This window comes from uncultured Streptococcus sp., from assembly GCF_963525625.1.
In the GTDB taxonomy this organism is placed as follows: Bacteria; Bacillota; Bacilli; order Lactobacillales; family Streptococcaceae; genus Streptococcus.
The window spans coordinates 57,672-109,181 of the sequence record NZ_CAURLD010000008.1 but is presented as its reverse complement, the minus strand read 5'-3'; the positions used below and the strand labels follow the sequence as shown (position 1 = coordinate 109,181).

Below are 51,510 nucleotides of genomic sequence, written 5' to 3'. Positions count from 1 at the left end.
CCAAAGTGTACACCAGCCTCAAGAAGTTGTTTCATTGAAATTACTGCCATGAGTAAATTCTCCTTTTTGTTTTTTTCCTCTTTTAGATTTCAGCTCGCAGGACCACCCAAGGGCAACAGTCCCACAATTCATCTAAAATGAGTATTTTGCCATTTACACGGCACCTTTTATTATAACAAAAGCACAGCTCTTTGACAAGGTGTTTGCCAGATTTTCTGCCACTAAGAATGAATTCTACCTCTCAGCTGAACATTTGTTCCTGAAGCATTCAGAATGGTAGCGTCTAACATTTTCTGATTTGACTTTGAAAGACTCTTGACGAAAGCAAGTATTTACGATAGAATAATAAGAGTTGCGGCGGTATAGCCAAGTGGTAAGGCACGGCTCTGCAAAAGCTTGATCGTCGGTTCAAATCCGTCTACCGCCTTCAAAAATACATTTCTAGAAGCCCACCAAAGGGCTTTTTTATTGCATTTCCTATTGTTTCTAGCAAACTTTGCTGATATAATATTATAAAAATATCATTCATCATCAGCGAAAGGAAAAAAGATTGATTATGAAAAAAGTTAGCTTCTATGCCCTCAGCCTTCTCTCTCTGCTAGCTCTCTCAGCCTGCATGCCTGCCAAGCAGACGCAGCAAAGAAAAAAGACGCCTAGCTCCCTCAAAGCTTCGAAAAGTTCATCCTCTAAGGAAACATCCAGCAAATCATCTAGCAGTAGCTCTAGCACCTATGAAAGTAGTGATGAGGTATTTCAGAAACGTGCTACCTTTGATCCAGATGATGCTTCTGCACTACAATACATACCAGATGCAGCTTCTATTCCTGAATTAGAGAAAATAAGAAATTTTCATATTTCCACTGGCTTTGTCATTCAGGTAAACGGAGAGGATATCAATGGTGACAAACCTAAAACGTCTTACGATGAGGTAACAGCAGCTCTAGGCCAACCTACATTCAGCACTGATGAGAATGACCCTGGCAACTCTGTTAACATCTGGCACACAGACAACGGAGACATTATGTGCTACTTTACCAATAATGTCCTGACGAATTTGAGTTTTAGCCTAAAAGACGCTCAGCCGGCCAAAAGCAGCTACTCTAGCATCACCACATCCGACACTCCCAAGACAGCTTTCGACAAGCTTGGTCGTCCGGAAATGATTATGCGTTCAGAACGCGATACAACCTTTGTCTATAAAAATTCCAATGACGAACAGTTTAGTTTCTCTACCCAGAACAATCAAATCGTTGGGGTAATGTCTACCTATCAAATGAAACAAACCAAAGACATTATTGACTCCGTCATTAAGGATAAGTAATCTTCTAATCAGTTCCAAAAACATAAAAATCCAAGATCTTTTCAGTCTTGGATTTTATTTTTGACTAGGATAACAACTTCGTCGATTAAAGCTCTGCAATTTGGCTAAGATTAACTTCAGCCACGGTGTCATTGCCAAACATGGAAATAATCATCTTGACCTTGTTATTATCAATCTCCGTAATCTTACCTGTATAGTCAGTAAAGGCACCATCTATGATACGAACGGTATCCCCAACCTTGACATCCAAGTCAAATTCCTGCACTGTTTGCCCCATGGAGATGAGAATGTTGCGAATCTCTTCTTCCAAGAGTGGTGTTGGTTTAGAACGGTTTCCGTGTGAACCAACAAATCCTGTTACATTCGGAGTATTCCGCACGACAAACCAGGCTTCATCTGTCATGACCATTTCTACCAAAACATAACCCGGGAAGCGATTTTCTTCGATTTCCTTGGTCTTGCCATTTTTCTCTACTTGCACGGTCTGAGTAGGGATTTCCACGCGCAAGATATTTTCCAGCATGTTATAAGTCTGAGCGCGCTGCAAAAGATTTTCTTTTACCTTGTTTTCATAGCCTGAGTAGGTCTGCAGTACAAACCAGCCTTTGTCAAAACTGTCCATGAGTTCATCCTTTCCTAAATAAAAAAGCCTGCGGGCTTCTGCTTCTTTCTAGCCCTATTATACCATAATTTCCTCAAATGAAAAGGAATTTAGTAACTATTTGCCAGACAAATCAAAGCCTTGTAATCTGATTACATTTTTTGAAAAATAAAAGAACGAGTAACTAGTGATATACGCCAAAATCCCACCTACTCACAATAGGTGGGACTTTGAATGATATACCTGTCGCAGGATTCTTTTCTATTTCCTCTACAGTTATTAAGAGAAAATATTCAGAATCTGGAAAAGACCGCTTGCCACTACTTTGTCAAAGATATAGATGATCACTACAAAGAATGCAGTGTATTCCATGACAGAGATAAAATCTGTCCATCTCTCTTTTCGGGTAGGCCAAGTTGTATCTTTCAATAGTTTAAAAACATCTTTAAAGAATTTCACAACAATCTCCTATCTAGTTTCTTTATGCAGGGTATATTTACTGCAATGCTTACAAAATTTATTAACTTCTAAACGCGTTGGTTTTGGAGTGCTACTGAGCTTAACCGAGTAGTTCCTAGAACCACAGACTGTACACGCTAGACTCGCTTTTTTTAATGCCATAACGCCTCCATCTTTCTTATTATAGCAGGATTCTATGCTTTTGACAAGCCGTTCAGCTCTTTTAAATCCTATTGAAACCAGCTGGTAACAGTATCCCAGAGATTCTTAGCTTTCTCAGGAATACCAGTGTCATCAATAGCTTTCTTGGCTTCATCCACTAGATTTTGAGCTCGATCCTGAACGTCCTGCAGGAAGTCTTTGTTTTCAGTTGTAGTACCCGTTTCCTCCGTACCATAGGTGTCCACAGGGGCAATGCCGTTGGCAGCATAGGCATTCTTCTGCCCTTCAAAGGAAGTTCCTTCTGTATATGGCAGGATGCTATTGGCAACATTTCGGAAAACCGCCGAGGCTTCATTTGCGCTGGTCCCAGTCAGATAGTGGGTTTCGTCAGTTTTTGGAAAGCCTAGCCACTGGCTGATAACCACATCCGGAGTATAACCAATAACCCATTGATCGCCTGATAGATCCGGGTTAAAGTCCGTTTCAGTCGTACCGGTCTTGCCAGCCATAGTATAACCATACGGAGCCGCATAGATACCTGTACCGTTCGAGAAGGTTCCCAGCATCATGCTGTTCATCTTGTCAGTAGTTGAACCATTGAGAACCCGAGTCGAGGTTTGGCGATGGGTCTTGACGACCTGACCGCTGGCATTTTCAATTTTTGTAATGAGATGGGCATCATTCATCACGCCGCCGTTGGCAAAGACTGAGTAGGCCTGAGCCATTTGCAACGGATTGGTCGTGACTCCGCCTCCTAGGGCTACTCCCAAAGTCTTATCAACCTTGTCCATATTCAGACCAAACTTTTTCCCGTATTCAAAGGCCTTGTTAATGCCTAACTCGTCTACAGTTGAAACAGCCGGAATGTTCAGAGATTCTGCCAAGGCTTGATACATTGGCACTTTAGGGGAACTTTGGATATTGCCGTAGTTGTTGATGGTATAGTCGCCAAAGGTGGTTCTGGTATTATCCAGCTCCTTATCTGTCGGCCAACCAGCAGCAACGGCCGGACTGTAAGCAACCAAAGGCTTGATAGTAGAGCCGGGGCTACGAGAGGACTGAGTTGCATAGTTAAAACTTCTGAAGGTCGAGCCTTCTGCACTATTGACTCGCCCGACTAGTGCCCGCACACCGCCGGTTTTTGGATCCAAGGCAACACTGCCCGACTCAGCCATAGTACCATCTTCTGCTACAGGAAAGAGAGAGACATTGCTGTAAATAACCTGCATGCTGGCTTGGTAGTTCTGATCCAGTTCAGTATAAATGCGATAGCCATTATTAACAATCTCTTCTTCAGTTAAGCCGTAGTCATTGACCGCTTCATTGATGACCGCATCGAAATAGGACGGATAGCGATAGTCTTCTGACTTACCAGCATAAGCATCAACCAGCTGACCACCGATTCCTACAGCGGCAGCCTGATCGGCCGTCCCCTGATCAATAAAGCCTGCAGCAACCATATTTTGCAGCACCGTATTACGGCGATTGGTCGCATTTTCAACTGAATACAGTGGATTATAAATCTCCGGACCCTTGAGCATACCAGCCAAAACAGCCGACTGGTCCAGGCTGAGCTGGCTAGCCGAAACTCCGAAATATTTCTTAGAAGCATCCTCCACACCCCAGACACCATTCCCAAAATAGGAGTTATTGAGGTACATGGTCAGGATTTCCTGCTTGCTGTATTTCTTATTGATTTCCAGAGCCAGGAAAAATTCCTTGGCCTTCCGCTCGATAGTCTGGTCCTGAGACAGATAGGCATTCTTGGCCAACTGCTGGGTAATGGTTGATCCCCCACCCGAGCGACCGGCTGTCAAAATGGCCAGAATAAAACGACTGTAGTTAATCCCGCCATTCTCATAGAAAGTCCGGTCCTCTGTCGCGATGACAGCATTCTGCAGGTCTTGGCTAATCTCGGTCAGCTCGACATAAGTTCCTTTCTGACCAGACAGGCTTCCCGCTTCATTGCCATCCTTGTCAAAGATGAGCGTAGTAGCTTTGAGGGCATTCTGCAAATCCTTGACATTGGTCGTTTTAGCCACATAAAAGAGATAGCCACCGACCACCAGACCAAAGGTCAAGCCGAGAATCAGGAAAATCTTGGTCAGATGAAACCTGCGCCAAAAACGGCGGATAGGGTGCTGAGAGAGAGGTTTCTTCTTGGCCTTGCCCGAACGGCTGAGACCAGACTTGGCCTGCTCTTCTGTCAACTCTACCTCCTCTGCTGCTTCTTTTTGAGGTTTCTGTATAGTAAAATAATCTACTAATTTTTCAAACAAATCTTTTAAATTCTTCATAAACCTTATTTTATCACCTTATTTAGGTGCAGACAAGAAAGTACCCTATTTCCTGTCTGATTTTTAGTTATTTTTAAGAAAAAGGGTATATTAAATAGCCTTTTAAAGCCCTCTGCCGCAAGCCTTATCCGACACTGCCTATTTCCAAACAGCAGGCTTTCTGCTACAATAAATGTATGAAATTTACACTCACTATCCCAGATGGACTGCCCGCCATGACGGTCAAAGAGCTGCTGGAAGAACAATTTCTCATTCCACGAAAAATCCGGCACTTTTTACGGACCAAGAAGCATGTGTCTGTCAACGGTCTAGCTATCAACTGGCAGACTGTAGTCAAACCCGGAGATGACATCTGCCTGATATTTGACGAGGAGGATTATCCTCAAAAGACAATCTTGCTTGGAAATGGCGAACTCGTAGAAGAGCTCTACCAGGACCAACACCTCATTATCGTCAATAAACCCGAGGGTATGAAAACCCATGCTAATGAACCAACAGAGCTGGCCCTGCTTAATCATGTTTCCGCCTATGTCGGCGAGACCTGCTATGTCGTTCACCGGCTGGACAAAGAAACCAGCGGTGCTGTCCTCTTTGCCAAGAATCCCTTTGTCCTCCCTATCCTCAATCGACTGCTGGAAAAGCGAGAAATCAGCCGCGAATATTGGGCTCTGGTTCAAGGCAAGTTCCCAGCTAAAAATCTTATCTATAAAGACAAGATTGGTCGCGACCGCCATGATCGCAGAAAACGGCTGGTTGACCCCCGAAAAGGACTCTATGCAGAGACTCATGTGACTCGGATCAAGCAGTTTGGGCAGGCTGCCTTGGTCAAATGCCAACTCAAGACTGGCCGCACCCATCAGATCCGTGTTCATCTAGCTCACCACGGACACCCTCTTATCGGTGACCCCCTTTATCATCCGCAGCCCCAAGGCCGGCTTATGCTCCACGCCCATCGGCTGACCTTCACCCATCCTTTTACCCTGGGAAAAATCACTGTCGAGGCTCGCTCCGACAGCTTTGAAAAGGTCTTAAGCAGTCTGAAATCATAAAAGCTCTACTCTGAGAGATAGACTGTAACCTTATCCTAGATAAACCATGAAAAGCAACAGAAATCATCTGTTGCTTTTAGTTTGGAGTCAAAGCGAGGATAAGCTATGACAGCTTACATCACTGAGCCGGAAGTGCACTGATAAGTTTGGGCCTGATGGCTTTCTGAAAAGCTATGCTCAGCAAATAAGACAGTAAGAAAATGATAAAAAAGCCAAAACTATAAATAGTATTCCGAGGCATTATCGACCTGAAAATGAAGATAATGAAAGGATGAATGATATAAATCATGGTCGCGTATCTCTTGGCGATATTGTTCAAAACAGGAATGTCAATATCGCTCCCATTTCTGACCGCATAGAGGAAAATCGCACTGGATGAAAAAAGAGTGCTGGGATAGAGGTCGTACTCCGTCCCCATAAAATAGTACTCAATTAAAATCAAGCCTGCTATTCCTAAGCCAATAGTCCATTTTTTCACCGAAGACAAATCGTAACCCAAGATCCTTTCCCGATGCTTGGCAAACTGCATGCCCATGATGAAAAATGGGAGACCCATGAAGAGGAAATTGCGATAGTATAAGGTACCGCTAATATTGAACTCAATGCAAAAGGCCAGCACCAACAAGAACAGAGACACACCAAAGCTAGTTAAGCGGTGAAAATGCTTATAAAAAACCAGATAAAGAGTGTAGATATAAGAAATAGCCAGCAAATACCAAGTCGGCGTAGCAGCCGATCCAATCAAGTCTCTGGGACTGTTAAAGAGGAAAAAGTCCGCAAAATCAGATAGGTCTATAGCTGCCATCTTTTCTGTTAACTCTCTTGTCAGCAGCAAGTTGACAACATGCACAATCGTGTAAAACAGGAGACTGGCAGCTGTCAAAAGGAGCATCTGCTTGAGACGATACTTGACCTTATCTCTGGAAATATTAAAGGAAAAATAGCCCGACAGCATCATAAAAAAGGGAACTGCAAAGCGGGCCACAATTTGATAAAAAACGCCAAATTGCCCTGGCAACAGAAAGTGTAAGGAAACAATACTAAAGCAAGCTAGGGCCTTGAAAGCGTGCAAAGTTGTGTTTTCAGTCTTCATGCAGACATTATAGCATGTTTATTATTACAGCTCATCAAGACCAGATTACACGCCCATTAAAAAACATATCAATTGATGACATTCTTTAAAAAGTTTTGCATCTGTAGGAGAAAACAGCTCTTATATAGAAAAAGAGTTTGGGACAAAAAGATTTCAATTTTTAAAAATCTTAATTATTAAGCCCTTCAAATCTATAATTAAATACGAAAAGCGAACAAAGCAGAATTCTGATTACCAGAAAACTAGTTTTGTTCGCTTTTTATATTTGAGGTTGGACTTTTGTCCCAGGTTCTTTTATTCATCTAGCGGATATTCTACATTAGCCTTCATAGCCATTAGGATTTGAACTTTGCCATCTCCAAGAATCTCGCATCATATCTTGGAGAGTTTTCTCAGCTTTCCAGCCCAAAATGTCATTAGCTTTACTTGCATCGGCATAGCAAGTCGCCACATCTCCAGGTCGCCTATCCTTGATAGTATAAGGAATTTTCACACCATTGACATTTTCAAAGGCCTTAACCATATCCAGTACACTATAACCGATTCCTGTACCAAGATTGAAAACAGCGACGCCCTTGTTTTCTAAATTATGTTTCAAAGCCAAAACATGGCCCTTGGCTAAATCGACTACATGGATATAATCCCGCACTCCTGTACCGTCATGCGTATCATAATCATTTCCGAAAACGCTAAGCTCTTGCAATTTACCGACCGCAACCTGAGTAATATAAGGCATAAGGTTATTAGGAATTCCATTTGGAGCCTCACCAATCAGACCAGACTCATGAGCACCAATTGGATTAAAATAGCGAAGATTAGTCACAGACCAATCTGAATGTGCAAGAGCAAGATCCGTCAAAATCTGCTCCATCATCAGCTTGGTATAACCATATGGATTGATCGCTGAAGTAGATAAATCTTCTGTTAAGGGTGAAACATGATTCATACCATAGACAGTGGCACTAGAACTAAAGATAATATTGTCTACTTCCTGCTCCTTCATAACTTCAAGAAGAGCAATAGTACCTCCGACATTATTTTCGTAATATTTGAGTGGCTCTTGGACAGACTCTCCTACTGCTTTATAAGCTGCGAAATGGATGACCGCATCAATATGATTCTCTTCGAAAACCCGATTCATGAACTCTTTATCCGAAACGGAACCTTGATAAAAGGAAATTTCTCTGCATGTGATAGACTTCAATCTAGCTAGTACTTGGGCGGAGCTATTCGAAAAGTCATCCACAATAATAGCTTCGTAGCCTTCTGCCACTAATTCAACCACTGTATGACTACCTATATAACCTGCTCCTCCTGTAACTAATATTTTTTTCATAATATTTCCCCTCTAGTAAACCCTTAAACTCTCTTTAATTTTGCTAATGCAGTACTTAAATAGCGACCTTCACGAAGTTCACTGCCAATCTGTCTAGCATTTTTCAACATTTTCTCATATTCTCCCTCTGTCAAAGTATCCAACTCATTTTTTAGATCATAAAGAGAAGTAACTGCCAAACCGCATTTCTTTTCTAATATAAAATGAGCCAGAGCCGACTCTTTCCAAACTACTACAGGAAAGCCTGCCGCTAAATAAAGAGAAGCTTTATGAGAATTATTAAAACGCAGATAATTTCCATATACTCCATTGCAAGTTCCTGCGCTGTCGCCATCCCAGATCAAACCAAAGCTGCCGCTGAGTACAGTCAACAGTTGGTCTGGCATAAAAGATCCAAAATAAGTTTGATTTTTTAGTGCTCTATCGCTTTCAAAACCTAGCCCATAAAGATTGTAGTCAGGTTCTTTAGGCAGGTAATAAAGATAGCCTGTCTTATCTGGCATTAAGTTGCCAGCGACAATTATCGGGCTGTCCTTACATGGTTCTTCCTTTTCTTGAAAATCTGGTATGAGATAATCAAAAATTTCTAAACTAACCATGTTAGATTTTGTGATTCCATGATTGCTCAAAAACTCTTTCATCCTATCATTATGTACAATCAGACCATCCGCTGCCCGCAAGACTTGTTTCTCCTGTAAAAAGGTCCTGATTTTCTGGCGGAGTCTAACGCTGGAATGATTACTATCCCGCAGAATGGCTAAATCATGAATCAGGAAAAATACTTTGGCTCCCCGTCTTTGCGCCTGCTTTATCAAATGTGCATGAAAAAATGTATGGTGGATTATAGGAAACTGAACTATTAATTCATCCCCAGCACCCAACTGATCGAAAACGGCTTTTGTCGCACGATACTTGTGCGCTTGAGCTTTGAAAAAATTCATCTCGTACCAATTCTCTACTCGAAGCTCTAGTCCCTTATAACCTGCAGAAATAAAGATTGCTTCTGCATCGTCTCGCGCTTTATTTCCCGCATTTTTTTCATGTGCATTATGCAGAAATGAATCTTTCAGATAATACTTGACCATTTATCCTCTTTATCTCCCATTATTCCTAAAAATTCCCCAATTCTTCTTTAACAACATCCAGCGCACGCTCTATGGTTACGTGCATATCGTAGTATTTATAATCTGCCAAGCGCCCACAAAAGATAACTCTATCGTTCTTCTTAGATTCTGCTAAATATTGCGCATAGACTTCATTATTTTTCTGATCATTTATCGGGTAATAAGGCTCGTCACCTCTTTTCCAATCAGCTGGATATTCCCGAGTGATAACTGTCTTCTCCTGAGCCCCAAACTCAAAATGCTTGTGCTCAATGATACGTGTATAAGGAATAGTACGCTCAGTGTAGTTGATGACAGCATTTCCTTGATAGTTCGCTTCGTCTAAAACTTCATGCTCAAAACGCAAACTACGATACTCTAACTCACCAAATTTGTAATCAAAATACTGATCAATCATTCCAGTAAAGACAATCTTTTGAGCTGATGCTTCCCATCTCTCACGATCTTCAAAGAAATCCGTTCCAAGCTCCAGTTCAATACCCTCTAATAATTTTTCAACTATTACATTATACCCGCCAATTGGAATCCCTTGATAACGGTCATTAAAATAATTGTTGTCATAAGTCAGACGCACAGGTAGACGCTTGATGATAAAAGGTGGTAAATCCGTCGCTGAACGCCCCCATTGCTTTTCTGTGTAGCCTTTGATTAGCTTCTCATATACATCCGTTCCAATTAGCTTAATAGCTTGTTCTTCCAAATTTTTGGGTTCAACATCTTGCATATGGGTTGTCTGCTCTGCAATCTTATTCTTGACTTCTTGTGGCGTTTTAGTTCCCCACAAGCCATAAAAGGTATTCATATTGAAGGGAAGATTATAAAGTTGACCTTGATAATTGGCTAGAGGTGAATTGATATAGTTGTTAAATTCAGCAAATTGATTCACATAATCCCAAACTTCCTTATTAGATGTATGGAAAATATGGGCTCCATATTTATGAACATTAATTCCCTCAATATTCTCACAGTAGATATTCCCACCAATATGGTCTCTTTTATCAATGACCTTAACAGTTTTGCCACGCTTCCTAGCTTCATGAGCAAAAATTGCCCCTGACAGCCCTGCACCGACAATCAAATAATCATACATAACATATCCTTATTTCTTAAATACACTTTTCAGTTCTTGAAAATCCAAGACACGCAAGGTTAACACTAATCCAGCATAGATGAACAATCCCAATATCGCACTAATCAATACATTGACGACGGAAGGAAAGTGAAGTAGGGGCTGGATGATATACAAAATCCCGTACATGATGAGGGAAGCAGCTAGTATTTTCAACATGGATGGAAGAATCTTTATCTCCTTCAAATAAGAACGAGTGAAATAAAGCTGAATCAACCAGACCAAACCTTCAGTAGCTACCGAAACGATAGATGCACCGATATAACCTAGAGATGGAATCAATAAGATATTCAATCCTACACTAAAGAAAGCCGGAATAGTCGTAGATAACATGAACTCACGATTCTTATTATGAGGAATCAGAATTTGAATCCCCATAATATTGGTCCAGCCAATAAATAACATTCTAAAGACCATAATGGCAATGGCATGCCGCGCCTCTTGGAAGTCTTGACCCAAGAAAAAATTGACAAAATCTTTGTTAACAATTAAAATACCAGCAATCATCGGAAATATCACTAAATTATATACCAAGAAGGACATTTCATGTAGTTTATTAACTGCTTTTTGATTCCCCAATGACAACAGATTAGATACCCTCGGTAGCATAACACTTCCTAGGGAAGTCACAATCGTCAACAAAATATTTAAAAGCTTGAGAGCCTGATCATAAATCCCTACATCAGTTGTTGAAGACAAGGCACCTAACATGGTCCGATCCAAGGTGATATAGAGTGAAATGGCAATCTGGGGTAAAAACAATAAAATAACTGGTTTAATATGCCGCTTAGCATAAACTATATCTAGATGAGGTCTGCCAATATGTTCTCTAGCCGGAAGCCACATGCTTAACTGTCCTAGCAAGTCATAAACAACCAGCAGGATAATATACAGATATAAATCCGATGGCTTTTTTACAAAGATAAAAACGGAAGCAACGCCTAGGAGTTTAACAGCTGTATTCCGAACCGTGATTTTTTTAAAATCTTCCATCCCTTGAAAAAGCCAGGAAATATCTAGGCCTCTAGAAAGTAAACTGAAGCCCAAAATATAGGCTATCAGATTATTCATGGACGGAATGAGTAGGCATGTAGCTATGTAAAGAACAAGCGCTAAACAAGTCGCCAAGACTTGCAAACTATAGATCCCCCAGAAAGTTTTCTGAACATTTTTGCGATGCCCTGAAATCTCCTTAGTCCCATAATTGGCCACTCCAAGTGTCGCTAAAAGTATAAAATAGGTCACTATTGAGTTGTAGTATCCGTAGGAACCTAAGTCATTGGACGAGAAAACTCGAGTGATATAAGGTGTAGTAATGACTGGCAAAACGATTACTAGCAACTGATAAGATAGATTATATAAATAATTTTTTAATACTCTCACACGGAGTTCCTCGTTTTAGATTTCTTTGATACAAGGTCGGCTGCTGGCAATGCTGCAAATAAAATAAACATAAAAATATTGTAAGACGGACGAACCCAGAAGGCTTCAAACATACAGTTGACTGCAATCAAGGACAAAGCTGTTAAGAGCAAATACTCTCTCTTTTGATAGAGTTTCCAAGACTGAAATATATAGAGTAAAACCAAGATAATGACTGGAATCATCCCATAAGTAAACAGCATCTGGACATAAGAAGAATCAACATAGTCATAACTCAAAACAGTTTCCGTCTTTCCGCCGTAGCCAATAAAGGAAATCCCCCGAATACCAAACCACTCTAAGCCATACTTCTTAAACGCTTCATGCCCCAAGTGCAACCGCATATTGGTAAAATTATTCAAGGCAACATATGTTGGATTCGACCAGCTAAAATTTTGAGAGAGATAAATCATTAGCGAAGATGCCAAACCAGATGATAACGGCAAGAAAGCCATTAGCCAAGACTTCAAGTCTTTTCTATAATAAAAATACAGAAAAACAAGAGACATTAACGCAATAGAGGCCGCATTTAAACGAGCATCACAATATTTAATAATGAAAAAAGCTAACCCTAAACCAGATACAGTACGCAAAAAAATAAATTTTTTTCTTAACAGATAGGAGACAGCAGTATAGAGATAAAAACAGTGAGAGGCAAAATCTGTCGGATAAATAAATCCAAAAGAGTTTCGAACCACTATTCCTGTTGAACGGTACTGTGCAAACTGGAGATTAGGAATCACATCTAACAAGGACAGCAAAACAGCCATGACTATAAAAAAGCTACTTACTCCAACGTAAATCCTTAAAACACTTTCCATATCCGCCTTGTAAAGAAGGACGACTAAAAGCATATACATAAGAAAATTGAGATTCCCTGCATTAAAATAAACCAACAATCCAGATGAAAACAAAATAGTTGCTATCAGTAAGTAACTTAAAGAATAGTGGTTGATATAGCGAAAACGAAGGAGCAATAAAAAAATTGCAAAAAAAGGAGCTGAATTTGAAATCCTTGGTAGAATAGTTGTCAACATAGATGTATTAAACATATCAAGCGAAATAATAAGAATTAAAACCGCCCCTATCAGTAATTTATCTCGTTCTATCCTTAACATTTTCTTTTTCCTTTTCTAATCTCTGAATCATTCAGTCGTTTATTGCTTCCACTTTTTAAAGTAAAAATAGAGGTGTGGATACCTACTAATCAAAATATATAGAATCTTACGTTTCTTACTAACTCTAGCATTCTTCAAGACAAGCGACAAATAAGGTCTCGTCTTCTCCTGAAGGCGCTTGAACTCTGCCGGATTGCCATCCTGAATCATCGTAAAAATAAGAAGACTACCCGTAAAGAAGCGAGAAATAATGGCTTCTTGGAGTTCAGAACTCTCAGGATCGATCTTATTCACGACCTCTTTTAAATGATCAATTGCTTCGTAAAACTCATATTGTTTTGGCGTGAAAGCCGAGGCAGTAATGCTACCTGGTCTATGGTAATAATGGTAAATCGGAAGATGGTACAAGGCCACGGATTGGGCTTGATTGAGATGCTCGCTGATAACATAGAGGTCTTCGTAGATACGCCCCTTGGGGAAGGGAGTTTTTTCAAGTAGTTCTTTCCGATAGAGTTTACCACAAGCAGAGACCGTTACAAGGTCCCCGTAAAGCATCTCAGTTAGAGCCTTTGCCTTGTTGTAGACCTTAACTTGGTCTAGATCAAGCTTTTCAAAGTGAAAATTTTGAGAACGATCATAGTGAGCTGTCGGCTCTACTTTACAACTAACCATATCTGCTTGGGTACGACGTTGTAGCTCTGCTAGCAGTTCTAAGGCGCAAGGTTCCAAATAGTCGTCCGGATCAAGGAAGGTAATCCAGTCACCCTTGGCTTTCAAGACCCCATAGTTACGAGCATCAGACAATCCACCATTCACCTTGTGGTAGCTAGTCACCCAATCATACTGCTGGGCATACTGGTCACATAACTGTCCTGATCCATCACTCGAACCATCATCAATCAAGAGGACTTCCATATCCTTGTAAGTCTGATTTTCCAAGCTCTCCATAGCATAATGAAGATAGTTCTCCACATTGTAAACAGGTACAATTACCGAAATCATGTTTCCTTTTCTTTCTTAGTTTTACAGTTTAAATCTCAAATGAGCTTTTCTCTGGAAGAAGTTGATCCATAGACTTGATGAAGTCTGCCATCACCTGCTCCTCGTCTTGAATGTTAAATCCATCATTGATACACATAATTTGGTATTTCCCAGAGTTTATCAAGCTCCAAAAATCTGATCCAGCATTATCTAGGGAAAAAAGACCACCTAATTTAGGATTTCCGACAGCGTATTGACCACTGGCAATCTGCCAATACTTAAAGAGCCAAACATTGGTATCAGAAGGATTTCTAAAGCGACTTGCTGAGGTTTTTTCCAAGATAGCTTTTTCCTTTTCCCATACCAAGTCCATAGTTGATTTTAGTAGGGGATAGGGCAGGTGACTCTCCCAGAAACCACAGATAAACTGACTGTTTCTATATAGAAGTGACTTAACGATATTCTTTAATCCCTGCTTAGGATCAAAGAATTGGCCATTCTTCAAAATTTTATTTCGAGTGAAATAACTGGTGACAATCTCCATGTCATTAATCTGGAAATTCCCCGTCCCATATCGCTCAGGAATAATCGGGGACAGAGCCGTATTATATTTAGGCAATCCTTCTTCTGAAAAGAAGTCTGTTGACTCAATCGGAGATGTCAAATACATGTCATCATTGAAAAAAACAAAATGCTCAGAGAGCCCAGGAATTCGATGGATATTGCTTTCAATCGGATTAGCAGAAAAAACTGGCAGGTAGTCCTTGCGGATAATCTCTGTATGATCTACCAAAACCAATTTATCACTATTTATATCTAACCAGCTTGGCTTTTGCTGGTCGGTCACGAGGTAGACCTTATTGACCCAAGGAGCAAATTTTTCAACTCCTCTAAACCAATATTTAAAGGTCCCCCATTCTCGGTAAGCCTTGACTGAATTCATACTCTGTTTAGAAGTATTAACCGAGCCATCATAGCTTGATTTTTTTTCTTGCCACACAGGATCATTGCCATCAACCCAAGTAACAACAAAATCTATTTTATTCATAACTAATCTTTTCTATCTGTTTTATACAACTCCGAAAAGTTCTTGATATAACTCTCCAAAGAAAACAGCTCTTTTTGCCTCTGATATCCTACTCGCCCAAATTTTTCTCTTTTTTCAGAACTATCTAGTAAGAGAGAAATGGCATTAGAAAGTTCTTGAGGACGATTTGGTTTGACTAAGTAACCACTTTTGTCATCTACTACCATTTCAGCTATTCCCCCATTGTTATAACCAACAACTGGTTTTGAACAAGCCATGGCTTCTAGGACTACTGTAGGTAGGGAATCAGGTTTTATACTTGGTAAGACAAAGATATCAAACATATTATAAAGTTCAGAAGTCTTATCGTAGTAATCAATACGATGAATTTGTGACACAACAGATGAAGAAGCTATTCTCTTATCTAGTTCTTCTAAGCGCCATTCTTCACCAGGAAAAACACCTCCAGCTAGGAAAGCCACCGCTTGCTCATTCTTTTCCAAAAGTGGCTCGACTGCTTCTATGAAATCATTTTGTCCTTTGATAGCATTGACCCGACCAATCATGCCAATCACAAGTGCATCTTGCGCAATGTCAAATTTTTCACGAATAGAAGACGCATCCATTGGATAATAGACAACATTATCGACACCGTTATAAATCACTTCCACTTGGCTATCTTTGATAAAGGGAGACTGCTTGATATGATTAGCGACCGCTTGGGACACCGTCACAATCTTGTCTGCATATCGTCCCATGAGCATATTGATAAAGTCAGAAATAGCTTTGGGTTTGACGATAATCTCATGAACATGCCAAATCAAAGGCAGCTTGAGCTTGCGTTTCAAATAGATGCCCTCCAAAACAGCCGCTGTATTATTGTGAACCATATCTATACTGTGTTCTCGAGCATAGAGGGCGATTTGCTTAGCATAGAAATGATAAGAGCGGATATAGTCTACAATGCCTTTGGGATTAAAATACTTCCTTCGTAAAATCGGATAATCCAACACACTGACCTGAGCCCCAACCTGACGCAAGGCCTCGACTAAAACACCATCATTTGGCAGGATGACATGAGCTTCAAATTCTTTGGAATCCAATCCTTTGATCAATTCCAATAAAACCTTATCTGCTCCATACATTTCTGCACCAGCATGCAAGTATAAAATCCGTTTCATTCCCTATCCTTTAAACACTTCTTCATAATCTGACACAATCTTTTCCCATGTGAAAGCTGAGAGGATTCTTTGACTTGACTTGAAATCCAAGTCAGTTATTGCTGCCTGATCAAATCCTTCTACTTCCTCAATGACACGAGCCAACTCATCTTTTTTCCAATAAATGGCCCCGTCTTCACCAACCTCACGGTTAAAGCCAACATCCAATAAGAGATTTAATTTAGTAGATGCCAAGGCCTCCAAAAGAGACGGATTTGTTCCGCCAACTTCGTGGCCATGAAGATAGGCAAATGCATTCTCCCGAATGTACTTGAGCAATTCTTGATCATAAACTGTTCCAACAAATTTAATCCTTGGATCTTTATCAAATCCTGTGTCTTTGAGCAGCTGATTGTAAAACTTGTTTTCTTCAACATTGGTAATCAGGACAAAGTCTTTTTTAGAATGAGATGCCATAGCCCCCTTAATCATGGCTTGATAGTTATTTTCTGGCACAAAGCGCCCAACAACTAAGTAATACTCATTCTCAGCAATATCTTTTTCCTGATACCATGATCGAACTTTGTCTTCGTTAGCAGACAACTCAGATCTGCTTGTATCTGTCCCATAGGCAACGTAAGTTGTCTTTGGAGCATATCTCACATAGTCTGCTTTTATGTAAGATTCGATATTCTCACTATCACAAACTAAGAGATCTGCATGCTTAACCATCAGTGCTTCAGAAATTTTCCAATACTTGCGTACTGGCATGCTCCATTTAGCTCGCAGCCATTCATGACCATCGGGATTGACAAGGAGCTTGCCGCCCAGTGCTTTGATTTTCTTTTTGATGTTTCCGATAAAAGGGCCAATTCTACAAGCTAGAACGTAGAAAATTGGCTCAGAATCTTGATTCTGCTCAGCTAGCTCAATAGCCTTATTTAGCGCAGCAATATCGTAGGCAATCGCTCGAGCTGAGCCAATTTTAGGCACATCTATGTTGTAACATATAGCTCCATTATACTCGAAAGTATCCTCTAAAATCCCAGACTTGGCTGAATTCTCCCTCATACAAGCCACATAGTACTGGATATTAGAATTTTTCTGGCAGGCGGTCAGCTTCTCAACAAAGGTCTCAAATCCACCATATTTAGCTGGGATACCTTTAGATCCCACGATATAGACTGACTTTTTCATACTCCTCCTAACTCCGAAAAACAATTCCCCCTACTTTGCTCCATCTCTAGCCAATACGACTCTAAATGTCTTTAGCAAAATTTTGATATCTGACCAAATCGTCCATTCATCTATATAAGCAACATCCAAGCGTACCACTTCATTAAAGTCTGTAATTTGACTACGGCCGCTAACCTGCCAAAGACCTGTGATTCCTGGCTTAAAACTAAGACGCCGTTTTTGCTCTGGTGTATATTGCTCGTACTCATCCACAGTTGGCGGTCGTGTCCCAACCAAGCTCATATCCCCAATTAAAACATTATAAAACTGTGGCAGTTCGTCTAAGCTGGTTTTACGGATAAAGCGGCCGATAGGCGTAATCCGTGGGTCATTATTGACCTTAAACATACCTCCAACCATCGTATTCTGCGCCAACAAATCTTTTTTCCGCTCTTCAGCATCAGTGTACATAGACCGGAACTTATAGAACTTGAAACGACGCCCATTCTTCCCAATTCTCTCCTGGACAAAGATAGCAGGTCCACCATCCTTCTTGATAAGCGGAACTAAAACAAGAGCAGCCAAACCACAGAAGAAGAGACCAACCAGAGCACCAATAATATCCAGCGTGCGTTTTGCTAACACATGGCCATACTTGTAAAAGTTTGTTGAAAAAGTGACCACACTCAAGCCTGCAACTTCTCGAACCCGTTTCTCTCCCATAGAGATAAAATCGAAAACATTGATATTGACAGAAACATCGATTCCCATTGCTTCAAACTGTGAAATAAATCCTTCAATGTTATATTCCTCATTTGGCAGGTTGATGAACACTTCGTCCACTACTTCACGCGTTGCAAATGAAACGATTTTTTCTTTAGGAACGATTTTTACATTGGGATTGCTAAACGGAGCATCATCTAGCAAAGACACCGCAACAATCCTGCCCCCTATATCGAATGATTCTTGCAGGCGTTCAAAGACCTTATCCAGAGAATCGCCTGTTGTAATCAGAAAAACTCTTTTACTATTTTTCAAGTTTGGATAAACAGTCTTCTGATAACGTTTAAAAGCCAAATTGACAAAATAGACTAGCGCTGCATTTACAATGACAAAGTAAATAAGCCCTCTTCGAGAAATAGAAAAACTATCTTGCATCATGAAAGAAGCAAAACTAATTGCCAAACTATAAAAAATACTATATCTCACAGTGAAAATAAACTCTTCTAAATAGCCTCGCTTCAGGATGTCATAGCAAAAATCGCTGGCATAAAAAGCAATGACATGCAAGAATGCAAGCACTAAAATACTGTGCTGATTGATTTCCGTTTCCCTTAAAGGACTCACTAAAAATCCCGTAAAGAGTACAGCAAAAAGCTGAACAAAGGCAAGTTCTGCCTTTTGAAATTCCTTCCTGTCTCTAAACATAATAATCTCCCAATTATCCTAAAACTCTTTAATCCCTATTATTTCCCATAATTGCCATAGCTGCCGTATCCCCCATAAGTTCCGTAGGCACCATAGCGTTCCAAATCAATGTTATATTTATTGAGGACAACACCCAAAAAAGGAGTTCCCGTTTGTTCCAACTGCTCTTTAGCTTTCATGACTGCTTTTCGTTTGATATGGCCTGCTTGTGTCACCAAGAAGCTGGCATCGCATTTCTGAGCGATGATAGCCGCATCAATGACCAGACCAATCGGTGAAGTATCCACAATGATGTAGTCATAACGAACACGCAAGTCCGTCAAAAGTGCTTCAAACTGCTTGCTTTGCAAAAGCCCCGTCGGATTAGGTGATACCGGACCAGACAAGATCACATCTAGGTTGTCCAGATCTGTATCGTTGATGACTTCATGCAGGGCAGCCTGTCCTGACAAATAGTCCGTCAGTCCTGATACTTTTCTCTGACTGCTAAACACACCGGACATGACTGAGTTGCGGATATCCGCATCGATCATCAAGGTCTTATGACCAGCTCTGGCAAAGGCGGCCGCGAGATTCACTGAGGTTGTAGACTTTCCTTCATTTGCCGTCACCGAGCTTATTTCGACCATCTTGATATTGGCGCCGCTCAGCTGTACATTAGTGCTCAGAGCGTTGTAGTATTCCTCGGTTAGTTTGACAAGGTTTCTTTTTTTCCTAACTAATTCTAAGGTTGCCATTTTCTCTCCCTTACATTCTGTTCATATCTGGGATAACGCCCAACAGCGTCAAGCCCATGACTTCTTCAATGTCCTCTGGCTTCTTCACCCGATCATCCAGGATTTCGACAGCGATGATAAAGATCGACATCAGGACACTGCCCCCTAAAAATCCTAAGATAACATTACGCCGAATATTTGGTGAAGAAGGCTCTGCTGGGACTGTTGCTTCTTCCAAAGTTGTCACATCAGAAACTTTTGTCACCTCGATGATTTTCTCAGCAGCGATATTACGAAAGGCATTGGCAATGCGAGCCGCTTCCTCTGGATTGTCATCTTTAACTGTAATCGAAACGATACGAGTATCCGCCGGAACGGAAACTGTGATGTGACGCGTCAGCTCTCTTGGTGACGTTTGCAGTTTCAGCTCACTAATTGCCTGTGATAGAACCGCCTGTGACAGAATGATTTCCTTAAAGTCCTTAACGAGGTAAGACCCTGCCTGCAAGTCCTGATTAGTCAAAGCTGCCTGCGTTTCGTTTTGACGGCTGACCACATAGATGCGTGTGGTACTCTGATACATTTTCTTAGCAATAAAGACGCTGTAGCCAAAAGCCAGCAAAGAAAAGAGCACCGCTCCCAATACGATGGTAAATTTCTTCAGCCATAAGGCTCTCAGCAAGGACAGAATATCGATTTCTACGATTTGCTTTTCTTGTTTTTCCATTTTTCCCCTAAATCAATTCATTTTTCAATAATAATGCTTGGTTGCCGCCAAAGAGAGCTTCTGCCCGGCGGGAACCGTATTTTTTAGCGACGATGTCAAAGGCCTCCTTCATAAAGGGCGGTCTCTGACTTAGATTGTGCATGTCGCTGGCAACAAAGTGGACCAAGTCCTTCTCCAAAAAGAACTGAGCCCGTTTTTTCATAAATTTATGCGAGTCTCCAAGCAGCTTAGGCTTTAGAACACTGGAGCTGTTAATCTGAGTATAGCAGCCCATATTAATGAGTTCCTGCACCTTCTTTTCATCATTTTCCAGGCAGTGATAGCGCTCAATATGAGCCACGACCGGTGTCAGACCTAGGCGCAGAATCTGAGCCAAGCCTTTATGGATGTCCTTATAAGGAGTTGCCATGCTAAACTCAATCAGCACATAGCGTGTGCCAGCTAGACTAGGGAAAATCCCCTTTTCCAACTTATCCGCCACATCACTGGTGTAGTAAATCTCTGCCCCATAGAGAACCGTCAAGTCAGGCGCCACAAGCTCTGCCAGTTCTTTTACCATTTTAAAGTTAGAGCTAATGGTCTCTTCAGGCGTTTCAAACATGCCCTTTCTGCGATGAGAAGTAGAGATAATAGTCCTAACTCCCTGTCGATAGCTTTCTTCCAGCAGTTTTTTGGAATCCTCAAAATTCTTAGGACCATCGTCCACATCAAAGATAATATGAGAATGGATATCAATCATGGTGTTTTCCCTTCCATTACCTGCTGAATCGCTGCCTTAGCATTATCAAGGCTTTCTGGCTGGATTTCCATCATGTAGAGATTGGAATCTGGCATAGCGTAGGATGGTAGATCCATACGACCGTTTCCGCTGATGGCTTGTGACTGAACTTGATAGCTTCCACCTGACTCCAGCTGGGTATTGACCAGATTCATAAGAACAGGCAGCTCCATATTGGTCTGGATAGAGTCCTGCAAGCCGGAAATAATCTCGTTGTAGTTCTTCAAAGCACTGGTTGAAGTCAGCTTTTTAATGACTGCTTCGATAACCTTTTCTTGATTTTTTCCGCGGTCATTGTCGCCCCCCTGAAGAGAGTAACGCTCGCGAACAAAGCCTAGTGCCTGATCTGAGTTCATGTGGACTTTCCCTACTGGGAAATGATGATTGCCATGTCGGCTGGTAAATTCTTGGTCATTTTCAACATCAATCCCTCCCAACAGGTCTACCAGCTTGAGGAAGGAAGTGAAGTTCAGACGAACATAGTAGTCAATGCGAATACCGTAAAGATTTTCCAGCGTGTGGACAGAAGCATCTACTCCGTAAATCCCTGCATGGGTCAGCTTGTCCATCTGTCCGCCTCCTCCATCTGCAATCGCCACATAAGAATCACGAGGAGTTGTCGTCAAGAGGACTTTCTTGGTCTTGCGATTGACCGTCATGATGATATTGACATCTGAGCGAGAGACAGATGAAATCGAGCCATAAGTATCGATACCGCTGACATAGATATTGAAGACATCCGCATCAGCAGCATCGCTGCGCTTGCCGGTCTCTACTTGACGGGTAATTTTATAAGTATAGATTTTCTTTATCTTTGAAGCATAGTCAGCATCGTGAGAAGCCAGCATATCTCCAAATGAGCTGTTGAGGGTAATGGCCTCAGTCTCTTGATTGATGAGGGCCTTGTAAGCTGCGATATAAGACGAGCTGTTTTCCACTGTGAGTTCTGTCTTTTTAGTCTTCTTGATGTGATCCAAAAGAGCCGCTACATTGTCCTTGTCCCCATTTTCAGTCGGAGCTGTCAGCTTCTTCAGCTGAGTCACATCTGATTTATCGCTGTCTGTCCGGACATAAACCGCCATTTCAATTTCTGAGTAATTTGAAGTGGAGTTCACACCTCTAGACAAGTCCATCAGCTCCTTGACCCCGTACATAGCTCCTGAAGATACCAGTAAAGTCACAAGCAAAAGTAAGGTTGTCAGAACTTTGAACTTATTTTTCCATACAAAGAAGGCTGCCAGTAAAATAACAGCCGCCAAAAGAGCAGACAAAATAAGGTTCAGGTGATGAAACGCCAGAACATTATTTTTAAATATAGAAAAAACAAGCAAACCTGAAACCAAGCTTACCAATGTCAGTAAAGCTGCATTAAAGAGCCTAAGCTTCTTCCCCTTTTTAGAAGCAGGCACATTTCTCCTATGTTGATTCATAATTCTCCCTTTTTCTCCCCTGAGATATAAATACATTTTATTATATCATAAATGCATTATGATACACTAAAATATTTAAAAATATTTTAGTTTTTTCCAAAATTTGTTGACAAAAAAGGACAGTCTGTATTAATTTTCGGTAAATTCTTTCTTCCTTCTCGAAAAACCAATATTTTATACTGTTTTTGACAATAGAAAAAAGAGGCAAAACCTCTTTTATATCAGTATTTTGCTTATTTTTTAAAGCATCTTATCCCTGTCAACTTGCTCATAGGCTTGGAGGCCATCATTAAGCTTGTCCCAGATGACTACCTGGTCTGACTGAAGGGACTTCTGCACATCAATGATGCGCTGATTGGAAGAACCACGGAACTGTAGCATGAGATTCTTCTTGGTAAGGTCAAAACGGCCGTCCACCAGAATATCAATCAGACTCAGCAGCTCCAGCTTATCCTCCGTTTCCAGCATCATCTCTTCCCAGGTGTAGCCCGTCCAGGACCAGATATCCTTGTCCGGAAGTTCTCTCCGAATCCGCTTGACCAAGGGCAGGAGAATGCCTGTATTGAGAAAAGGCTCGCCCCCTAGGAGGGTAAGCCCCTGCACATAAGGCTCCGCCAAATCTTTCATAATCTGCTCCTCCAGCTCTTGGGTATAAGGAATGCCAGCGTTGAAGGACCAAGTTGCTGCATTATAGCAGCCCTCACAGTGAAACATACAGCCACTGACATAGAGGGAGTTGCGGACACCTTCGCCATCCACAAAGTTAAAGGCCTTATAGTCAATGATTCGCCCCTTGCTCAGCTCCTCACTTTTCCATTCTTGAGGTTTGGGATTGTTCATGACACCTCCCCATCTAACTCTATCCAGTAGCGCTGACTTCTGTCGATTGTATTTTCGTAAACACCGCCAGCAGATAGAATCGTGCGACGGCTGGCTTCGTTGTCTTCATCACAGGTAATCAGCACTCGTTCTAGTCCTTGTTTTCGAGCCTCTGCAAGTCCTAGCTCTAGCTGCAACTTAGCCAAGCCCTTTCTGCGTTGACTGGGCCGGATAGAATAGCCAATATGCCCACCCTCCACAAATAATTTGTCATTTAAGGACAAGCGTAAAGCTAAAAAGCCCAGAGGCAAGCCGGTCTCATCAAAGGACAAAAATTGGATTGCAGGAACCCAGCCTGCTGGCAAGTTTGCCACATCTTCCTTCCGTTCTACAATTTTCAACCAATCCTCATAATCCTTTGCTCGCTTCCAAGTGGAGCCCATGCCACCGTGCATATAGGATTTTGCAGCATCGAACTCCGCAATCATCTCTAAAATAGCATCTTTATCTTCCAAAGTTGGTCTTCTTAGCTCCATGTTCCCTCCTTAATTGACATCAATCCAGTAGCGCTCTTTTCCGCCTCGAACATCCTCTAAAGCTCCGCCATTAGCCAGAATCACTGCTCGGCTGGCAGCATTGTCACTATCGCAAGTCACTAGGACTCGTTTTATATTTTTACTTTTGGCTACTTGCAAGCCTTGTCGCAGCTGCTCTTTGGCCAATCCTTTCCCACGCGCAGACGGACGGATACTATAGCCGATATGCCCGCCTTCTTGAAGCAAATGGTCATTGAGCCGCAAGCGCAGATTGAGAAAGCCCACAGCCTGACCATCCGCAGCAAAAGAGATTAGTTGGATGTAAGGCACAAACCCTTGCGGCAAGCCTAGACCTGCCTCAGCTAGCTGAATAGTCTCCAGCCAGTCCTCGTAGACAAAATCCGCTCCGCCAAAGAAGCCATCCTGTCGGCTACCAGCCGCTTCAAAGTCAGCCAGCATCTCTAAAATCTTTTCCTTGTCTCCTAGTTCCGGTCGTCTCAGCTCCATAGTACCTCCTGATACGAAGAGAGTGAGGCCGCCTTGCGCCCCACTCTGACTTCTATTGTTTCTTGTTCTTTTCTAAAAATTGCTGACGCAGTTTGGCTAATCGTTCTTTTTTGCTGCTGCCGCCCTGCGAATGTTTTTCATGGAAACGCTGCACCTGAGCCTTTCCTTTGTCATCCAATTGATACTTTCCCATCTTAATTTCCTTCGTACTTAATAGTCGAGCCATTCATGTGCTTGACCCGAGCTGATATTTCCTTGTGTCGGCCATTGACCATTGGACGGGCTTGTGGATTTCCTAAGTAACCGCAAGTCCGCTTGACTACATCGACCGTCTTGGGATCGCTGTTGCCACAGTTTGGACAGGTGAAGCCCCGCTCGGTCGGTGTGAAGTCCCCCTCAAAGTTACACTTGTAACAGCGGTCAATCGGTGTATTGGTTCCCAGATAGCCGACCCGGTCATAGGCATAGTCCCAGACAGCTTCCAGTGCCTTGGGATTTTGCTGCAACACAGGATATTCACAGTAGTGGATAAAACCGCCTGAGGCTCCCACTTCTGGATAAATCTTCTCAAAGTCTAGCTTTTCAAAAGGCGTTGGATTCTTGCGCACATCGTAGTGGAAGGAGTTGGTATAGTATTCCTTGTCAGTAATATCCGGAACGACCCCAAACTTCTCTGTATCCAAGCGACAGAAACGGTCGGTCAGGCTTTCAGATGGCGTCGAGTAGACAGAAAAATGATAATCATACTGCTCGGACCACTCTTCCACCCGGCGCTTCATATCTTTGACAATGGCAATCGTAAAGTCCTTGGCTTCAGGATTAGTCTCCCAATTACCGCCGTAAAAGACTGCTGCCACTTCATACAGACCGATATAGCCTAGAGACACCGTTGCACGACGGTGAGTAAAGAGCTGGTCTACCTGATCATACTTGCCCAAGCGTTGGCCAAAAGCCCCATACTGATAAAGAATCGGTGCATTGGCTGGACTGGCTTCCTTGGTCCGCTCCACACGGTAGACCAAAGCATCTTCAGCGATATTCATCCGCTCGTTAAAGAGTTCCCAGAATTTATCCAAATCCCCCTCGGATTCAAGCGCAATCCGTGGCAGATTGACAGTAACGACACCTAGATTCATACGGCCGGAGTTGACTTCCTGGCCATTTTCATCCTTCCAGCCTTGCAGGAAAGAACGGCAGCCCATCGGCACCTTGAAAGAACCAGTCAAGTCGATAATCTTGTCATAGGAGAGGACATCTGGATACATGCGTTTAGTGGCACACTCCAGAGCCAGTTCTTTGATGTCATAGTTAGGCGTTCCCGGCTCGAGATTGAGCCCACGCTTAAGGGTGAAAATCAGCTTAGGGAAAATCGCTGTGCGGTGCTCGCTTCCCAGTCCCTTGATACGGATATTGAGAATGGCCTTCTGAATTTCCCGCTCAAAACGATTGGTTCCCAGACCAAAGCCCAGTGAGGTAAAAGGAGTCTGACCGTTAGAGGTAAAGAGAGTATTAATCTCATACTCCAGCGACTGCATGGCATCGTAGATGTCCTTCTTGGTCTTCGCCCAGGCGTATTCTTCCTTCCTATCTGGTAAAACCCATTGCTCCGCATCCTTGAGATGCTTTTGATAATTAAGCTCAGCATAGGGCGCCAAGACCTCATCAATTCGGTCCGCTGAGCAACCTCCATACTGACTAGAAGCTACATTGGCAATGATTTGCGAGATTTGCGCTGTTGCGGTCTGGATAGACTTGGGACTCTCTACTTCTGCATTGCCAATCTTGAAGCCATTTTTCAACATGCCGTCAAAGTCAATCAAACAGCAGTTAGTCATCGGTGTATAAGGACTGTAGTCCAAATCATGGTAGTGGATGTCCCCCTTTTGGTGGGCATTGGCCACATGAGGCGGCAACATCTTAAGGCCGATGGATTTGCCAACAATCCCAGCTGTCAAATCCCGTTGGGTATTGAAAACATCACTGTCCTTATTGGCATTCTCGTTGACTACCGTGCGGTCTTTGTTGAGGAGCTTGTCAATAGTAAAGTTGATATCAGTCGCTTTTGAGCGCTCAAAATCCCGTTGGGTGCGGTAAGTGATGTAGTTCTCTGCAATGGCATATTCCTTGGCATTCAAAAGCTCATGCTCAACGATGTTCTGAATCTCATAGATTTTGACATACTTAGCGAAGCGACTGCTGATTTCTGCCACAATGCGGTCTGTGATAGCTTCTAGCTTGGCTTCCAGCATTGGATTCAGCGGACCGACTTCCTGAGCCGCCCGCACCATAGCCTTATAAATCTTTGACACATCAAAAGCCACTCTGCGGCCATCCCGCTTCTCCACATAAATCGCTGGAGCAGTTTCAAACTTCTCTTCCCTTAAAATCATCACGAACACTTCCTTTTCTCTGCCCTTAGGACAAATCAAGTCTCTTTAAACCTATCGCTTGCGAAGAAATTTCCAAGAAATCTCCGACAGCAGTTCATCCAAAGAACAGTATTTTATAAATAAGTCGATACAAGACTCATTATAGCACGTTAAAATTAAAAATCAATATGTTGTGGCAAAAAAGTTATTTTTTCTTTTTATACACAACATATTGATTTTTTACTACTTAAGTTGATAAAGCTTGAAATGGTCGAGTTTGAGGTCAGATTCCTTATAATTTTTGGAAATTAGCTGTTTCGCATCCGACAGCAGTTTGACATCATTGTTGACCAAAATATACTTGGGCTGGCTGTTTTCAAGTCCATTCTGAAGACCCAAACGATTTTCAGCCGTTCCCACATACAAAGTTGGAGACAAGAGAGAAACAGCTGATAGGCGGCCGCTCTTTTGATACAGACTAGCCGAGGTGTCCCAGGCATAGATGGTATCCCCATCCTTGGTCTTTTCCTTAATATACTGAGCCGCCTCGCTTCTTTCAGCAGATACACCGCTGGAAAGGATATACTCATTGACCAAAGGATAGCCAATCAGATAAAAGATGGCTAAGAGTGGCAGAAAGAACTGGCCTGAAAGATAAGAAGTCCACATGGTAGGCCGACGGCGATCCCGGCGGTGACGCCCTGGTGCTTGCTGCTTGCCTTTATTGAACCACAAAGCAAAAAGAATCATGGCAAAAGGCAGGGTAGGAAGCAGTTGATAGCTGCCCTGATCTGGCAGGATAAAAGCTGCAAAGACAGTAATGAAGAGCCCTAGCAGACCGATAAAGCGCAAGACGCGCAGGCTGGTTGCTTGCCCCTTTTCTCTTGAAAAGAGATTGGCACCCAAAGCAGAAATGAAGCCTAGACCAACCGTCAGTAAGCCATAATAAATCAAATTAGAAAGGCTATGACTGCCAATCAAGCTGATGGAATCCCAAGCATAGGTCACCTGACTGATAGCCTGGCCAAAGGTTTGATTGGCAACAGTAAAGTAGCCGATAGGATAAAAAATCACTGAGAAGCCAAAGAGACCAGCTAAAAGCTGATAGAAACCTCGAGCCGCACGCTTGGCTGCGATATTGTAGACCAAAAGCACCAGAGCAGTCAAAGAGTAGAAGACTAGGCTGGAAACCGGATCAATCATAAAAGCAAGAGCTCCGAAAGCTCCATATAGAATGAACTTTTCATCCTTGATTGAATCCTGCAGATAGCGCACCAAGAAAGATAGATTCCAAAAAATAAAGGGCAGAACAAAAATACTAGAGTAAAGACCGCCAAATCCAAGGGCAAAGACTAGCAAGTAAAAGAGCAACAAGAGGCTGCGCGATAGTTCCTGTTTAGACTGTAAGAGCACTAAGGTCTTGTGCAGGAAAAGTCCAGCCAGCCACAGAGCCAGCGTCTGAAAGACCATCCACAAAAGCTGGCCAAAAGCCAGACTACTGGTCCAAGCCATCAGATAGTAAAGCAGGCCACTGGTCCCATATATTTGCGAATAAGGCACCTGGCCCTGAGTCATGGCCCAGCCGGCATAGAGGTTCTGACTTTGTAAATTCGTTGCTAGATTGGTCAAAAAAGGATTGACGACACTCAGCAGGCTGATAGCCAAACTGCTCAAGAGCGTCAAAAAATAGGGCGTCGGCTCTGGCTTGGTGAATTTTTGCTCAGACCTTTCAGCCCTAGTCAGCTGCTCCTCTGAAACCTCTAAAACTTTTTCTTCCGTTGTATCATGCATATAAAATATTCTCCTTGATATCAGTCCCATCTAGTATATCAAATTCCTGTCCTCCTGTCAGCTTTCTCTTGACCCTTCTTCTGAGCATTATAGCTTCTAGCCAGCTCCTCCAATTCCCGAAAACAGCGATATTCTCTCGTTTCATAAGCAAGTGGCTGACTGGAAATTTTCTCCATTGTCATCTTAAAAAATTCCTTTATTTTTTACATTCGTAAAAACAGAGCAAAAATCCGCCCCCACATAAAAGCAAAAATGTCAAGAACACATCTCAGCACGATTAACAAAAGCACATGCAAAAAATCTAAAACTTCCGCCTCAGATTTTCTGTATATTGCTGCAGAATTTGCCTCCTTGGCATTAGAGCATAGGTGCAAAGAGCTGCATGATTTCTTTGATAAAGCGACGATACCAGCTGCTATCAAGATTTTCAGGAAGAATTTCCTCAGAAGCCTCAAAAATGGCTTCAAAATCTTCCTTGATAGCTGGGATACTCTCCGTATGATACATCAGGACTGCATTTTCATAATGGTGCACCAGACTGCGGTAGTCAAAGTTAATCGTCCCTACCACAGCAAATTCATCATCGGCCACAACATTCTTGCTGTGGATAAACCCTGGCGTGTACTCAAAAATCTTAACCCCCGCTTCCATCAGATCCGGATAGGCTCCGCGGGTAACAATCTGAATCAGCTTCTTGTCCGGAATGAAAGGAGTCACGATGCGGACATCCACTCCCCGCATAGCAGCATTCTTGATATCCTCCGTCAGGTCATAGTCAATAATCAGATAAGGCGTGGTAATGTAGACATAGTCCGTAGCCTGACTGATGATATTTTGATAGACCGTTTTGCCAACCTGACCCTTATAAATAGGCTTAGGCCCGCTACCATAGGGAACGTAAAGCCCTTTGCCTTCGACAGCTTTATTTTCTAGATGGTACTTGTCAAAGTCTGTGATTTCCCCACGGTTGATATACCAGTTCATGAGAAAGAGCCGCGTCAGAGCCTTGACTGCCCGACCTTCCAAGCGGACACCGCCATCTTTCCAGTGGCCAAAACGGACGATATGATTGATATACTCGTCAGCCAGATTGATGCCGCCAGTATAGCCAACCTGACCGTCAATGACCAAAATCTTGCGGTGGTCACGATTGTTATAGGATACCGTCATTCGCGGAATCACCTTGTTAAATTTATAAGCCTCGATGCCCATCTTGCGCAGCTTACGCGTATAATCGCCCGGCAAAGTAGCCATGCAGCCAATATCATCATAGAGCAGTTTGACTTCAACGCCTTGCGCAGCTTTTTCGACCAAGATTTCCAGAACACTGTCCCACATCAGCCCTTCATCAATGATATAAAACTCCAGAAAAATGAATTTCTCAGCAGCCCGCAGGTCAGCCAGCATGGCCTCAAACATCTCCTCACCGATGGGAAAATAGCGAGAAGCTGTACCGTCATAGACATCCGCATTATTGTCCATACTCAGCAGTGATTTGATAATACCGTAGGCTGACTTGTTTTCCTTTTTCAGCTGAACACGGAGTTCATAGCTATTGTCCTCTCGAAATTTCATAGAGTCCATATTTTCCAGCTGAATCATTTCTTTTTTAGACAGTCGTCGCTCGCCAAACATCAGATAGAGCAGGAAACCAAAGACCGGCACCACGGCAATCAAAAGCCAGGTCACCTTACTCTCGGGCGGCATATTGCGGTTGACAATGGCTAAAATGGTTCCGATATACAAGAACACAATCATTACTACTGACAGCCAGTTGGGTGCAATCTCATTAAAATAGAAGAACGCAACAAAGACAAAGACCAGCTCCAGCAGCATAATAATGATGCTGAAGCCGTATTTTGACATTAATAAGCGGAATTTCCTGAAAGTCATACACTCTCCTATCTCATTGCATATATTCTAGTATATCAGTAAAACTGCCTTAAAACAACGTTTATATCAATGCAAATCGTATTTCTGGCTGATGAAAAACCAAGAACAGTATTTGAAGACCGCTATCCTCAAAATTTCACTACAAGATTACAACTGATAAAAGGAAAAGCCCTATTCAAGACAGGGCTCTTTCATCATTGTTTCGTAAAGACCAGTGTGTCATCATCATAAGGCTCTTGGGAAAGATCCTCAATTGTCAGCTGATTGCCCTCAATGCGATAGCGCTTGACATCATCTCCAATGACCATAGTCTGGTTGGTAGCATCAATCTGAACCTGTTCAATTTCCTGATCACCATCCGCTTCGACCTTGGTTAGCTGGCCAGTAGTGCCCGAAATCTGCAAGGTCAGCTGATCGCCTTCATGACTTGTCTGGTAGCTGCCATCCAGCTCACCATTGGCTGCTTGCTCAGAAGCGGATGCTGAAGCAGATGAGCTGCTATTGGCAGCACTAGACGAGCTAGCTACCGACGAAGACTCTGCTGGCTTGCTGGAAGCGACTGACTGAGACTGAGAGGAAGGTGCCGTCTGGTTCTGATTAGAACCGCAAGCTGCCAAGGCCAAAATAGCCGCAGCAGTTAGACCTGAAATCATTAACTTTTTAGAAATTGCCATAGTATTCTCCTTTTTCTTCTGTCTTTATTGTACCAAAGCAGGACTCTGGCGGTCAATTTATAAACTTGTCAAATAAGCTCTGACTTCTGCAATAAAATAGAGGGAGCCCGTAATGAAAAGTAGCTGATTAGCGTTTTGCCTCTCCTGAAAATTCTGAATAAGCTGCCGATAATCCTCTATATATGAGAAGCCTTCCACGTCAGCTTGACCAAGGGAATCTCCATCAGAAAAGGAAGTAACCGTCAACTGAACATCTGGCAGAGCCTCTCGCAGATAAACCAGCATAGCGCTATAGTCCTTACGCTTGAGAGCACCGAAAAGAAGCAGGCACTCTTTGTCATTCTGGCTTTGGATAAACTCTACTAACCTCTCCAGCGCAGGAAGATTATGAGCCCCATCTAGATAAATACCTGGACCGGCTTCTTCCAAGCGCCCTGCCCATCGAGTCTCCTGCAAGCCCGTCCGAATCCTAGCAGAATCTATTTTCCAGCCCTGCTGCTGCATGAAGAGCAGGAATGCCTGCAGGGCCAGCGCTGCATTGTCCTCCTGATAGCCTCCCTTGAGACCCAGTTCAAGATTGGATAGGGTCACAGTCAAATTGGAAAAAGTCTGATTTGCCAGAGAAAAATCGCGATCATACTGATAGAGTTCTATTCCCAGCTCCTCAGCTCTCTGCTCACAAACCAATCGTGCCTCCTCTGGCAGCGGTCCGATGACAGCTGGCCGCCCCGGCTTGAAAATCCCTGCCTTTTGCTCCGCAATCGCCGTCAAGCTCCTTCCCAGAGTCTCTTGATGGTCCAAGCCCACAGAGCTGATGACCGCAATATCTCCCCTAATGACATTAGTCGTGTCCAAGAGTCCACCAATCCCTACCTCAATCAAGGCCAAATCCACTGCCTGCTCCTTGAAATAGAGAAAAGCAATCAAGGTCAGAATTTCAAAATAGGACAGCTGGTCATGGCTTTTGAGCAGTTCTTGCTCCATCTTTTGCACCTGCTGACCTAGACGAATAAAGTCAACCGAAGCAATCGGTTGGCCGTTGATACAAATCCGATCATGAATACTAATCATGTGGGGCGAGGTGAAACTTCCTGTCTTGCGACCATGCCCCGCAAACAGCTGACGCATAAAAGCAATAGTAGAACCTTTGCCATTTGTACCAGTTACATGAATCGTTGGATAGCTCCGCTCAGGATTCCCCAAAAGAGTCACTGCCTGCCGCATACGCCCTAGTCCCGAACGAAAGTTTAGACCAATTCGGCTGTTCAGCCATTCTTCAATTTCATTCATTTTCTTACCCAAAAAAGAGCAGCGAAGCAGAATTCAAATCTGAATTGCAACTCGCTCCTCTTTCTAATCTTTATGATACGAGATAGAAAATAGCCGAGCCTTGGCTACTTCCTTCTTCTGTCAAGTTTAACTAGCTTTTCGCCCACACTTGTCCATTTCTGGAAATGAGGCTAGGCCAGTCTTACTCTTCCATAAAGCTGTTGAAGACTTCTTCAATCATATCCCATTCAGCATCTGAGTCCTCTGGGATTGGCTGCAAGTCACCTTCTGTGCCATCTTCATTTTCGGTAAAGGAATAAGCTTGAATCTCAACCTCACCGTTCTCATCTTCTTCCGCATTAGCCGGAATCAAAAGAACATAATTCTTGCCAAACTCTTCCTTGCCGTCAATGGTCAAAAGAATCTCAAATAAAGTTTCGTTCCCTTGCTCGTCAACCAAGGTGATTAATTCACGCTCTTCATGCTCGTGGTCATGGTTATGATCATGTGTCATACTAGTGTCTCCTTCATTTCTTTTCTAAAAATTTCGATCCAGATAATTCTGCAAAATCAGCTGCGCGGCCAGCTTATCAATGACTTTCTTACGCTTGCTGCGGCTAATATCCGCCTGCTCCACCAGCATGCGCTCAGCAGCCACCGTCGTCAGACGCTCATCCTGATAGTCAACCGGCAGACCAAACAGCTCAGCAACCCGCTGGCCATAAGCCTGACTAGCCTCCACTCGAGGCCCGCTGGTATTGTTCATATTCTTAGGCAGGCCAATAACAAACTTATCAACCTGATACTGTTTAACCAGCTCGCCCAAGCGCTCTAGGCCAAATTCGCCCTTATCTTCATGAATCGGAATAATCTCCAGTCCTTGAGCCGTAAAACCAAGAGGATCACTAATAGCAACCCCAACCGTTTTTGAGCCCACATCTAATCCCATAATTCTCATTAGAGATCGACGCCTTGTCCTTTCAAATAATAACGAACCAACTCCTCAACAATCTCATCGCGCTCATATTTGCGGATTTGATTGCGGGCATTGTTATAGCGAGGTACGTACGCAGGATCACCACTGAGTACGTATCCCACGATTTGATTGATTGGATTGTATCCTTTTTCATTGAGCGACTTGTAGACATCGGTCAAAGTCTCGCTAATTTCCTTTTTATTTGAATCATCGAGATTAAAACGTACTGTTTCATCTGTAAATCCCACAATTACACCCTCTTTCTTTAGAATATCCCTATTATAGCATAATTATAGGCTTTTCACAAATTTAATTCACCCGAATTCTCCTAATTTTTCAATAAGCTTTAGCTAATATTTATCCGAAGTCTGGCTCTGAAATCCAGCAAAAATCCAGCTCTCTTCAGAGAACTGGATGGAAACTTGCTAATTTGAAGCGGGCACTTCCACACCGTCGCTTCCCTTAAACTTATTGAGCAAGTCTTCCGGACTCAGGGTCTCGATTTGCTCAAACAGTTGCGCGTAGTTTGGAAGCTTTTTGGCTGCTTCATAGTCTAGATTCTCAGGATCGATAGTCATCTCCAGAGAAATCTCTTCCGCTGTCATATCTGTTTTCAAGTCAAGACCGGTGATATTCACCGCCTCTTTCAGCCCCAGTGCTTCCTCGATCAAAGACAGCATTTCCTTCTTTACGGTGGAAACATCCTGTTTTGACAGAGCTTCCTTGATGTTGTCAGGAATAGCCTTGCTGACATGCAGGATAACCTTCTCATACTTCTGTCCGCTGTAGCTGACGGTTAAGATTCTGGTTTCTTTTCCATGTTCTAATTGCTTCTCAGTTTTATAGGACTTAGTGACAATATCTCCTTTTCGAGCTCCTCCCTGTGAGGATGAACTGTTGTTTGACTGCTGACCGCAGGCTGTTAAGATTGCCAAAGCTGCCAGCAAAAAGACAATTAATTTTCTCATGTCTTATCTCCTTCAATATTGAGCTGATTTTATCATATCATTATAAAAACGGCGCTGTCAAACTGATTGTCACTCTGTCATTAAAATGTAATAAAAAAGAGCAGCTTATTTCTGCTCTTCTGCTCCATTCATCAGGAGATTGTTGATATATTCTTCTGGTGTCAGCTTAATCATTTCTTTGAGCTTGAGATTTTGAAAATAAGGCATAGCTGCTGCTTTTTCGATATCCAAACTCTCAAAGTCATAAGTGGACGTCATTTTCAGCTCGTTCTCATTCAAAATTGTCACTGAACCGCTAAAGCCTTGAAGTCCACGAGCCTGCACATAGTCTGCATCCTGCTCTAGTGACTCATTGAGCGACTTCTGCGCTTCCTCCAGCCCCATTTGCTTGATGGCTTCTTTCATCTCATCATCAGTCGTAGTCAGCCTTTCAATGACCAAGCGTTTAAAATGCTCTCCCTGATAAGTCACCGTCTGACTCTGCTGGTTTCCTCGTTCATCCTTTGGAAAAACAAGCGTTCGAGTAATCACTTCCTGCTGCTTGGCATTATCAATGATAGGCAGATTATTGCTGATTTCTTTCTTGTCAGCCGCATTCGAATTCGTCTCTGTCTTTTTATGTCCACAGCCTGCTAGCAGTGCCACACTCAATCCCAGTCCTACTAAAATTTTCTTCATCTTCCATCCTCCTCAGAGATATTGTATCACAGTTCTGCCCCTTGTCAATCCATCCAGTCGCCAAAGTCCTCTGTCAACCTGAACAAAAAGAAGAGCCGAGATTCTCTTCCCGACTCTTTCAGTTATATTCAAAGATTAGAGAGCTGCCCGCAAACGAGCTTCTGCATTTTCAACATTACGAACAGAACGTGGCAGAAAAGCACGGATATCATCTTCTTTGTAACCAACTTGGAGACGTTTATCATCCACTAAGATAGGACTTTTCAAAATACGCGGGGTCTCCATGATGATGTCAAGAACTTCGTTGACACTCAACTCTTCAATGTCAACACCCAAACCCTTAGCATAGCGGTTTTTTGATGAAACAATGCTCGCAATACCATTTTCTGTTTTGGTTAAAATATCCAGAAGTTCCTCTTTGGTGATGCCTTCTTTGCCTAAATTCTGTTCTTTATAAGTTAATTGATGAGCGTTTAGCCAGGTTTTTGCTTTTTTACAACTAGTACAACTTGAGACAGTATAGATTGTGATCATGTAAGTACTCCTTTCGCTACACGATACTAATATCGTAGTCTATTATATCACAAAAACCATCGGTCTTGCGACCTATTTTGCAAAATTACTCTTCAATTTCGATGGCATCTTCCAAATCCAGAGTCACTTCTTCCATCGTTTCCACAGGACTGTCAGCCTTGTTGCCAACTGTTTCTGCTAACTCATCGCCTTCAATCAAACCATAGCGTACACGAACCTGACGGTCAATGTCGTCAAAGACTTCTGGATGATCAGCCAAGTACTTCTTAGCATTTTCAGATCCTTGACCGATTTTTTCATCATTGTAGGAGTACCAAGCACCAGCTTTTTTGATGATATCCAAATCAGTCGCAATCTTAATCAGCTCACCTGTCTTAGAAATACCTTCTCCGTACATGATTTCCACGAAAGCTTCTTTGAATGGCGGAGCTACCTTATTTTTAACGACCTTGATCTTGGTTTCTTTACCAACATTTGTATCCTTCTCATCACCAGTTCCTTTGATTTGAGTATTACCACGGACATCCAAACGAACAGAAGCATAGAACTTCAATGCACGGCCGCCTGGTGTCGTTTCAGGATTACCAAACATAACCCCAACTTTTTCACGCAGCTGATTAATGAAAATCGCAATTGTCTTCGTTTTGTTGATAGAAGCAGACAGCTTGCGCATAGCCTGGCTCATCATCCGAGCCTGCAAGCCGACATGGCTGTCACCGATATCGCCATCGATTTCTGCACGTGGTACCAGGGCTGCAACTGAGTCCACAACCACCAAATCCACCGCACCTGAGTCAATCAGCTTACCAGCAATTTCCAGTCCCTGTTCGCCAGAGTCAGGTTGAGACAGGAGCAGCTCATCAATGTTCACACCAAGGGCAGCTGCGTAGGACGGATCCAAAGCATGCTCAGCATCGATAAAGGCTGCGATACCGCCTTCTTTTTGCGCTTGAGCAACAGCGTGAAGAGCAACGGTTGTCTTACCAGAAGACTCCGGACCATAGATTTCAATAATCCGTCCCTTAGGGTAACCACCAGCACCAAGGGCAATATCCAAGGCCAAAGAGCCAGAACTCATAACTTGAACCTTTTGCTCTGCCCGCTCGCCCAGACGCATAATGGCTCCCTTACCAAAATCCTTTTCAATGTTTTTAAGAGCGTTATCCAAGGCTTTTTGGCGCTCATCGCCGAATTTCTTTGAGATTTCGTCTAATTTTTTTTGTTTCTTTGCCATTTATTTCTCCTGTTTTTTCTAAAATGTCTTTTGGCCATCTTCGTCATTATACCAAAAATCAGCTATTTAATAAAGTTTTTCGTACTAGGTTGAAGGCGTGCAGAACTGCAATTTTCCGCACATCACGCCGACTTCGTCCAGCAATATTGACCTTAATAGTTTCCGTTCCAGCAGTGCTAGCTAAGCCGATAAAAACGGTCCCTGCTGGATGGCCTTCCAGTGAATCTGGACCAGCCACACCTGTCAGACTGACAGCCAAGTCACTCTGAGTCAGCTTTCTAGCCTGCTCTGCCATTTTCCCAGCTGTAAAAGCCGAAACGACACCGTGCTTCTCCAGGTCTCCCAACGGAATATCCAGCATCCGGCTCTTTTCCTCCATGCTGTAGGTGACAAAGCCACCTGAAAAAATAACTGAGGCTCCAGCAAAATCAGCCAAGGTCGCTTGAAAGAGGCCAGCTGTCAGACTCTCCGCTGCTGAAATCGTCTTCCCTTGGTTCTTCAGCAACTCAAAAGCCACCTGTGCCAAGGAATTGTCATCCCCGTAACCATAGAAAATCTCTGACAGTGATTGCCCCTCAAAAGTTTTATGGGACAAAATTTCCTTTTCCACAGCCTCAAACTTGGTATCGGCTTCTGCCTGACTCAGAGCCTTGGTAGACAGTCGCAGGGTAACTTCCCCTGTCTTCGCATAAGGAGCAATGGTGGGGTCGTTCTGCTGCTCAATCATCTCTGACAAAATAGTCACTAGCTGACTCTCGCCAATACCAAAGAAACGCAGCACTCGTGAGTACAATTTCTGGCCTGTGGATAAGAGGGGAACCAGCTCATTATTGACCATAGGTTTAAGCTCGCTAGGCGGGCCAGGCAAGACTACATAGGTCACTCCGTCTGCTTCTAACAATCCTCCAACAGCTAAGCCGGTCGCATTTGGTAAAGGGGTCGAGCCTTCGACCAGCTGGGCCTGACGCTCATTATTGGGCGTTCGAGCATAATCTGGTCGGCTAGCAAAAAAGCGATCCAGCTTTTCCACAGCCTGTGAGTCAAAATTAAGCTCACGTCCTAAGAACTTAGCCAAGGTCTGCTTGGTCAAATCATCCTCTGTTGGACCCAAGCCTCCTGTCAGGATAATCAGATTACTGCGCCTTTGGGCAATTTCCAAAACAGAGAGGAGACGATTTTCATTGTCCCCCACTGCTGTTTGAAAATAAACATCAATCCCCAGACTCGCCAGTTTTTCAGATAAAAATTGGGCATTGGTATTGACAATCTGACCTGTCAGAATCTCAGTGCCCACAGCAATAATTTCTGCTTTCATAGGACCTCCTACCTTACTATTCGGAATTGGCTTTATTTTATCACAAAAAATCTTAAAAAAGTTGATTTTCATTCCAGGAAATAAAAAGAGCTGTCAAGTTCCTTGACAAACTTGTCAACATGCTGTGGAAAACTTTTAAGAATGACTGGTGTTATGCAGAATAACTAGATTGTTAGGAAAATGCTATTGGCAAATGGTTTGAATCTTTTTATAATGGAGAGATAAATTCCAATAAAAAGAGTTTGGGACAAAAAGATTTCAATTTTTAAAAATCTTAATTATTAAGCCCTTCAAATCTATAATTAAATACGAAAAGCGAACAAAGCAGAATTCTGATTACCAGAAAACTAGTTTTGTTCGCTTTTTATATTTGAGGTTGGACTTTTGTCCCAGGTTCTTTTAAATACAACTAAAACCAGCTAAAAAAACTAATCCAGCCCCTGTAAAAATTACTTTCCCTTTGCAAGAAGGTCTGTAAGTCTACTAATTCTTTTGAAGGGGCAGACAATAGATACTGATTTAAAAAAGGGATTAGACGGACACACTCAATTGAAGCATTCTTACCATTTTCAATCTTATAAACAGTAGATAAGATTAGCTGTGAAAATTTCTCATCCTTTTTAGTCGTATCTAAATGGTATACTTCTTGCAATAGATGTAAAAGCTCTTTTTCTTTAGCTTTTCTCACAGCAGCTACCTCCTTATCTATAAACACGCGGTACCCACGGTCCGTATCTAGCCCAACCATCAAACATAACATTTACCATGTGCTGTAAAGTGGGTATTACTTGAACCATTTTCCACTCACCTGTATAAGGATTATAATAAAAATCATAAGGTTTCGCTGTATATCTATAGTAAAACTGATTGGCCGGGTCAGTATATCGTGGAACCTCTCCTTGTATTTTTACCTCTCCGCTGTTCACTATATCAGCTCTGATACTTGCTACAGGTGCAAATAAAACAAATACCAACAAAACAACGGAATAAAACCATTTTATTCTGCTTTTCCTCATTTTTAGTACCTCACTGACTACTTGTTTTCAAAGGTAATATAATTTAATGTAAAGTCTTATTTAGCCTTTTGGGCTCACCCTCCTCTCTTTCATATTTAGACCTATTCCCAAGGCCACCACCATGGAAATACATTAACAATAATCATTACTAGCAAAATAAATTTGCGCTTTGTTTTTCCCACCTTTGCCCTCCTTTCTATTTCATGATATACTATTTTAAAACATTTTTTCAAAACGTAGCTTTTAGTAACATTTTCAAAGAGGGTTCTTATGCGCTGGGATTATGGAAAAATCTATAAAGAAATTAGAAAATCAAAAGGACTGACTCAAGAAGAAATTTGTGGGGATTTTTTAGCTCGCTCAACTTTGGCACGAATTGAAAGTGGACAAGTCGTGCCAAAGTTCGATACCATGATTTTTTTACTTCGCCAGATAGATATGACACTAGAAGAATTTAAATACATTTGTGATTATTATCAACCTAGTCAGAGACAGAAAATTTTAAATTCTCTTTATAACCAAGGTGAGACTATTGTAGGGACGAAAGGTTTGTTACAATTAAAGAGAGAATGCGAGGCATATCTATGTAAACATTCCGATATTCCGATTAAACATGCTTTAGATAGCATCAATATTACTATTCATCTGAGACAAAATGGCATTTCTGAGACAAAAGAAATTAATGCTACTACCAATAAAATTTGGGCGTATTTAGAAAAACAGGACACTTGGTATGAAAGTGATTTTCGACTTCTTTCTACTATCCTTTATTTCTTCCCTTTAGAAAATATCAAACAATTTACCCAAAAGATTTTAAATAGTATAAAGAAATACCAATCATTTCGCTATGGGAATAATGTACAAATCGGTCTTTTAGTCAACCTTTCTACCATCTATCTTTATAATGGATTAAAGAGAGAATGCGCTGAAATTACTAAGTACATTTACGATTTGTCAAAAAAAGAAAAACGTTATGATTCCCTCGGGCTTTCACAGATTCGACTTGGAATTTGCAAAAATGATAACGAATTAATAAAAAAAGGGATTGCTCTACTACAACTTGCCGATGAAAAAGAGCTAGTAAAATCGCTAAAAGAAGAAATTGAAAAATACCGTTGAGAGTTTTTCTCAAACGGTATTTTTATGTGGATTGAAGTCACAATCCTTTTCATGATCATTGATAAGGCCAGCTGCTTCTAGGAATGAATAGACACAAACGGAACCGATAAATTTGAAGCCTTGCTTTTTCAGCGCCTTGAACATAGTTTCTGACAGCTCTGTTTTAGTCGGTGCTTCCTTGTAGTTCGTAATTTGATTGTCAATCGTTTTGAAATCGACAAAAGACCAGATATAGTCATTAAAAGAGCCAAACTGCTTTTGAACAGTCAAAAAAGCTTGAGCATTAGCCCTGGTCGCATAGATTTTCATCTTATTACGGATGATATTAGGATTATTTAAAAGACTATCCAAGTCAGCATCTGTCATCTGAGCAATTTTCTGGGCATCATAGAAATGAAAAGCTTCCCGAAAAGCCTGGCGTTTATTGAGAATGGTCTCCCAAGAAAGTCCGGCCTGATAGGTCTCCATGCAGAGCAATTCAAATAACTTCTGATCATCATGGAGGGGTTTGCCCCACTCCTCATCATGATAAGCTACATACAAAGGGTTATTCATCTTTACCCAGCCGCAGCGTTTGGTCATAGCTTTCTCCTATTTCACCAACATCTTGAGAGCAGACTTGATATAGTTTTCTGCTGTATCCGTCGTTCCTTCAAAGAATTTCTTGATTTTCTTGAGTTCAGCAGCCTTATAGCCCAAAGCGAGCATGGCTTCCATAGCTTCCTCCAGCTCCTGATTATCCACAGTCTGGACGGGCGCCTTGCTTTCTGTCGGACCATCTGCCGCCACTACCTTGCCTTCTAAGTCTAGCACCATCTGCTGGGCTGTCTTCTTGCCAATTTTAGGAAACTTGGTCAAGTAGGTGATGTTTTTCTGCTCAATGGCTTGCACTAAGCCAGCATTATCATCCGCCGCAATAATAGCCAGGGCAGACACTGGCCCAATACCTGAGACTGAAATCAAGCTGAGAAAGAGTTGCTTCTCCTCCTCGGTCGCAAAGCCGTAAAGGAGCTCCGCGTCTTCTCTCACCACTTGGTGAACATAGACCTTGGCTTCCTGATGGAGATGTCCTGAGTAAGCATAGGGGTTGGCTACATGAAGAATATAGCCGATAGAGTTGACTTCCAACACAATGTATTTGGCTGTAATCTTGCTGATGATTCCTTTAAAATATTCGTACATAATCTTCCTTCTTTTTGTATCATTTTGCCTATCTAGTATATCATATTTTCTGTCTAGAAACTGCAAACAGAAGTGCAACCAGCGGTTGACAAAATGTACAGGAAGCTGTATTCTCAAGATAAATAAAAGCTGTTAGGATAGAGTTAGCAAAGAAAAGGAGGCTGCAATCATGAAACTCGCCGATAAATTATTTGAACTAAGAAAAGAAAAAGGCTGGTCACAAGAAAAACTGGCTGAACAGATCAATGTCTCTCGCCAGAGCATTTCCAAGTGGGAGTCTGGTCAAGCACTGCCAGAACTCGAAAAAGTTGTAGAACTGAGCAAGATTTTCCAAGTGACGACAGATTATCTGCTTTTAGAAGAAAGTGACAAACCAGAAATAAAACCCGTCCTCTCAGAAGACGAAAAAAATCGCTACTATAAGGAAGTAAAATCTTATGGCTTCTGGCAGGTTCTATATATTTTTGTATCAGCTCTGGCTATCTTTCTCTTTTTCGCAGGTTCTAGCTTTCCAGCAAAATTCACTGCCCTGGTCTGGCTATCCTTCTTCCTCTTAGTCGCATCCGCAATGGCTATTAGCAAGGCTCTTAAGATTAAAGAAAAGTACTTGGACAAGGTTATAGGCCTTGATGATTTTAAGAAAGAAGGCGCTAAAGATGAAACTAAAAACTGACAATCCCATACCAGTCAAAACTCGTCTGAAAGAACTCTTTGGCGACTGGCTCTTCATCTCAGGCTACCTCATTTTTCTTTTTTTACTAGCTATGGGATTTTACAATCTGGTTCTAGGGGGCATTCCTGTATTCACTGAAGCCCAGAGTCAGCTTCTGGCTTTTTATACCTCAGTCTTACCTCTAACTATCATCTTTGCTTGGCTAGACTATAGAAAAGGCAGTTTTGGCAAGCGTTGGGCAGGTTTACAGTTGGTTTACAAGCATAGGAGCCTTGCCCACAGCCTTTTGCGCTCTGCCATCAAGTTTTTCCCTTGGCAGCTGGGACATATGGGAGCTATCCGTAGTGCTTATCAAGCAGATGCCCTGTCAATTTTCTTGTCAACTTCAGCAGGTATTCTCTTCTTGATTTTTCTGCTGACGGGACTGCTTCGTAAGGACAAACGTCATCCAGCTGATTTGCTTGCTGGAACACAAGTTCAGCTCAAAAATTCAAAACAGCTCTAGTTCCATGACTAGGGCTGTTTGATCTTCTATAGAGTTTAGTATTTCCCCAACTCCCGCAGGCTAGTGTGATTTTCCTGAATGCGGCGGAACATTTTTTCCATATCCGACTTGGTAAAGTTGACCAAGACCGGCCGGCCGTGAGGGCAGTTGTAAGGATTGTCACACTGGGACAGCTGAAAGAGCAAGTCACGCGCAGAGTAGTCATCCAGACTGTGATTGGCCTTGATGGAGCGTTTGCAGCTCATCATAATGGCCAGCTCTGCTCGATATTTCTTGATGGAAACTTCCTTGGTCAGGAGAAGCATATCACACATCTCATAAATGCCGGCCTCAATCTCCTCTTCCTTAAACCAAATGGGATGCTCGCGGAGGATAAACTGGTTGGCTCCATACTCTTCTAAAAAGATGCCAGCATCTTCTAACAGCTCCATCCGCTGCTTGATTCGCAACATATCATCTGCTGGAAATTCAAAGATATAGGGCACTAAGAGCTGCTGCTGGCTATTGTCCACATCCCCAATCTTCTCCCGATAATACTCATACTTGACCCGCTCTTGAGCAGCATGCTGGTCAATAATGTAAAGACCGCCCTTGCCCTGAGCAAAGAGATAGGTACCATGCATCTGGCCGAAATATTCTAACTCTGGGAAGCTTGATTTCTCTTCCTGTTCCAACTTATCCACAGCCCGCTCCAGACTAGCCTGGTCTAGCTCTGGATGGTCTAGTTGGTCATAGCTGGCAGGCTTTCTCTCTGCGAATTTGACCGAAGTCGGTTGCGGTTCTGATTTTTCATCTGTCGCTTCATGAACAGGCTCCGCTGATTCTTCAAAGGATAGCTGCTGCTCGGCCACCTGTGGTTTGAGGAAAAAGTCATTCTGCTCCTTATCGTAGTAGAGACGATTTTCTTTAAGGGGAAGACTGGTCTGTTCGGGCTTAGTCGCACGCTTAACAGTTGATTTGGCGAGATTTTCCAAAGCATCCGGGATAAGGTCTTGCTCCTTAAGACTTGCCGCAATGGCTTGCGAAATCAAGGTCATGAGTTCCCGCTCTTTAGAAATCCGCACCTCTTGCTTGGTCGGATGGACATTGACATCGGCCAGATAGGGGTCAATCTGAATATTGATGACCGCTAGTGGAAAGCGTCCTACCATAAGCTTGCTACCGTAGCCGTCCAAAATAGCACGATTGAGCGGGAAATTCTTAATATAGCGGCCGTTGATAAGGATCGTAATATAATTGCGATTCGCGCGAGTCAGCTCAGGCAGACTGACATAGCCGCTCACCTCAAAGTCCAGATCTGAAGCAGAGATTTCCACCATTTTCTTGGCTGTTGCCAGACCATAGATTCCCGCAATAGCCTGACGTAGATTGCCACTGCCGGCAGTCCGTGTCATTTCGCGGCCGTCGCTGATAAGGGTGAAAGCCACTTCTGGATGGGCTAGACTGAGCCGATTAATCACATCAACGATATGGGACAGCTCAGCCTGCTGGCTCTTCATATACTTGAGCCGAGCTGGGGTGTTAAAGAAAAGATCTTCTATCTTGATTTTCGTTCCCACTGGACTGCTAGCAGGCTCGTGCTCTTCTATCTCACCGCCTTGGGCAACCAGTAGCGTCCCGTGCTGGCCGGCTTCCGTTGCTGTTTCAATGGTAAAACGTGAGACAGAAGCAATAGAAGGAATGGCCTCGCCACGAAAACCCAGTGTTCGAATCCGAAAGAGATCCGCTTGCTTCTTGATTTTGCTGGTAGCATGGCGTCGAAGGGCCAGAGGAACATCTTCGTGATCTATGCCCTCACCATTATCCGTTACCTGGATAGTCTTGAGTCCGGCCTCCTCGATTTCGATAGTAATCTGACTTGCACCCGCATCAATTGAATTTTCCACTAGCTCCTTGACCACGCTGCTAGGCCGCTCAATGACTTCACCGGCCGCAATCTGATTGGCTAGAATTTCTGGAAGTTCGATAATTTTTGACATCATTTTCTCCGTATTTGTTCTGCTATCTATTATAACACATTGGGCTCTTTCTATCAGAAGGCAGCCTTTTCTCAACCACTCTGCTCACAAGACAAACCAGATAGACACAAATAGCTGCCACATAGACAAAAGGGCTTGTTTTCGCTGCCAAGTTGCGGTTTAATAAAGGTGAAAGGAGGAAGTTATGAAAGTTAAGCTAAGAATCGATTCTCAAGTCACCGAAGACTCCGTCAGCATTGAGGCTCGCCTCATGACAGAAACTATTCAGGAATTGGTCCACTTTGCTCAACATCTAGGCAAAGAGGACAAGATTCATGTCAAGAAAGAGGACGACATCTATCTGCTGGATGCTAAAGAAATCCACCGAATCTATACAGAAAATCGTCATATTCAGGTCCGAACGGCAAAAGACAGCTATCGAGCTCAACAAGCTCTTTATCAATTGCTGCAGGTCCTGCCAGACTATTTCCTGCAGATTTCTCAATCGGAGATTATCAACAGCCGGCAAATCAGCCACCTCAAGCTGACTCCAAATGGTCTGATTCAAATATTTCTGAAAAACGGCGATCAGACTTACTCGTCCCGCCGTTATCTCAAATCTATCAAAGAAAGGTTGCAATTATGAAAACTCGTCTTAAAGAACTCTTTTTCGGAGGGATTGGAGGGATTTTCATTGGTCTCTTCTTCTCCATGATTGTTTCTTATTTTTACAATCCAGCTTATCTACCGCTGCACCCTCGCTCTCCTATTGGCCACTTCTTTTTGAGCCAGCATTTCCATGTTTCTCTCATCATGCTCTACTGCCTACTTATCTGGTTTATCATGGGAGCTATTTTCAGATGGAGCGGAAGCTTCTTCCAAAGAGACTGGAGCATCCTGCGCTCCATCGTTAGCCACTATGGTGTGATGATTCTGACCTTTGCACTTTTGGCTAATCTAGCTGGATTTTTCCCAAGAGAAAAAATATTCAGCCTGACACTGACTGCCGTCGGGGAATTCACCCTTATCTATCTAATCATTTCAGGCGTCATCTATTACCACACCTACCGTAAAATTCAAAAAATCAATAGCGGCTTGTCTAGCAAATCGTGAGAAATAAAAAGAGCAGACTTGAGGCATTAACAAGTCTGTTCTTTGTTTTTACAACTTCTTCTTGAGCTCGGCCACCGCCGCCATGACTTCCAGGGGAGTCATATTGTAGATGTCCAAGTCTCGTAGTTCAATCAGGACCGGATTTTCCGTTCCTTCTGCAAAAAGAGACATCTGCTCCGCCACTTGCGACCGTGTTTGTCTAGATTCAGCAGGAAGCTCTGAGCCTAGTCCTTTATCCTGACTCTCCAAATGACTCAAAATGTTATCCGCCCGCTCCAGTAATTCCTCAGGAAGTCCGGCGATTTTAGCCACATGGATTCCGTAGGACTTGTCAGCCGGACCTAGCTCAATCTTATGCAGGAAAGTCACCTGTCCGTCCTTTTCCAAGGTTGCCACATGGACATTTTCCAAATGCTCCAAGCTATTCTCTAAAGCTGTCAGCTCATGATAGTGGGTGGCAAAGAGGGTCTTAGCTCCAGTATAATGATGAATATGCTCGATAATAGCCTGAGCCAGCGCCATCCCATCGTAAGTCGCCGTCCCGCGCCCCAGCTCATCAAAGAGAATGAGCGAACGCTCGCTGGCCTGCCGAATGGCCCGATTGGCCTCCATCATCTCCACCATAAAGGTGGACTGGCCGGACACCAGATCATCCGCCGCACCGATGCGAGTGAAAATCGCATCAAATATTGGCAGACTGGCAGACTGAGCGGGCACATAAGAGCCCATCTGTGCCATAATAACGATGATAGCCAGCTGGCGCATATAAGTTGATTTCCCGCTCATATTAGGCCCGGTAATCAGCTGGATGTCCGTTTCCTGGTCCAGCAGAATACTATTTGGAATGTAGCTTTGGGCACCCATGACCTTTTCCACAACAGCATGCCGGCCTTTTTCAATCTCCAGACGGCGCTCCACAGTAAAGACGGGACGCACTAGATGCTGTTGCTCTGCTACCGCAGCAAAACTCTGCAGGACATCTACAGCTGCCAGCGTTTGTGCCAAGGCCTGCAAGCGCTGGATGTATTTGCCAGCTTCCTCGCGAATCCGCATGAAAATCTCGTATTCCAAATTAGCAGATTTTTCACGCGCCTCCAGCATCTCTCCCTCAATCCGGGCCAGCTCTTCCGTTCCGAAACGCTCAGAATTTTTCAGGGTCGCCTTGCGGAAGAAATGACTAGGCACATGAGCCAGCTGAGAATTGGTCACATGGAAATAGTAACCATCTTTTTTGTTGTAATCAATCTTCAGATTGCTGATGCCGCTGTTGGCACGTTCTTTGACTTCCAGCTCTGCAATCCATCCGGTTCCCTCCCTCAGCACAAGCCGATACTGATCCAAGGTCTCATCAAAACCAGTCCGAATAATATTGCCCTCGGTGATGATATGGGGTGCATCCGGCGAAATAGCTGAGCTAATCAAGCCCGCCAACTCTGGAATAGGATCCAAGCCCTCAATCAAACGAGCTAGATGCGGGCTGCCGATTCCTTGCAAGATAGCCTTAATCTGAGGCACATTGCCCAATGTAGCTGCCAACTGCAGCAGATCCTTGGGATTGGTCTTGCCAAAAGATACCCGACTAGCCAGCCGCTCGATATCATAGACTCCCTTGAGGCTCTCCGTCAAATCACTCCGCTCAAAGAAATGATCCAGAAAAACCTCGACGACATTCTGCCGCTGGCTAATTCGCGCTTCATCAATCAGCGGCCGCTGGATCCAAGAGCGCAGCATGCGGCCCCCCATGGCCGTCTTAGTCTCGTCCATCAGCCAATAAAGACTGCCGTGCTTCTTGCCCGAACGAGCATTTTCTGTCAAATCCAGACTTGCCTTGGTGGCATAGTCCATTTGCAGAAAGTCCTTGATTTCATAATGCTGAGCCTTCTTCAAATGGCTGAGCTCCCTCATCTGAGTCCGGTGCACATACTCAAGCAATTTCCCCGCTGCCTGACGTTCCATAGGAGACAGCTCCTCGCCCAGCAGCTGGACATCGTCCAAGGCCGTCTGTACATAGGACAGTAAAAGATTCATCTGTCCAGCCAAGACCTGCTCCTCAACTTCTGGCAAGGCATAGCCCAGCACCACTTCCCTAGCTTTCAAATTGCGGATTTCCCCGCAGACCAAGACAAAGTCCTCTAGACTGGTCACCTGAAACTCACCGGTCACCAAGTCCATATAAGCCAGACCATAGAGGCCGTCTGAGTAATCCAGAGCCACCAGAAAGTTATTCGCAGAGTCCGGCTTACTGGAATCCACTACCGTTCCCGGTGTGATAACCTGAACCACCTCCCGCTTGACAACTCCCTTGGCTTCCTTGGGATCTTCCATCTGCTCCGCAATCGCCACCTTATAGCCTGACTCAACCAAAACATCAATATACTGCTGAGCCGAATGATAGGGAACTCCAGCCATGGGAATGGGATTTTCTGCATTTTTATTGCGGCTGGTGAGAGAAATCTCTAAAATCTGAGCGGCATTGACCGCATCATCATAAAACAACTCATAGAAATCCCCCATCCGAAAAAGCAAGAATGCATCTGGATAGTCCTTTTTGATATCCAAATACTGCTGCATGCCCGGCGATAACTTTTCTACTGCCATCTCTATCCTTTCTAAAAACAAACGAGGTCAGGACATCCGTCTCAAACCTCTCCATTTTTCCTGAAAAAACTGTGATTCTTACATCACTTCCTGTATTTGCTCCTCAATCTCCTGAGCCGCTGCCTGATCCCGGCAAACTACTAAAAGAGTATTGGCACCCGCAACGGTTCCCAGAATACGGCTATCAAACGAGTTATCCACGACATTGGCCAGCACTGTTGCCTCTCCCAGGCCCGTACGAAGAACCAGACTAAACTCTGCCCTGGCCACACTCTCCACATGCTTGGCTAAAAACTCTATAAAATCAATCTCTTCAGTCTCATGCGCCAAAACATAATAAGTCAGCCCCTTCTTCTTAACCTTGGTCAGGCCGATTTCACGAAGGTCACGCGACAGGGTAGTCTGCGTTACATAAATCCCTTGCGCTTCCAGACGATCCTGAATCTCCTTTTGCGTTCCTAGCTTTTCCTCCTTAATCATCGTTTTGACTAACTGATGACGGTCATTCTTTCTCATTTTTACCTCATTATTGAATATTTAGAAGCTGCATTCATGAAGAATACTCCATCCGATGAAAGACTGCTTCTCCATCAATCTAGGCAAAGATTTGCAGGAATACTGAGAATAAACAAAAAACTTTAACCAAGAGTAACAGAGAAGGAAGCATTTAGATGAAAAGGCCATCTATAAATACAGGTTCTTATCCCTCTTATTATATCAGAAAAATTCCTATTAGCCCAAAAATTATTCCCAAAAAAATTGAAGATTCCTTGAAAAATGTGATAAAATAATAACAAAAGACACAAAGGAGCAAATATGGATAACAAACAGTTGATTGCCGGCGAATTGGCCAAGGTTATTGACAGCCTTGATCAAGACGCTATTTTAAATTTATTGGAGCAGCCAAAGAGCTCTGAACTTGGCGATATCGCCTTCCCAGCCTTTTCTCTGGCAAAGACTGAGCGCAAAGCTCCTCAAATCATCGCTGCTGATATCGCTGAAAAGATTGACACAGCGCATTTTGATAAAGTCGTTGCGACTGGTCCTTATGTCAACTTTTTCCTCAGTAAGGCTGAAATTTCTGGCCAAGTCATCAAAGAAGTCATCAAAGACGGAGCTGATTATGGTCAGCAAAACGAAGGAAATAATCAGAATATCACCATTGACCTGTCCAGTCCAAACATTGCCAAGCCTTTCTCAGTCGGCCACTTGCGCTCTACTGTTATCGGTGACGCTCTTTCCAACATCTTCCGCAAGATTGGCTACAACACCATCAAAATCAACCACTTGGGAGACTGGGGCAAACAGTTTGGTCTCTTGATGGTAGCTTATAAGAAGTGGGGAAGCCAGGAAGCTGTTGAAGCTAACCCTATCGACGAGCTCCTCAAACTTTACGTGCGTATCAATGCCGAGATTGAAAACGACCCATCTCTGGATGAAGAAGGCCGCCTTTGGTTCAAGAAGCTGGAAGATGGCGACCCAGAAGCAACTGAGCTCTGGCAATGGTTCCGCGATGAAAGTCTGACAGAATTCAACCGTATCTACGAACTCCTAGGTGTCGAATTTGACAGCCTAAACGGTGAAGCCTTCTACAATGACAAGATGGACGAAGGGATTCAAATCCTTGAAGACAAGGGTCTCCTGCAGGAATCCAAAGGAGCTAGCATTGTAGACTTGGAAGACTTTAACCTTCCGCCTGCTATGATTAAAAAATCAGACGGCGCTACCCTCTACATTACACGGGATATCGCAACAGCCATCTACCGGGCTCGCACTTACAACTTTGTCAAAAATGTCTATGTTGTAGGTCAAGAGCAGGCCAACCACTTCAGACAGCTCAAGGCCGTTCTGAAAAAGATGGGCTTTGACTGGAGCGATGACATGATTCACGTTGACTTTGGTCTGGTGACTAAAAACCGTCAAAAGCTGTCTACACGTAAAGGAAATATCATCCTTCTCGAACCAACTCTGTTAGAAGCTATCAGCCGGGCTAAGAGCCAGATTGAAGCTAAAAACCCAGATTTGGAAGACAAGGAAGCTGTTGCTCGTGCAGTTGGGGTAGGAGCAGTTAAGTTCTACGACCTCAAAACTGACCGCCGCAATGGTTACGACTTTGATCTGGAAGCTATGGTTTCCTTCGAGGGAGAAACAGGCCCTTACATCCAGTATGCCTATGCTCGTATCCAGTCTATCCTGCGCAAGGCGAACTTCCAGCCAGATGCAGAGGCTACATACAGCCTGAACGATCCAGAAAGCTGGGAAATTATCAAGCTGCTTCAAGACTTCGGTCGCGTTGTCAAGCGTGCTGCTGATAACTATGAGCCATCACTGATTGCCAAATACGCTATTAGCTTGGCTCAAGCCTTTAACAAATATTATGCGCACACGCGGATTCTGGATGAAAGCCCTGAACGCGACAGCCGTCTGGCTCTCAGCTACTCAACAGCTGTTGTCCTCAAAGAAGCTCTACGTCTGCTAGGAGTAGAAGCGCCAGAAAAGATGTAAGCTTAATTTAGAACATCAAAAAACGAAAACCTCACTGGTTTTCGTTTTTTTCAATATGATAGAGCTCCTCAATAATCCCCGCAACCTTCTTAATGTCTCCCAACATGCCGCGCATTTCAAAATCAGCCAAAACCGGAAATCCGAACCGCTCTGAGTATTGCTTGGCTGTCAGACAGTATTGGTTGTTAAAGTTACGATTGCCGCTGCCAATGACCCCCAGACACTTGCTGGCATTCTGACCATAGGCGATAAAATCCCCTACATCGGTTGTCAGAATTTCTACATCGCCATTGTCCACACCATTGCCACCCTCCAGATAAGTCGGCAGAAAAGCGATAAAAGGATTGTCCATTTCAAAAAAGGGAATTCCTTCCTTTACCAGGTCTTTGATATGAATCTTCTCTACTTCTAGGCTTGGATGCTGCTCCAGCAAATAGTCTGTCAGCCGACGGACGAAACTCTCTGTATTGCCGCTCAGGCTGATGTAAACCAAGGAAACCTTTGTCATTTTACTCTCCATTCTAAAAAATAACAGATATTGCTTCTTAAAATTGTAAGCACTTATCTGTTATTTGTCAAATCTTATTCGTTTGCAGCTAGTTCTGCTTTTTCAGCCTCTTTTTGCTGCTGGATTAGCTTAAAGACGACGATGGAAAGATAAATTAAACTGATAATAAAGCCCAGCACTGTTCCTAAAAGAAGACTGTTTGAATGCGTTGCAATGTTCTCAGGGCTTGTAAATAC

The 51,510-nt window shown here is 43.1% G+C and carries 53 protein-coding genes and 1 tRNA gene (1 of these 54 cut by a window edge); 9 read left to right on the top strand and 45 right to left on the bottom strand.

All coding sequences use genetic code 11. From position 1 onward, the window contains the following. Positions 1–356: 356 nt before the first annotated feature. Both RYK49_RS06290 and RYK49_RS06285 read left to right on the top strand, forming a co-directional pair. Positions 357–427: transfer RNA gene (locus RYK49_RS06290), tRNA-Cys, on the top strand. 129 nt (positions 428–556) lie between these two features. Then, complete coding sequence (locus RYK49_RS06285; RefSeq protein WP_125401757.1) at positions 557–1,321, top strand: hypothetical protein; 765 nt, start codon at positions 557–559, stop codon at positions 1,319–1,321. Positions 1,322–1,406: 85 nt separating this feature from the next. Here RYK49_RS06285 and nusG read toward each other — a convergent pair whose 3' ends face one another. The 4 genes from nusG to pbp2a form a co-directional block, all read right to left on the bottom strand. Then, entirely contained in the window at positions 1,407–1,943 is a 537-nt protein-coding gene (nusG, locus tag RYK49_RS06280) for a transcription termination/antitermination protein NusG (protein ID WP_002894018.1), read from the bottom strand. Positions 1,944–2,201: 258 nt separating this feature from the next. Beyond that, complete coding sequence (gene secE, locus RYK49_RS06275; protein ID WP_002894022.1) at positions 2,202–2,381, bottom strand: preprotein translocase subunit SecE; 180 nt, start codon at positions 2,379–2,381, stop codon at positions 2,202–2,204. 9 nt (positions 2,382–2,390) lie between these two features. Next, on the bottom strand, positions 2,391–2,543 hold the full coding sequence (rpmG, locus tag RYK49_RS06270; RefSeq protein WP_002894024.1) for a 50S ribosomal protein L33: 153 nt from the start codon (positions 2,541–2,543) through the stop codon (positions 2,391–2,393). Between the two features lie 68 nt (positions 2,544–2,611). Next, entirely contained in the window at positions 2,612–4,840 is a 2,229-nt protein-coding gene (gene pbp2a, locus RYK49_RS06265) for a penicillin-binding protein PBP2A (RefSeq protein WP_314831012.1), read from the bottom strand. A gap of 176 nt (positions 4,841–5,016) precedes the next feature. Here pbp2a and RYK49_RS06260 point away from each other — a divergent pair, with 176 nt between their 5' ends. Further along, entirely contained in the window at positions 5,017–5,889 is an 873-nt protein-coding gene (locus tag RYK49_RS06260) for an RluA family pseudouridine synthase (protein WP_314831013.1), read from the top strand. A gap of 118 nt (positions 5,890–6,007) precedes the next feature. On the opposite strand, the gene RYK49_RS06255 is transcribed toward RYK49_RS06260, so the two are convergent. From RYK49_RS06255 to RYK49_RS06090, 34 genes are all read right to left on the bottom strand, one after another. Beyond that, the gene (locus RYK49_RS06255) at positions 6,008–6,982 is read right to left on the bottom strand and encodes an acyltransferase (RefSeq protein ID WP_314831014.1); all 975 of its coding nucleotides are present in this window, start codon (positions 6,980–6,982) and stop codon (positions 6,008–6,010) included. A gap of 319 nt (positions 6,983–7,301) precedes the next feature. Further along, positions 7,302–8,318 (bottom strand): UDP-glucose 4-epimerase GalE, encoded by a 1,017-nt coding sequence (gene galE / locus RYK49_RS06250; protein ID WP_314831015.1) that lies wholly within the window; start codon positions 8,316–8,318, stop codon positions 7,302–7,304. Positions 8,319–8,341: 23 nt separating this feature from the next. Then, positions 8,342–9,403: a galactofuranosyltransferase gene (locus RYK49_RS06245; RefSeq protein WP_314831016.1), complete on the bottom strand. Its 1,062-nt coding sequence runs from the start codon at positions 9,401–9,403 to the stop codon at positions 8,342–8,344. 25 nt (positions 9,404–9,428) lie between these two features. Further along, positions 9,429–10,532 (bottom strand): UDP-galactopyranose mutase, encoded by a 1,104-nt coding sequence (gene glf / locus RYK49_RS06240; RefSeq protein WP_002922652.1) that lies wholly within the window; start codon positions 10,530–10,532, stop codon positions 9,429–9,431. A 9-nt stretch (positions 10,533–10,541) separates the two neighbouring features. Then, the gene (locus RYK49_RS06235; RefSeq protein ID WP_314865246.1) at positions 10,542–11,954 is read right to left on the bottom strand and encodes a flippase; all 1,413 of its coding nucleotides are present in this window, start codon (positions 11,952–11,954) and stop codon (positions 10,542–10,544) included. Continuing rightward, the gene (locus RYK49_RS06230; protein ID WP_314831018.1) at positions 11,951–13,111 is read right to left on the bottom strand and encodes a polysaccharide polymerase; all 1,161 of its coding nucleotides are present in this window, start codon (positions 13,109–13,111) and stop codon (positions 11,951–11,953) included. The genes RYK49_RS06235 and RYK49_RS06230 overlap by 4 nt, the downstream gene beginning before the upstream one ends. Before the next feature lie 39 nt (positions 13,112–13,150). Next, complete coding sequence (locus RYK49_RS06225) at positions 13,151–14,113, bottom strand: glycosyltransferase family 2 protein (RefSeq protein WP_314831019.1); 963 nt, start codon at positions 14,111–14,113, stop codon at positions 13,151–13,153. 28 nt (positions 14,114–14,141) lie between these two features. Then, a complete protein-coding gene (locus tag RYK49_RS06220; RefSeq protein ID WP_314831020.1) occupies positions 14,142–15,140 on the bottom strand; it encodes a Stealth CR1 domain-containing protein in 999 nt (332 codons plus the stop codon). 2 nt (positions 15,141–15,142) lie between these two features. Next, positions 15,143–16,300, bottom strand: coding sequence for a glycosyltransferase family 4 protein (locus tag RYK49_RS06215; protein ID WP_314865243.1), 1,158 nt, complete (start codon positions 16,298–16,300; stop codon positions 15,143–15,145). A 3-nt stretch (positions 16,301–16,303) separates the two neighbouring features. Then, a complete protein-coding gene (gene cps2T / locus RYK49_RS06210) occupies positions 16,304–17,476 on the bottom strand; it encodes a beta 1-4 rhamnosyltransferase Cps2T (protein ID WP_002905545.1) in 1,173 nt (390 codons plus the stop codon). Positions 17,477–17,506: 30 nt separating this feature from the next. Further along, positions 17,507–18,883, bottom strand: coding sequence for a sugar transferase (locus tag RYK49_RS06205; protein ID WP_002905546.1), 1,377 nt, complete (start codon positions 18,881–18,883; stop codon positions 17,507–17,509). Between the two features lie 38 nt (positions 18,884–18,921). Next, on the bottom strand, positions 18,922–19,620 hold the full coding sequence (locus RYK49_RS06200; RefSeq protein ID WP_002905547.1) for a polysaccharide biosynthesis tyrosine autokinase: 699 nt from the start codon (positions 19,618–19,620) through the stop codon (positions 18,922–18,924). Between the two features lie 10 nt (positions 19,621–19,630). Next, complete coding sequence (locus tag RYK49_RS06195) at positions 19,631–20,326, bottom strand: Wzz/FepE/Etk N-terminal domain-containing protein (protein ID WP_002894051.1); 696 nt, start codon at positions 20,324–20,326, stop codon at positions 19,631–19,633. Positions 20,327–20,333: 7 nt separating this feature from the next. Then, positions 20,334–21,065 carry a capsular polysaccharide biosynthesis protein Cps4B gene (cps4B, locus tag RYK49_RS06190; protein ID WP_002905549.1) on the bottom strand — a complete coding sequence of 244 codons (732 nt, stop codon included), beginning with the start codon at positions 21,063–21,065 and terminating at the stop codon, positions 20,334–20,336. Next, positions 21,062–22,570, bottom strand: coding sequence for an LCP family protein (locus RYK49_RS06185; RefSeq protein ID WP_002905550.1), 1,509 nt, complete (start codon positions 22,568–22,570; stop codon positions 21,062–21,064). Before RYK49_RS06185 ends, cps4B begins: the two co-directional genes overlap by 4 nt. 204 nt (positions 22,571–22,774) lie before the next feature. Beyond that, positions 22,775–23,374 carry an anaerobic ribonucleoside-triphosphate reductase activating protein gene (nrdG, locus tag RYK49_RS06180; protein ID WP_002905552.1) on the bottom strand — a complete coding sequence of 200 codons (600 nt, stop codon included), beginning with the start codon at positions 23,372–23,374 and terminating at the stop codon, positions 22,775–22,777. After that, positions 23,371–23,889 (bottom strand): GNAT family N-acetyltransferase, encoded by a 519-nt coding sequence (locus RYK49_RS06175; protein ID WP_314865237.1) that lies wholly within the window; start codon positions 23,887–23,889, stop codon positions 23,371–23,373. The genes nrdG and RYK49_RS06175 overlap by 4 nt, the downstream gene beginning before the upstream one ends. A 9-nt stretch (positions 23,890–23,898) precedes the next feature. Next, complete coding sequence (locus RYK49_RS06170) at positions 23,899–24,396, bottom strand: GNAT family N-acetyltransferase (protein ID WP_125348116.1); 498 nt, start codon at positions 24,394–24,396, stop codon at positions 23,899–23,901. Positions 24,397–24,448: 52 nt separating this feature from the next. Beyond that, positions 24,449–24,589, bottom strand: a complete 141-nt coding sequence (locus RYK49_RS06165; RefSeq protein WP_002902050.1) for a hypothetical protein — start codon at positions 24,587–24,589, stop codon at positions 24,449–24,451. A gap of 1 nt (position 24,590) precedes the next feature. Then, the gene (nrdD, locus tag RYK49_RS06160) at positions 24,591–26,786 is read right to left on the bottom strand and encodes an anaerobic ribonucleoside-triphosphate reductase (protein WP_125348115.1); all 2,196 of its coding nucleotides are present in this window, start codon (positions 26,784–26,786) and stop codon (positions 24,591–24,593) included. Positions 26,787–27,008: 222 nt separating this feature from the next. After that, entirely contained in the window at positions 27,009–28,556 is a 1,548-nt protein-coding gene (locus RYK49_RS06155; RefSeq protein ID WP_125348114.1) for a heme transporter CcmD, read from the bottom strand. A gap of 38 nt (positions 28,557–28,594) precedes the next feature. Further along, positions 28,595–28,738 carry a hypothetical protein gene (locus RYK49_RS06150; protein ID WP_002899268.1) on the bottom strand — a complete coding sequence of 48 codons (144 nt, stop codon included), beginning with the start codon at positions 28,736–28,738 and terminating at the stop codon, positions 28,595–28,597. A gap of 175 nt (positions 28,739–28,913) precedes the next feature. After that, positions 28,914–30,449: a cardiolipin synthase gene (gene cls / locus RYK49_RS06145; RefSeq protein WP_314831366.1), complete on the bottom strand. Its 1,536-nt coding sequence runs from the start codon at positions 30,447–30,449 to the stop codon at positions 28,914–28,916. A gap of 194 nt (positions 30,450–30,643) precedes the next feature. Further along, positions 30,644–31,123, bottom strand: coding sequence for an SP_0198 family lipoprotein (locus RYK49_RS06140; RefSeq protein WP_314831365.1), 480 nt, complete (start codon positions 31,121–31,123; stop codon positions 30,644–30,646). A gap of 57 nt (positions 31,124–31,180) precedes the next feature. Beyond that, entirely contained in the window at positions 31,181–32,413 is a 1,233-nt protein-coding gene (locus RYK49_RS06135; protein WP_314865231.1) for a folylpolyglutamate synthase/dihydrofolate synthase family protein, read from the bottom strand. 181 nt (positions 32,414–32,594) lie between these two features. After that, positions 32,595–32,906 carry a DUF1292 domain-containing protein gene (locus tag RYK49_RS06130; protein WP_002894073.1) on the bottom strand — a complete coding sequence of 104 codons (312 nt, stop codon included), beginning with the start codon at positions 32,904–32,906 and terminating at the stop codon, positions 32,595–32,597. A gap of 24 nt (positions 32,907–32,930) precedes the next feature. Then, the gene (gene ruvX / locus RYK49_RS06125; protein WP_314865229.1) at positions 32,931–33,350 is read right to left on the bottom strand and encodes a Holliday junction resolvase RuvX; all 420 of its coding nucleotides are present in this window, start codon (positions 33,348–33,350) and stop codon (positions 32,931–32,933) included. Next, positions 33,350–33,616 carry an IreB family regulatory phosphoprotein gene (locus RYK49_RS06120; protein WP_002894075.1) on the bottom strand — a complete coding sequence of 89 codons (267 nt, stop codon included), beginning with the start codon at positions 33,614–33,616 and terminating at the stop codon, positions 33,350–33,352. Before RYK49_RS06120 ends, ruvX begins: the two co-directional genes overlap by 1 nt. 177 nt (positions 33,617–33,793) lie before the next feature. Continuing rightward, the gene (locus RYK49_RS06115) at positions 33,794–34,336 is read right to left on the bottom strand and encodes a hypothetical protein (RefSeq protein ID WP_314865227.1); all 543 of its coding nucleotides are present in this window, start codon (positions 34,334–34,336) and stop codon (positions 33,794–33,796) included. Positions 34,337–34,441: 105 nt separating this feature from the next. Next, positions 34,442–35,014, bottom strand: a complete 573-nt coding sequence (locus RYK49_RS06110; protein ID WP_002920427.1) for an SP0191 family lipoprotein — start codon at positions 35,012–35,014, stop codon at positions 34,442–34,444. 135 nt (positions 35,015–35,149) lie between these two features. Continuing rightward, positions 35,150–35,548, bottom strand: coding sequence for a transcriptional regulator Spx (gene spx, locus RYK49_RS06105; protein WP_002894078.1), 399 nt, complete (start codon positions 35,546–35,548; stop codon positions 35,150–35,152). Between the two features lie 85 nt (positions 35,549–35,633). After that, a complete protein-coding gene (gene recA, locus RYK49_RS06100; protein ID WP_314865225.1) occupies positions 35,634–36,782 on the bottom strand; it encodes a recombinase RecA in 1,149 nt (382 codons plus the stop codon). Positions 36,783–36,840: 58 nt separating this feature from the next. Continuing rightward, positions 36,841–38,097: a competence/damage-inducible protein A gene (locus tag RYK49_RS06095; RefSeq protein WP_314865222.1), complete on the bottom strand. Its 1,257-nt coding sequence runs from the start codon at positions 38,095–38,097 to the stop codon at positions 36,841–36,843. Between the two features lie 409 nt (positions 38,098–38,506). Continuing rightward, positions 38,507–38,785 carry a bacteriocin immunity protein gene (locus RYK49_RS06090; protein ID WP_223310420.1) on the bottom strand — a complete coding sequence of 93 codons (279 nt, stop codon included), beginning with the start codon at positions 38,783–38,785 and terminating at the stop codon, positions 38,507–38,509. A gap of 598 nt (positions 38,786–39,383) precedes the next feature. Here RYK49_RS06090 and RYK49_RS06085 point away from each other — a divergent pair. Beyond that, positions 39,384–40,232, top strand: a complete 849-nt coding sequence (locus tag RYK49_RS06085; protein ID WP_049552830.1) for a helix-turn-helix domain-containing protein — start codon at positions 39,384–39,386, stop codon at positions 40,230–40,232. Between the two features lie 9 nt (positions 40,233–40,241). Here the strand turns inward: RYK49_RS06085 and RYK49_RS06080 are convergent, their stop codons facing one another. Continuing rightward, positions 40,242–40,814 carry a DNA-3-methyladenine glycosylase I gene (locus tag RYK49_RS06080; protein ID WP_314865218.1) on the bottom strand — a complete coding sequence of 191 codons (573 nt, stop codon included), beginning with the start codon at positions 40,812–40,814 and terminating at the stop codon, positions 40,242–40,244. Positions 40,815–40,823: 9 nt separating this feature from the next. Next, on the bottom strand, positions 40,824–41,414 hold the full coding sequence (gene ruvA / locus RYK49_RS06075; RefSeq protein WP_314865216.1) for a Holliday junction branch migration protein RuvA: 591 nt from the start codon (positions 41,412–41,414) through the stop codon (positions 40,824–40,826). Positions 41,415–41,583: 169 nt separating this feature from the next. Between ruvA and RYK49_RS06070 the strand changes: the two genes are divergently transcribed. Both RYK49_RS06070 and RYK49_RS06065 read left to right on the top strand, forming a co-directional pair. Beyond that, complete coding sequence (locus RYK49_RS06070; protein ID WP_314865214.1) at positions 41,584–42,087, top strand: helix-turn-helix transcriptional regulator; 504 nt, start codon at positions 41,584–41,586, stop codon at positions 42,085–42,087. Further along, a complete protein-coding gene (locus tag RYK49_RS06065; RefSeq protein WP_314865212.1) occupies positions 42,071–42,592 on the top strand; it encodes an RDD family protein in 522 nt (173 codons plus the stop codon). The genes RYK49_RS06070 and RYK49_RS06065 overlap by 17 nt, the downstream gene beginning before the upstream one ends. Positions 42,593–42,627: 35 nt before the next feature. Here RYK49_RS06065 and mutL read toward each other — a convergent pair whose 3' ends face one another. Further along, positions 42,628–44,571: a DNA mismatch repair endonuclease MutL gene (mutL, locus tag RYK49_RS06060; protein ID WP_314865210.1), complete on the bottom strand. Its 1,944-nt coding sequence runs from the start codon at positions 44,569–44,571 to the stop codon at positions 42,628–42,630. Positions 44,572–44,755: 184 nt separating this feature from the next. Between mutL and RYK49_RS06055 the strand changes: the two genes are divergently transcribed. Further along, entirely contained in the window at positions 44,756–45,196 is a 441-nt protein-coding gene (locus tag RYK49_RS06055; RefSeq protein WP_314865209.1) for a LytTR family DNA-binding domain-containing protein, read from the top strand. Further along, on the top strand, positions 45,193–45,663 hold the full coding sequence (locus RYK49_RS06050) for a DUF3021 family protein (protein ID WP_314865208.1): 471 nt from the start codon (positions 45,193–45,195) through the stop codon (positions 45,661–45,663). The genes RYK49_RS06055 and RYK49_RS06050 overlap by 4 nt, the downstream gene beginning before the upstream one ends. A 48-nt stretch (positions 45,664–45,711) precedes the next feature. Here the strand turns inward: RYK49_RS06050 and mutS are convergent, their stop codons facing one another. Both mutS and argR read right to left on the bottom strand, forming a co-directional pair. Next, positions 45,712–48,261 carry a DNA mismatch repair protein MutS gene (gene mutS / locus RYK49_RS06045; protein ID WP_314865207.1) on the bottom strand — a complete coding sequence of 850 codons (2,550 nt, stop codon included), beginning with the start codon at positions 48,259–48,261 and terminating at the stop codon, positions 45,712–45,714. Between the two features lie 78 nt (positions 48,262–48,339). Beyond that, positions 48,340–48,777 (bottom strand): arginine repressor, encoded by a 438-nt coding sequence (gene argR, locus RYK49_RS06040; protein WP_002894105.1) that lies wholly within the window; start codon positions 48,775–48,777, stop codon positions 48,340–48,342. 300 nt (positions 48,778–49,077) lie between these two features. On the opposite strand from argR, the gene argS reads away from it, so the two are divergent. Beyond that, positions 49,078–50,766, top strand: coding sequence for an arginine--tRNA ligase (gene argS / locus RYK49_RS06035; protein WP_048773722.1), 1,689 nt, complete (start codon positions 49,078–49,080; stop codon positions 50,764–50,766). Between the two features lie 31 nt (positions 50,767–50,797). On the opposite strand, the gene nrdI is transcribed toward argS, so the two are convergent. Together nrdI and RYK49_RS06025 are read right to left on the bottom strand one after the other, a co-directional pair. Further along, positions 50,798–51,286 carry a class Ib ribonucleoside-diphosphate reductase assembly flavoprotein NrdI gene (gene nrdI, locus RYK49_RS06030; protein ID WP_002908478.1) on the bottom strand — a complete coding sequence of 163 codons (489 nt, stop codon included), beginning with the start codon at positions 51,284–51,286 and terminating at the stop codon, positions 50,798–50,800. Positions 51,287–51,348: 62 nt separating this feature from the next. Further along, positions 51,349–51,510 carry the final stretch of a hypothetical protein gene (locus tag RYK49_RS06025; RefSeq protein ID WP_048773721.1) on the bottom strand. Its footprint extends 357 nt past the window's final position, so 162 of the gene's 519 nt are visible here — the last part of the coding sequence; its start codon lies off the right edge, out of view — the gene reads right to left on this strand; its stop codon occupies positions 51,349–51,351.

What these genes read in the sequence shown, in the direction of transcription:
- RYK49_RS06285 (WP_125401757.1), top strand. Translation starts at nt 557, where the DNA reads ATGAAAAAAGTTAGCTTCTATGCCCTCAGCCTTCTCTCTCTGCTAGCT.
- nusG (WP_002894018.1), bottom strand. Translation starts at nt 1,943, where the DNA reads ATGGACAGTTTTGACAAAGGCTGGTTTGTACTGCAGACCTACTCAGGC.
- rpmG (WP_002894024.1), bottom strand. Translation starts at nt 2,543, where the DNA reads ATGGCATTAAAAAAAGCGAGTCTAGCGTGTACAGTCTGTGGTTCTAGG.
- pbp2a (WP_314831012.1), bottom strand. Translation starts at nt 4,840, where the DNA reads ATGAAGAATTTAAAAGATTTGTTTGAAAAATTAGTAGATTATTTTACT.
- RYK49_RS06260 (WP_314831013.1), top strand. Translation starts at nt 5,017, where the DNA reads ATGAAATTTACACTCACTATCCCAGATGGACTGCCCGCCATGACGGTC.
- RYK49_RS06255 (WP_314831014.1), bottom strand. Translation starts at nt 6,982, where the DNA reads ATGAAGACTGAAAACACAACTTTGCACGCTTTCAAGGCCCTAGCTTGC.
- galE (WP_314831015.1), bottom strand. Translation starts at nt 8,318, where the DNA reads ATGAAAAAAATATTAGTTACAGGAGGAGCAGGTTATATAGGTAGTCAT.
- RYK49_RS06245 (WP_314831016.1), bottom strand. Translation starts at nt 9,403, where the DNA reads ATGGTCAAGTATTATCTGAAAGATTCATTTCTGCATAATGCACATGAA.
- glf (WP_002922652.1), bottom strand. Translation starts at nt 10,532, where the DNA reads ATGTATGATTATTTGATTGTCGGTGCAGGGCTGTCAGGGGCAATTTTT.
- RYK49_RS06230 (WP_314831018.1), bottom strand. Translation starts at nt 13,111, where the DNA reads ATGTTAAGGATAGAACGAGATAAATTACTGATAGGGGCGGTTTTAATT.
- RYK49_RS06225 (WP_314831019.1), bottom strand. Translation starts at nt 14,113, where the DNA reads ATGATTTCGGTAATTGTACCTGTTTACAATGTGGAGAACTATCTTCAT.
- RYK49_RS06220 (WP_314831020.1), bottom strand. Translation starts at nt 15,140, where the DNA reads ATGAATAAAATAGATTTTGTTGTTACTTGGGTTGATGGCAATGATCCT.
- RYK49_RS06215 (WP_314865243.1), bottom strand. Translation starts at nt 16,300, where the DNA reads ATGAAACGGATTTTATACTTGCATGCTGGTGCAGAAATGTATGGAGCA.
- cps2T (WP_002905545.1), bottom strand. Translation starts at nt 17,476, where the DNA reads ATGAAAAAGTCAGTCTATATCGTGGGATCTAAAGGTATCCCAGCTAAA.
- RYK49_RS06205 (WP_002905546.1), bottom strand. Translation starts at nt 18,883, where the DNA reads ATGTTTAGAGACAGGAAGGAATTTCAAAAGGCAGAACTTGCCTTTGTT.
- RYK49_RS06200 (WP_002905547.1), bottom strand. Translation starts at nt 19,620, where the DNA reads ATGGCAACCTTAGAATTAGTTAGGAAAAAAAGAAACCTTGTCAAACTA.
- RYK49_RS06195 (WP_002894051.1), bottom strand. Translation starts at nt 20,326, where the DNA reads ATGGAAAAACAAGAAAAGCAAATCGTAGAAATCGATATTCTGTCCTTG.
- cps4B (WP_002905549.1), bottom strand. Translation starts at nt 21,065, where the DNA reads ATGATTGATATCCATTCTCATATTATCTTTGATGTGGACGATGGTCCT.
- RYK49_RS06185 (WP_002905550.1), bottom strand. Translation starts at nt 22,570, where the DNA reads ATGTATTTATATCTCAGGGGAGAAAAAGGGAGAATTATGAATCAACAT.
- nrdG (WP_002905552.1), bottom strand. Translation starts at nt 23,374, where the DNA reads ATGAACAATCCCAAACCTCAAGAATGGAAAAGTGAGGAGCTGAGCAAG.
- RYK49_RS06175 (WP_314865237.1), bottom strand. Translation starts at nt 23,889, where the DNA reads ATGGAGCTAAGAAGACCAACTTTGGAAGATAAAGATGCTATTTTAGAG.
- RYK49_RS06170 (WP_125348116.1), bottom strand. Translation starts at nt 24,396, where the DNA reads ATGGAGCTGAGACGACCGGAACTAGGAGACAAGGAAAAGATTTTAGAG.
- RYK49_RS06165 (WP_002902050.1), bottom strand. Translation starts at nt 24,589, where the DNA reads ATGGGAAAGTATCAATTGGATGACAAAGGAAAGGCTCAGGTGCAGCGT.
- nrdD (WP_125348115.1), bottom strand. Translation starts at nt 26,786, where the DNA reads ATGATTTTAAGGGAAGAGAAGTTTGAAACTGCTCCAGCGATTTATGTG.
- RYK49_RS06155 (WP_125348114.1), bottom strand. Translation starts at nt 28,556, where the DNA reads ATGCATGATACAACGGAAGAAAAAGTTTTAGAGGTTTCAGAGGAGCAG.
- RYK49_RS06150 (WP_002899268.1), bottom strand. Translation starts at nt 28,738, where the DNA reads ATGACAATGGAGAAAATTTCCAGTCAGCCACTTGCTTATGAAACGAGA.
- cls (WP_314831366.1), bottom strand. Translation starts at nt 30,449, where the DNA reads ATGACTTTCAGGAAATTCCGCTTATTAATGTCAAAATACGGCTTCAGC.
- RYK49_RS06140 (WP_314831365.1), bottom strand. Translation starts at nt 31,123, where the DNA reads ATGGCAATTTCTAAAAAGTTAATGATTTCAGGTCTAACTGCTGCGGCT.
- RYK49_RS06135 (WP_314865231.1), bottom strand. Translation starts at nt 32,413, where the DNA reads ATGAATGAAATTGAAGAATGGCTGAACAGCCGAATTGGTCTAAACTTT.
- RYK49_RS06130 (WP_002894073.1), bottom strand. Translation starts at nt 32,906, where the DNA reads ATGACACATGATCATAACCATGACCACGAGCATGAAGAGCGTGAATTA.
- ruvX (WP_314865229.1), bottom strand. Translation starts at nt 33,350, where the DNA reads ATGAGAATTATGGGATTAGATGTGGGCTCAAAAACGGTTGGGGTTGCT.
- RYK49_RS06115 (WP_314865227.1), bottom strand. Translation starts at nt 34,336, where the DNA reads ATGAGAAAATTAATTGTCTTTTTGCTGGCAGCTTTGGCAATCTTAACA.
- RYK49_RS06110 (WP_002920427.1), bottom strand. Translation starts at nt 35,014, where the DNA reads ATGAAGAAAATTTTAGTAGGACTGGGATTGAGTGTGGCACTGCTAGCA.
- spx (WP_002894078.1), bottom strand. Translation starts at nt 35,548, where the DNA reads ATGATCACAATCTATACTGTCTCAAGTTGTACTAGTTGTAAAAAAGCA.
- recA (WP_314865225.1), bottom strand. Translation starts at nt 36,782, where the DNA reads ATGGCAAAGAAACAAAAAAAATTAGACGAAATCTCAAAGAAATTCGGC.
- RYK49_RS06095 (WP_314865222.1), bottom strand. Translation starts at nt 38,097, where the DNA reads ATGAAAGCAGAAATTATTGCTGTGGGCACTGAGATTCTGACAGGTCAG.
- RYK49_RS06085 (WP_049552830.1), top strand. Translation starts at nt 39,384, where the DNA reads ATGCGCTGGGATTATGGAAAAATCTATAAAGAAATTAGAAAATCAAAA.
- RYK49_RS06080 (WP_314865218.1), bottom strand. Translation starts at nt 40,814, where the DNA reads ATGACCAAACGCTGCGGCTGGGTAAAGATGAATAACCCTTTGTATGTA.
- ruvA (WP_314865216.1), bottom strand. Translation starts at nt 41,414, where the DNA reads ATGTACGAATATTTTAAAGGAATCATCAGCAAGATTACAGCCAAATAC.
- RYK49_RS06070 (WP_314865214.1), top strand. Translation starts at nt 41,584, where the DNA reads ATGAAACTCGCCGATAAATTATTTGAACTAAGAAAAGAAAAAGGCTGG.
- RYK49_RS06065 (WP_314865212.1), top strand. Translation starts at nt 42,071, where the DNA reads ATGAAACTAAAAACTGACAATCCCATACCAGTCAAAACTCGTCTGAAA.
- mutL (WP_314865210.1), bottom strand. Translation starts at nt 44,571, where the DNA reads ATGTCAAAAATTATCGAACTTCCAGAAATTCTAGCCAATCAGATTGCG.
- RYK49_RS06055 (WP_314865209.1), top strand. Translation starts at nt 44,756, where the DNA reads ATGAAAGTTAAGCTAAGAATCGATTCTCAAGTCACCGAAGACTCCGTC.
- RYK49_RS06050 (WP_314865208.1), top strand. Translation starts at nt 45,193, where the DNA reads ATGAAAACTCGTCTTAAAGAACTCTTTTTCGGAGGGATTGGAGGGATT.
- mutS (WP_314865207.1), bottom strand. Translation starts at nt 48,261, where the DNA reads ATGGCAGTAGAAAAGTTATCGCCGGGCATGCAGCAGTATTTGGATATC.
- argR (WP_002894105.1), bottom strand. Translation starts at nt 48,777, where the DNA reads ATGAGAAAGAATGACCGTCATCAGTTAGTCAAAACGATGATTAAGGAG.
- argS (WP_048773722.1), top strand. Translation starts at nt 49,078, where the DNA reads ATGGATAACAAACAGTTGATTGCCGGCGAATTGGCCAAGGTTATTGAC.
- nrdI (WP_002908478.1), bottom strand. Translation starts at nt 51,286, where the DNA reads ATGGAGAGTAAAATGACAAAGGTTTCCTTGGTTTACATCAGCCTGAGC.